This window comes from Paraburkholderia elongata, from assembly GCF_013177735.1.
Classification (GTDB): domain Bacteria; phylum Pseudomonadota; class Gammaproteobacteria; order Burkholderiales; family Burkholderiaceae; genus Paraburkholderia; species Paraburkholderia elongata.
On record NZ_WOEZ01000050.1, the window covers coordinates 1 to 56901 of the forward strand.

At 58.9% G+C, this 56901-nt stretch carries 53 protein-coding genes and 9 pseudogenes (1 of these 62 only partly in view); 30 read left to right on the forward strand and 32 right to left on the reverse strand.

Annotated features, from left to right (window positions below):
- Positions 1-806, forward strand: an 806-nt coding sequence (locus tag GNZ13_RS10685) for a hypothetical protein (RefSeq protein WP_236001936.1), incomplete at its 5' end; no start/stop codon positions are given.
- A gap of 186 nt (positions 807-992) precedes the next feature.
- Here GNZ13_RS10685 and GNZ13_RS10690 read toward each other — a convergent pair.
- The 3 genes and pseudogenes from GNZ13_RS10690 to GNZ13_RS52200 all read right to left on the reverse strand — a co-directional run bounded on the left by GNZ13_RS10690 (position 993) and on the right by GNZ13_RS52200 (position 2200).
- Positions 993-1659 (reverse strand): annotated as a pseudogene (locus GNZ13_RS10690) (glutathione S-transferase family protein).
- Between the two features lie 11 nt (positions 1660-1670).
- Positions 1671-1994: an isochorismatase family protein gene (locus tag GNZ13_RS10695; protein WP_328807212.1), complete on the reverse strand. Its 324-nt coding sequence runs from the start codon at positions 1992-1994 to the stop codon at positions 1671-1673.
- The gene (locus tag GNZ13_RS52200) at positions 1961-2200 is read right to left on the reverse strand and encodes a cysteine hydrolase family protein (protein ID WP_236001937.1); all 240 of its coding nucleotides are present in this window, start codon (positions 2198-2200) and stop codon (positions 1961-1963) included. The genes GNZ13_RS10695 and GNZ13_RS52200 overlap by 34 nt, the downstream gene beginning before the upstream one ends.
- 118 nt (positions 2201-2318) lie before the next feature.
- Here GNZ13_RS52200 and GNZ13_RS10700 point away from each other — a divergent pair, with 118 nt between their 5' ends.
- Positions 2319-3242 carry a LysR family transcriptional regulator gene (locus GNZ13_RS10700; protein WP_268959146.1) on the forward strand — a complete coding sequence of 308 codons (924 nt, stop codon included), beginning with the start codon at positions 2319-2321 and terminating at the stop codon, positions 3240-3242.
- Between the two features lie 468 nt (positions 3243-3710).
- A complete protein-coding gene (locus GNZ13_RS10705; RefSeq protein ID WP_172163339.1) occupies positions 3711-5153 on the forward strand; it encodes a DUF3300 domain-containing protein in 1443 nt (480 codons plus the stop codon).
- Between the two features lie 428 nt (positions 5154-5581).
- On the opposite strand, the gene GNZ13_RS10710 is transcribed toward GNZ13_RS10705, so the two are convergent.
- On the reverse strand, positions 5582-6481 hold the full coding sequence (locus GNZ13_RS10710) for a LysR substrate-binding domain-containing protein (RefSeq protein ID WP_172163342.1): 900 nt from the start codon (positions 6479-6481) through the stop codon (positions 5582-5584).
- Positions 6482-6665: 184 nt separating this feature from the next.
- On the opposite strand from GNZ13_RS10710, the gene GNZ13_RS10715 reads away from it, so the two are divergent.
- The 4 genes from GNZ13_RS10715 to GNZ13_RS10730 all read left to right on the forward strand — a co-directional run bounded on the left by GNZ13_RS10715 (position 6666) and on the right by GNZ13_RS10730 (position 9030).
- Positions 6666-6800, forward strand: a complete 135-nt coding sequence (locus GNZ13_RS10715; RefSeq protein WP_407945621.1) for an SDR family oxidoreductase — start codon at positions 6666-6668, stop codon at positions 6798-6800.
- Between the two features lie 31 nt (positions 6801-6831).
- Positions 6832-7578, forward strand: a complete 747-nt coding sequence (locus tag GNZ13_RS10720; RefSeq protein ID WP_172163345.1) for an SDR family NAD(P)-dependent oxidoreductase — start codon at positions 6832-6834, stop codon at positions 7576-7578.
- Between the two features lie 73 nt (positions 7579-7651).
- Positions 7652-8065, forward strand: a complete 414-nt coding sequence (locus GNZ13_RS10725) for a DUF427 domain-containing protein (RefSeq protein ID WP_172163348.1) — start codon at positions 7652-7654, stop codon at positions 8063-8065.
- Positions 8066-8289: 224 nt separating this feature from the next.
- A complete protein-coding gene (locus GNZ13_RS10730; RefSeq protein WP_172163351.1) occupies positions 8290-9030 on the forward strand; it encodes an SDR family NAD(P)-dependent oxidoreductase in 741 nt (246 codons plus the stop codon).
- 379 nt (positions 9031-9409) lie between these two features.
- Here GNZ13_RS10730 and GNZ13_RS10735 read toward each other — a convergent pair whose 3' ends face one another.
- The 11 genes and pseudogenes from GNZ13_RS10735 to GNZ13_RS10785 all read right to left on the reverse strand — a co-directional run bounded on the left by GNZ13_RS10735 (position 9410) and on the right by GNZ13_RS10785 (position 19936).
- On the reverse strand, positions 9410-11164 hold the full coding sequence (locus GNZ13_RS10735; RefSeq protein ID WP_172163354.1) for an FAD-dependent oxidoreductase: 1755 nt from the start codon (positions 11162-11164) through the stop codon (positions 9410-9412).
- Positions 11165-11260: 96 nt separating this feature from the next.
- Positions 11261-11719 (reverse strand): annotated as a pseudogene (locus GNZ13_RS10740) (AMP-binding enzyme); the annotation flags it as partial.
- 77 nt (positions 11720-11796) lie between these two features.
- Positions 11797-12585 (reverse strand): enoyl-CoA hydratase/isomerase family protein, encoded by a 789-nt coding sequence (locus GNZ13_RS10745; RefSeq protein ID WP_172163357.1) that lies wholly within the window; start codon positions 12583-12585, stop codon positions 11797-11799.
- 65 nt (positions 12586-12650) lie between these two features.
- A complete protein-coding gene (locus tag GNZ13_RS10750; protein WP_172163360.1) occupies positions 12651-14393 on the reverse strand; it encodes a CocE/NonD family hydrolase in 1743 nt (580 codons plus the stop codon).
- Positions 14394-14882: 489 nt separating this feature from the next.
- On the reverse strand, positions 14883-15620 hold the full coding sequence (locus tag GNZ13_RS10755) for an SDR family NAD(P)-dependent oxidoreductase (RefSeq protein WP_172163363.1): 738 nt from the start codon (positions 15618-15620) through the stop codon (positions 14883-14885).
- A 152-nt stretch (positions 15621-15772) separates the two neighbouring features.
- Positions 15773-16510: an SDR family NAD(P)-dependent oxidoreductase gene (locus tag GNZ13_RS10760; protein WP_172163366.1), complete on the reverse strand. Its 738-nt coding sequence runs from the start codon at positions 16508-16510 to the stop codon at positions 15773-15775.
- Positions 16511-16915: 405 nt separating this feature from the next.
- Positions 16916-17338, reverse strand: coding sequence for a DoxX family protein (locus tag GNZ13_RS10765; protein WP_172163369.1), 423 nt, complete (start codon positions 17336-17338; stop codon positions 16916-16918).
- Between the two features lie 48 nt (positions 17339-17386).
- Complete coding sequence (locus GNZ13_RS10770) at positions 17387-18451, reverse strand: porin (RefSeq protein ID WP_172163372.1); 1065 nt, start codon at positions 18449-18451, stop codon at positions 17387-17389.
- 164 nt (positions 18452-18615) lie between these two features.
- Positions 18616-18904, reverse strand: a pseudogene (locus GNZ13_RS10775) (glutathione S-transferase C-terminal domain-containing protein); the annotation flags it as partial.
- A gap of 32 nt (positions 18905-18936) precedes the next feature.
- Positions 18937-19020 (reverse strand): annotated as a pseudogene (locus tag GNZ13_RS10780) (2-oxo acid dehydrogenase subunit E2); the annotation flags it as partial.
- A gap of 64 nt (positions 19021-19084) precedes the next feature.
- Positions 19085-19936, reverse strand: coding sequence for a fumarylacetoacetate hydrolase family protein (locus GNZ13_RS10785; RefSeq protein WP_172163375.1), 852 nt, complete (start codon positions 19934-19936; stop codon positions 19085-19087).
- A gap of 158 nt (positions 19937-20094) precedes the next feature.
- On the opposite strand from GNZ13_RS10785, the gene GNZ13_RS10790 reads away from it, so the two are divergent.
- From GNZ13_RS10790 to GNZ13_RS10800, 3 genes are all read left to right on the forward strand, one after another.
- Positions 20095-20856 carry a GntR family transcriptional regulator gene (locus GNZ13_RS10790; protein WP_328807214.1) on the forward strand — a complete coding sequence of 254 codons (762 nt, stop codon included), beginning with the start codon at positions 20095-20097 and terminating at the stop codon, positions 20854-20856.
- Between the two features lie 11 nt (positions 20857-20867).
- Positions 20868-21311: a nuclear transport factor 2 family protein gene (locus GNZ13_RS10795; RefSeq protein WP_172163378.1), complete on the forward strand. Its 444-nt coding sequence runs from the start codon at positions 20868-20870 to the stop codon at positions 21309-21311.
- Between the two features lie 505 nt (positions 21312-21816).
- Positions 21817-22800 carry a VOC family protein gene (locus tag GNZ13_RS10800; RefSeq protein ID WP_172163381.1) on the forward strand — a complete coding sequence of 328 codons (984 nt, stop codon included), beginning with the start codon at positions 21817-21819 and terminating at the stop codon, positions 22798-22800.
- Between the two features lie 46 nt (positions 22801-22846).
- On the opposite strand, the pseudogene GNZ13_RS10805 reads toward GNZ13_RS10800, so the two are convergent.
- The 5 genes and pseudogenes from GNZ13_RS10805 to GNZ13_RS10825 all read right to left on the reverse strand — a co-directional run.
- Positions 22847-23176, reverse strand: a pseudogene (locus GNZ13_RS10805) (IS3 family transposase); the annotation flags it as partial.
- 165 nt (positions 23177-23341) lie between these two features.
- A complete protein-coding gene (locus GNZ13_RS10810) occupies positions 23342-23977 on the reverse strand; it encodes a malonic semialdehyde reductase (RefSeq protein WP_172163384.1) in 636 nt (211 codons plus the stop codon).
- 137 nt (positions 23978-24114) lie between these two features.
- On the reverse strand, positions 24115-25071 hold the full coding sequence (locus tag GNZ13_RS10815; RefSeq protein WP_172163387.1) for a nuclear transport factor 2 family protein: 957 nt from the start codon (positions 25069-25071) through the stop codon (positions 24115-24117).
- Between the two features lie 177 nt (positions 25072-25248).
- Entirely contained in the window at positions 25249-26577 is a 1329-nt protein-coding gene (locus GNZ13_RS10820; protein ID WP_172163390.1) for an MFS transporter, read from the reverse strand.
- Between the two features lie 189 nt (positions 26578-26766).
- Positions 26767-27769: pseudogene (locus GNZ13_RS10825) on the reverse strand (D-2-hydroxyacid dehydrogenase).
- A 167-nt stretch (positions 27770-27936) separates the two neighbouring features.
- Here GNZ13_RS10825 and GNZ13_RS10830 point away from each other — a divergent pair.
- From GNZ13_RS10830 to GNZ13_RS10860, 7 genes are all read left to right on the forward strand, one after another.
- The gene (locus tag GNZ13_RS10830; protein ID WP_172163393.1) at positions 27937-29352 is read left to right on the forward strand and encodes a 3-isopropylmalate dehydratase large subunit; all 1416 of its coding nucleotides are present in this window, start codon (positions 27937-27939) and stop codon (positions 29350-29352) included.
- A gap of 18 nt (positions 29353-29370) precedes the next feature.
- Positions 29371-30009 (forward strand): 3-isopropylmalate dehydratase small subunit, encoded by a 639-nt coding sequence (gene leuD, locus GNZ13_RS10835; RefSeq protein WP_172163396.1) that lies wholly within the window; start codon positions 29371-29373, stop codon positions 30007-30009.
- The gene (locus GNZ13_RS10840; protein ID WP_172163399.1) at positions 30002-30859 is read left to right on the forward strand and encodes an isocitrate lyase/PEP mutase family protein; all 858 of its coding nucleotides are present in this window, start codon (positions 30002-30004) and stop codon (positions 30857-30859) included. The genes leuD and GNZ13_RS10840 overlap by 8 nt, the downstream gene beginning before the upstream one ends.
- 67 nt (positions 30860-30926) lie before the next feature.
- The gene (locus GNZ13_RS10845; RefSeq protein WP_172163402.1) at positions 30927-31856 is read left to right on the forward strand and encodes a BKACE family enzyme; all 930 of its coding nucleotides are present in this window, start codon (positions 30927-30929) and stop codon (positions 31854-31856) included.
- A gap of 34 nt (positions 31857-31890) precedes the next feature.
- Positions 31891-32670: an enoyl-CoA hydratase/isomerase family protein gene (locus GNZ13_RS10850; protein WP_172163405.1), complete on the forward strand. Its 780-nt coding sequence runs from the start codon at positions 31891-31893 to the stop codon at positions 32668-32670.
- Positions 32671-32672: 2 nt separating this feature from the next.
- The gene (locus tag GNZ13_RS10855; protein WP_172163408.1) at positions 32673-33929 is read left to right on the forward strand and encodes a CaiB/BaiF CoA transferase family protein; all 1257 of its coding nucleotides are present in this window, start codon (positions 32673-32675) and stop codon (positions 33927-33929) included.
- Positions 33930-34180: 251 nt separating this feature from the next.
- A complete protein-coding gene (locus tag GNZ13_RS10860; RefSeq protein WP_172163411.1) occupies positions 34181-35248 on the forward strand; it encodes a porin in 1068 nt (355 codons plus the stop codon).
- A 332-nt stretch (positions 35249-35580) separates the two neighbouring features.
- Here GNZ13_RS10860 and GNZ13_RS10865 read toward each other — a convergent pair whose 3' ends face one another.
- The 6 genes and pseudogenes from GNZ13_RS10865 to GNZ13_RS10890 form a co-directional block, all read right to left on the reverse strand.
- Positions 35581-36357 carry a GntR family transcriptional regulator gene (locus GNZ13_RS10865; protein WP_172163414.1) on the reverse strand — a complete coding sequence of 259 codons (777 nt, stop codon included), beginning with the start codon at positions 36355-36357 and terminating at the stop codon, positions 35581-35583.
- Positions 36358-36480: 123 nt separating this feature from the next.
- Positions 36481-37412: pseudogene (locus GNZ13_RS10870) on the reverse strand (electron transfer flavoprotein-ubiquinone oxidoreductase); the annotation flags it as partial.
- A gap of 221 nt (positions 37413-37633) precedes the next feature.
- A complete protein-coding gene (locus GNZ13_RS54190) occupies positions 37634-37846 on the reverse strand; it encodes a hypothetical protein (RefSeq protein ID WP_172163417.1) in 213 nt (70 codons plus the stop codon).
- Between the two features lie 148 nt (positions 37847-37994).
- Complete coding sequence (locus GNZ13_RS54195; protein ID WP_172163420.1) at positions 37995-38204, reverse strand: porin; 210 nt, start codon at positions 38202-38204, stop codon at positions 37995-37997.
- 82 nt (positions 38205-38286) lie between these two features.
- Complete coding sequence (locus GNZ13_RS10885; RefSeq protein ID WP_172163424.1) at positions 38287-39246, reverse strand: glutathione S-transferase family protein; 960 nt, start codon at positions 39244-39246, stop codon at positions 38287-38289.
- A complete protein-coding gene (locus tag GNZ13_RS10890) occupies positions 39239-40291 on the reverse strand; it encodes an Atu2307/SP_0267 family LLM class monooxygenase (RefSeq protein WP_172163427.1) in 1053 nt (350 codons plus the stop codon). The genes GNZ13_RS10885 and GNZ13_RS10890 overlap by 8 nt, the downstream gene beginning before the upstream one ends.
- A 460-nt stretch (positions 40292-40751) precedes the next feature.
- Between GNZ13_RS10890 and GNZ13_RS10895 the strand changes: the two genes are divergently transcribed.
- Complete coding sequence (locus GNZ13_RS10895) at positions 40752-42527, forward strand: adenylate/guanylate cyclase domain-containing protein (protein ID WP_236001938.1); 1776 nt, start codon at positions 40752-40754, stop codon at positions 42525-42527.
- 295 nt (positions 42528-42822) lie between these two features.
- On the opposite strand, the gene GNZ13_RS10900 is transcribed toward GNZ13_RS10895, so the two are convergent.
- Positions 42823-43167 (reverse strand): cupredoxin domain-containing protein, encoded by a 345-nt coding sequence (locus GNZ13_RS10900; RefSeq protein WP_172163430.1) that lies wholly within the window; start codon positions 43165-43167, stop codon positions 42823-42825.
- 3 nt (positions 43168-43170) lie between these two features.
- Positions 43171-43644: pseudogene (locus tag GNZ13_RS10905) on the reverse strand (metallophosphoesterase family protein); the annotation flags it as partial.
- Positions 43645-43946: 302 nt separating this feature from the next.
- Here GNZ13_RS10905 and GNZ13_RS10910 point away from each other — a divergent pair.
- A complete protein-coding gene (locus tag GNZ13_RS10910) occupies positions 43947-44219 on the forward strand; it encodes a DUF4148 domain-containing protein (RefSeq protein WP_236001939.1) in 273 nt (90 codons plus the stop codon).
- Between the two features lie 430 nt (positions 44220-44649).
- On the opposite strand, the gene GNZ13_RS10915 is transcribed toward GNZ13_RS10910, so the two are convergent.
- A complete protein-coding gene (locus tag GNZ13_RS10915; RefSeq protein ID WP_172163433.1) occupies positions 44650-44967 on the reverse strand; it encodes a DUF4148 domain-containing protein in 318 nt (105 codons plus the stop codon).
- Positions 44968-45727: 760 nt separating this feature from the next.
- Here GNZ13_RS10915 and GNZ13_RS10920 point away from each other — a divergent pair.
- Entirely contained in the window at positions 45728-46030 is a 303-nt protein-coding gene (locus GNZ13_RS10920; protein ID WP_236001945.1) for a hypothetical protein, read from the forward strand.
- 206 nt (positions 46031-46236) lie between these two features.
- On the forward strand, positions 46237-46986 hold the full coding sequence (locus tag GNZ13_RS10925) for a YceI family protein (RefSeq protein WP_172163439.1): 750 nt from the start codon (positions 46237-46239) through the stop codon (positions 46984-46986).
- Here the strand turns inward: GNZ13_RS10925 and GNZ13_RS10930 are convergent.
- Positions 46902-47483: pseudogene (locus GNZ13_RS10930) on the reverse strand (porin); the annotation flags it as partial. The gene GNZ13_RS10925 and the pseudogene GNZ13_RS10930 sit on opposite strands and share 85 nt — an antisense overlap.
- A gap of 86 nt (positions 47484-47569) precedes the next feature.
- On the opposite strand from GNZ13_RS10930, the gene GNZ13_RS52210 reads away from it, so the two are divergent.
- From GNZ13_RS52210 to GNZ13_RS10960, 5 genes are all read left to right on the forward strand, one after another.
- Entirely contained in the window at positions 47570-48031 is a 462-nt protein-coding gene (locus GNZ13_RS52210; protein WP_236001940.1) for a DUF4148 domain-containing protein, read from the forward strand.
- A 101-nt stretch (positions 48032-48132) separates the two neighbouring features.
- Positions 48133-48348 carry a DUF4148 domain-containing protein gene (locus GNZ13_RS10940; RefSeq protein WP_407945622.1) on the forward strand — a complete coding sequence of 72 codons (216 nt, stop codon included), beginning with the start codon at positions 48133-48135 and terminating at the stop codon, positions 48346-48348.
- Between the two features lie 495 nt (positions 48349-48843).
- Positions 48844-49350, forward strand: a complete 507-nt coding sequence (locus GNZ13_RS10950) for a 2,4'-dihydroxyacetophenone dioxygenase family protein (protein ID WP_172163445.1) — start codon at positions 48844-48846, stop codon at positions 49348-49350.
- A gap of 50 nt (positions 49351-49400) precedes the next feature.
- Entirely contained in the window at positions 49401-50282 is an 882-nt protein-coding gene (locus tag GNZ13_RS10955; RefSeq protein ID WP_172163447.1) for an alpha/beta fold hydrolase, read from the forward strand.
- A 62-nt stretch (positions 50283-50344) separates the two neighbouring features.
- On the forward strand, positions 50345-51271 hold the full coding sequence (locus GNZ13_RS10960; protein ID WP_172163449.1) for a 3-hydroxyacyl-CoA dehydrogenase: 927 nt from the start codon (positions 50345-50347) through the stop codon (positions 51269-51271).
- Between the two features lie 19 nt (positions 51272-51290).
- On the opposite strand, the gene GNZ13_RS10965 is transcribed toward GNZ13_RS10960, so the two are convergent.
- Complete coding sequence (locus GNZ13_RS10965; protein ID WP_172163451.1) at positions 51291-52316, reverse strand: AraC family transcriptional regulator; 1026 nt, start codon at positions 52314-52316, stop codon at positions 51291-51293.
- Positions 52317-52366: 50 nt separating this feature from the next.
- On the opposite strand from GNZ13_RS10965, the gene GNZ13_RS10970 reads away from it, so the two are divergent.
- The 4 genes from GNZ13_RS10970 (at position 52367) to GNZ13_RS10985 (ending at position 55865) form a co-directional block, all read left to right on the forward strand.
- Positions 52367-52702: a hypothetical protein gene (locus GNZ13_RS10970; RefSeq protein WP_172163453.1), complete on the forward strand. Its 336-nt coding sequence runs from the start codon at positions 52367-52369 to the stop codon at positions 52700-52702.
- A 373-nt stretch (positions 52703-53075) separates the two neighbouring features.
- Entirely contained in the window at positions 53076-54182 is a 1107-nt protein-coding gene (locus tag GNZ13_RS10975) for a porin (protein WP_172163456.1), read from the forward strand.
- Positions 54183-54249: 67 nt separating this feature from the next.
- Positions 54250-54399 carry a hypothetical protein gene (locus GNZ13_RS10980; protein WP_172163458.1) on the forward strand — a complete coding sequence of 50 codons (150 nt, stop codon included), beginning with the start codon at positions 54250-54252 and terminating at the stop codon, positions 54397-54399.
- A 104-nt stretch (positions 54400-54503) separates the two neighbouring features.
- On the forward strand, positions 54504-55865 hold the full coding sequence (locus GNZ13_RS10985; RefSeq protein WP_172163460.1) for an MFS transporter: 1362 nt from the start codon (positions 54504-54506) through the stop codon (positions 55863-55865).
- A gap of 408 nt (positions 55866-56273) precedes the next feature.
- On the opposite strand, the gene GNZ13_RS10990 is transcribed toward GNZ13_RS10985, so the two are convergent.
- Positions 56274-56901: the 3' portion of an aldehyde dehydrogenase family protein gene (locus tag GNZ13_RS10990; protein WP_172163462.1), read on the reverse strand. It continues 1124 nt past the right edge of the window; 628 of the gene's 1752 nt are visible here — the last part of the coding sequence; its start codon lies off the right edge, out of view — the gene reads right to left on this strand; the stop codon is at positions 56274-56276.

The following is a 56901-nucleotide window of genomic DNA, read 5'->3' on the forward strand; positions in this document are numbered from 1 at the left end:
GCATATTTTGTCAAGATACTCACCGCCGTACTGAAGCGATTGTGGGGAAAACACACAACGCCAATTTTGCTCTGATTGCTGCGCAAACGATTGCTTATACTCTCTGCACCTCTTTCTCCGAGGCGCAACGTATGCGGCAGGAATGGCTTGAATATCTCCAGCGAATCGACTGGAACACTCCGGTGACTTTGGCGCTGACATCAGCGGCAGTCGGTTCTGTCATAACGCTCACCTGGATTTCAGCGAGGGATGCCAGGGAGCGCAAGCGTCAGCGACGCGACACTGGATTGGAGCTCGCGTTATCGCTGGAAAGCTACGCCCGAACCTGCCGGACAATGATGCATAAGGCCACCTGGGCAGCAGCGGAGCCAGTCGGCCATATGAACCGCGAAGCCAGCAAGGGCGTTTCCATTCCCGCCTTTGCCTACCCGGACAGGCTTCAGTGGCATGTCCTGAGCCGCAAAGTTATCTCCGAGCTCCGTGAGTATCCGGCGACAGTGCACGCCGCTCGGGAGTATGTGGAAGCGTTCCGCGAATTCGGCGAGCCAATCGACCTTTGTGGTCAGGTTGAATACGAATGTGCGAAGGCTGCGATGGCAGCGCTAGCACTTGCCCGGACCACGCGCCGGCGGCACGGAGCCGCGAGGTGGAAGCCGGGCACCAAAGACTCAGCTCTGGAGCGCGAACTGTCCGACTTCATCGCGAACGCTGAAGAAAAGCGCAAGGCGTCGCTCGAGTGTCGAATGGAGTCTACAGTCGGTCGACGAGTTGACGTGCAACAGTTCAAACAGGTGCTAAGCGCCTGAAACATCGCGATGTTCGGATCCCCCGCGCGGATAGTTCCGTAACCGGCCCACAACTGTCCTTCAGATTTTTCCAAAACGGTCGTTCGTTGCTATCTCCGTGCGGAGCGATGTCGACGTGCTGCTTGGCAACGCACGAACGGCAGGAACCGACCTTTGGGGTCTTCAAGCACTCCTGGTATCTGACGTTCAGCGTCGTTGCTCTCGCATCGCTTCCGCCACCCATTCTTTTACCGGTTTCAGGTCCGGGATTTTGTTCATATAGTCAGTCACACCGCGTGACGAAACCGACAATCCATAGGTAAGAAACCGCAGCGTCACCGGAGCGAAGTATGCATCTGCAATAGAAAATCCGCCGAAGAGAAAGGGGCCGCCATATTGCGCCAGGCACGTCTCCCAGATCTGTTCGACGCGTTGCACGTCCCACCTGACTTCGGCGATGCCGAGCGCGCTCTTGCCCGCGACAGGGTCGCGCATACAGATATCCAGATGCAATTCGCGCCGCATGTGGGTGAACCCGGCGTGCATTTCCAGGCAAATGCTTCGTGCATGCGCCCGTTTCTTCACATCCTGCGGCCACAGCAGGCGATCGGGGAAACGCTCCGCGAGGTACTCGCAGATCGCCATCGAATCCCAGATCACCTGATCGTCGAGAAGCAGGCTGGGTATCCGCCCCGAAGGCGAATAACGGGCAATGCGCTCGGCCGTATCGGGTCGATTCAATGCGCTTCAAGGTCAAGCCGGAAGCTGAACCGTTCACTCTCACTTCGTCGAAAGGAATGTCGAAATACCGCATGACGAGCCATGGACGCATGGTCCAGGAAGAGAAGTTCTTGCTGCCGGTGACTAGGCGCATGACCGCGTCTCCTACAGCTTGGCCAGGGCGCTCACGGTATCGATCACCGTGGCGAATTCCCGGTGCAGGCTCGCCAGCGCGGTCTCATGCATCTGCTCCGCGCTGAAGTATTTGCCGTCCGGTCCGCAACGCTCGAATGTCGCGGTGGCATCCGACACAATGTAAGTGGCGAATCCGAAATTGCCAGCCATGCGTGTCGTGGTTGACACGCAATGGTCAGTCGTAATGCCGGCGATGACCAGGGTCGTGGCACTCATTGCGCGCAAGCGCTGTTCAAGATCGGTGCCGATGAACGAACTGTTCACGTTCTTGTAGATAACGGGCTCCCCGGGCACGGACGATCCGGATGGAACAAGCTTTGCGGCCGCGGAGAACGATGCTGGACGTGGATCAGCCGCCGTTGCGCCTTTCTCCAGCCGGTAAGGAGTGCAGCGATGTTGGCCTCAGCGGCGAGATTGTTGCGTTGCCCCCAACTGGGATCGTCAAATGCCTGTTGCACATCGATGACGATCAGGACAGTGTCGAGTGGTAGCGAGTTCATTCTTCTCTCCTTTCAATGGAACACGATCGGTGAAATTGATTTTCCGGTCGCTCATTGTTCGCAACAACCGAAATCCCATATAGTTGCGGCGTATCCATGAAGGATTTCGATCGTCGGAATGAACAAACTGAAGCTCAATCAACTCGAAATGCTAATCGCCGTCGCCGATGCAGGCGGCTTTGGCAGTGCCGCGTTGGAGTTGGGGTGTACCCAGTCGCGCATCAGTCACGCGATCACGGAACTGGAGGGAATTCTGGCAACGCGGCTACTGTTGCGTTCCCGAACGGGCTGCGTACCGACCGATGCCGGCTACCGCGTGCTTTCGAAAGCCCGGCAGATACTCAATCTGACGGACAGTCTGATCGATGCTGCGAAAGACAATGAAGAGGTTGTGGGTCGAGTGCGCATCGCCTGCTTTCGGAGCGTCAGTACTCATTTGCTACCGCGCGCGCTTGAAGCGCTCGCCGCCGAGTATCCCGGGATCCGGGTCGACGTCGATGACAGCTGCGAGGAACGCGAGGAAGTTACCCGCGCGGTTGAAGAAGGGCGTGCCGATATTGGTATTGCACACTTGCCAGTCGGGCCGGGTTTGGTGAAGCGTCCTTATGTATCGGATTCGTACGTTCTTGTCGCTCCGTCCTCGCTGCCGTTGCGCGCGCCGGTGTCATGGGACCAATTCAATAACGTGCCATATATCCAGCTCAATTGCTCTGGAGCATTTGCCATACTGGAGCAATGTCGTGCGGCGGGGTTCGATGCGGAACCCTCGCGCACGTTGGCGACCGACACTAGTGTCGTGGCAATGGTCAGGCATGGCATCGGCTATTCAATCCTGCCACATCTCGCGGTCTTTCCTGCGCCGGATGGTGTCAGTATTTTTGATCTGCCGATTCCCGCACAGCGTCAGTTTGCGGTGGTCACGTTGCCCGACACCGCCCGCTTGAAGACAGTGCAGATCGTGAAACGCTTTATCCACAATAAACGAATCGTGATGAATAGCGATGCGTTTCGCGCAGACCTTGTTCGTTGGTCGCAGGAGTGAGCGTCGTCGAGTCAATGCAAGTCCATTCGCCGAGCCTGCTGCAGACATATGAAACCGTGCTGCGCCGAACCTGATCGAAATCCGCAACCAGTTGTAGCTAGACGCGCGCCTCTCGTTTCGGCACCCGGCGCGCAGGGCGCCGCAGGCCGGGCGTCACTCACGATTCGGTCCGACCTCGAGCGTTCGACGCTGCGCACCGCGCATCCCAACATCCCAATGTAATCGCCCTGACGACGGCGCAATCCCCGCGTTGGAACCCGATCGCGCGGGCGGCGCTGGAATTTGCCGCCCGTCCCGATCGTTCCTTCCGTGGAACTGTAACAGCGGTAACGATTTCGACCGGGCAGCAGCCCCGCGTTCGCGAATTCGCACGTTCGATCGGAGTCAAAAGTACAACAGACCAGGGATGTCTGGTTCGAGGGCGATCCGCAGCCGATCTGCGTGGATCGCGCCTTGCGAGGAGGAAAGATGAAGTCGACCATGTTCCGGATTTTCGCCGGGATGCTGGCAAGCCTGATCCTCGGAGCATCATCGGGAGTGTATGGTGAGAGCGAGGTCCAGCCGGCGCCGCAGGCCGCCGCGCCGTTGACGGCAGAGCAACTCGATCAAATGCTCGCGCCGATCGCGCTCTATCCTGATCCGCTGGTCGCCCAGATCCTGATGGCGGCGACCTATCCGCTGGAAGTCGTCGAAGCCGATCGCTGGGTTCAGCAGCCGGGCAACGCGGCGCTCCAGGGCGGGCAGTTGACTGGCGCGCTCGAGCAGCAGCCTTGGGATCCGAGTGTGAAGTCGCTCGTGCCGTTTCCGCAGGTGCTGAAGATGCTCGATGACAACCTCGAGTGGACCGAGCGCATTGGCGACGCCTTTCTGGCCAGCCAGCCGGCGGTCATGGATTCGATCCAGCGCCTTCGCCAGCGTGCGCAGGCGGCAGGCACGCTGCAGTCGATACCGGAGGAGGCGGTCAACCAGGTCGGGCAGGACATCACGATTCAGCCCGCCAGCGCGGACACCGTCTACGTTCCGGTCTACAACCCGACGGTTGCCTATGGCGCCTGGCCTTATCCCGCTTATCCGCCCTACTATTTCCCAAATGACTTCTACGACGCGGTGCCCGGTCCGTTCGGCTTCGGCTGGGTGAGCGTAGCCATAGTCGTGCCGCTGTGGGGTTGGGAGCATTGTGACTGGCATCGGCACCACATCGACCTCGACCGCGACCGCTTCGCCGACCTAAACCGCCACCATCGGCCGTCGGGAGTCGAGTGGACGCACGATCCGTGGCATCGGCACGGCGTTCCGTACCGCGACCCGGTCATGCAGAGCCGGTTTGCGTCGAACGCCGCGTCGCCGGATGCGCGCCCGGCCTCGCGCGGAAATCCGGCTGCGTTGGCCGTTCCTTCATCGCGCACCGTGCCGGCCGTCGCGGGGATGCCAGGGGGCGCGCATCCGCAGGCGGCTCCAGTGGCTCCGCCGCAGGGTCCTCATGCGCAGATGCCTCAGGTATTGACGACGCCCCGCGCACAGGTACCTCAGCCACCGCAGGCTCCTCACGCGCAGACGCCTCAGGTATGGACGGCGCCCCGCGCGCAGGTCCCACCGGCGCCGCAGGTTCCCCATGAGCAGATGCCTCAGGTATGGGCGCCCCGCGCACAGGAACCTCTGTCAATGCAGGTGCCCCACGTACAGACGCCGCAAGTACTGCGGGCGCCTCCAGCGCAGATACCGCACCCGATGCCGCGGCCAGCCGCCGTGGTGATGCCGCACGTCGCGCCAGGCTTCGTACCGTCCGGTCGCGGCCCTGGCATGCAGGCGCCAGCCATGCCCGGACGCGTCAGCGGCATGCCAGCGCCCGTATTCCGTCCTGCGGGCGGGGTGGCGCGGCCGGCGACGTCGGACGGCGCCAGGACACACTGAAGAGCGGCATATCGGCCGCCTGCGGACAACCACGAACAGCGCATCCGGCACAGGCGTCTGACGTATCGAACCTGCAACGATGGACGGCCAGCGGCAGCCCGGACCGGATCCGCGCGTTCACACGTCCTCCGGAATCGAGTTGATCGAGAGTCGTCGAGGAGAAAAAAAGCGCGTCGATGAACGGACGCGCAAATCGGAGACAAGAGAAGAAATCACTCAGAAAAAGAAAAACGAGTGAAGACAACGGCTGCCCATCGAGGCTGCCAATAACTATTGAAGCAGCTTACGGCCTGAACCGCGGTGAACTTTTGTCAAATGCGCGAGGCAATGACCGATTTGCTGTTGCCTTCTGGCGTATCGGCAGGACCGGCGCAATGCGCGCTGACTACGTATTCGCCAGGCACGAGGGCACTACGTCGGGCTTTTCCTCATGAGGATCGTGTAGTGAACGGTGCCGAGAGTTCTTCCGCTCTCGAAAGAAAGAGCTTCAGGACTGGAGAGGTGTTCGACCTGCTGTAGCCAATGACGAGATCAACCGTCGGTGCATCGCCTTCAAGGGGCCGGCTGACGACCGACCATGGCAGCAGATTGTTCGCGTACTCCGGCATCAACGCCAGCCCACGCGTGGACGCCACGAGCGACATCGCCATCGCGAGATTGTCGACGCCGTGGTCGGGCGTGATATCGACCCCGCTCTGTTGCAGATACCGCTCGATCACGTCGTGCAGCACCCTCGCCTTGTTCGACGCCATGATGAACGTCTCGCCCACGAGATCCTCCGGGCGGATCGCTGTTCGTGCGGTCAGCCGGTGGTCGCTCGGCATCAGCACAATGAGCTTCTCCCTGCCGACGACGCGATAGTCGAGATCGAATCCCGGTTCGGCCCGCAGAAAGGCGAGGTCGAGCCGGCCACGCGCTAGCGCATCGGCGAGGTCCGGCGAATAGCTGCTCGATACGGTGACGTCGATATTCGGCAATTCATCGCGCAGAACCTGCATGGCGCGCGGCAGCCAGGTTATTTCCTCGCCGGTCTGAAAGCCGAGCGCGAAGGCCTGTTTCGCCGGCTGCGCGGCGCGGCGCGCTGCCTCGATCGCGGCGTCGACCTGCGCGAGCGCCAGCCGCGCATGGTCGAGGAAAGCCTTGCCCGATGCAGTCAGTTCGACGCCGCGCGCACTGCGGCTGAACAGTTCCGCGCGGACCTCGTCTTCCAGATCGCGAATCTGTCGGCTAAGAGATGGCTGCGACGTGTGCAGACGCTGTTCGGCCGCAACCGTGAGGCTGCCCGTCTCCGCGACGGCAACGAAATACCGCAGATGTCGAAGTTCCATATGCTCCTCGCCCGCATCCTATGCCTCATAGGCATGCCCACCAGCCTACAAAGTCTTTTTGCTTTTCGCAATCGACCACTAGATTAGCGAACAAGGGGCGTCGCGGGGCCTACCAGCAAACCACAACGAACTGGCACCCGCCCTCGCCCCACTACCTCTCATCCATATCGCAGGAGAGCCTGAAATGGACAGCCCAGTCGTTGTAATTACCGGTGCGCTTACAGGCATCGCCCGCGCGATCCTGTTTCTCGCATCGGATGCCGCGTCGTTCGTGACTGGCCAGATCGTCTCCGTCGACGGCGGCAAAACGGCGGGCTGATGCCGAACCCACAGCGATCAGGAGAACTATCATGAGCCACCTCGCCGGAAAGACCGCGCTCGTCACGGGCGCCTCACGCGGCATCGGCCGCGCCAGTGCGCTCGCACTCGCGAAAGCAGGCGCACAGGTGCTCGTTCACTACAGCAGCGGGGAAAAGGCGGCGGATGCTGTCGTCGCCGAAATCCGCGCGGCCGGCGGCAACGCCCAGAAAATCGCCGCGGATCTGCGCGACGCAGACGGCCCGCATACGCTCGCAAAACGCGTACGCGCTGTCGTCGGCCATCGTCTGGACATTCTGGTGGCGAACGCCGGTATTTCAAAGGCCGCAAGCATCGAGGAAACGACCGTCGAAGATTTCGACGACCTGTTCGCCGTGAATGTGCGTGCGCCCTATTTCCTCGTGCAGCAGTTACTGCCGGTGATGTGCAAAGGCAGCAGCGTTGTCCTGCTCTCGTCGCTCGCGGCGCATGCCGCGGTCGGCAAGTTCCCCGCATACGCGGCTACCAAGGGGGCGGTCGAGACACTCGTCAAGCATTTCGCTTCGGCACTTGGTGAACGCGAGATTCGCGTGAATGCAGTTGCGCCCGGCGTCGTCGAAACCGACATGTCGAACTTCACCAAGACCGACGCGGGACGCGAGGTCGCGCTCGGCATGCAGGCGTTAAAGCGCGTCGCGCAACCTGATGACATCGGCGGAGCGGTTGCGTTTCTCGCCTCGGAAGCAGCGCGCTGGATTACCGGTGAAACGCTGCGTGTCGACGGCGGCTCGAAACTCTAGACCAACCCGATTCACGCCCGTTTCCAGTGTCTTCGAACGAACGCCCCTGAAGCGCCAACTCAAGGAGAAACCCATGGTCAGCAACACCACTTCCGCCGCCCGGCCAGTGAAGATTCCGGGCAAGGACCATCCGATCACCATCGAACGCAATCCGTCGCGGGTGGTGGTCACGGTGGCCGGAAAGGTCATCGTCGATACGCAGGATGCGTTGACGCTGCGCGAGGCCCATTACCCGGCAGTCGTCTACGTCCCGCGAAAGGATATCGACATGACGTTGCTCGAGCGCACCGACCACGCGACCTACTGCCCATATAAGGGCGATTGCGCGTACTTCTCGATTCCGGCTGGCGGCGAGCGCGCGGTCAACGCCGTTTGGACCTACGAGAACCCGTACGAGGCCGTCGCACGGATCCGCAATCACCTCGCGTTCTATCCGGACCGCGTGGATGCGATCGACGAGCGGCCGGCCGCTTCGACCGACAACTGAGCGCCCGCAGTCGCTCACCATCGCACGCACGACGCTCGACCTTTCACGGAGATTGACATGACTGTCACCTAGCCCGAACAGCACAAGGCCCTCAGCCAGAGGGCATGAACCGTTGCCCCTACGCGCCAATAGCTCTTTGGAAAATGGTCCGGACAGCGACAACAGTCAATCATTAACTGGATTAGTGACGCGGTGAACCGCTCACAAAAACCTTAGGAAATAACATGTCTAAGTTGGCTCAGAAAGTGGCACTCGTTACCGGCGGTTCACGCGGCATCGGTGCGGCAATCGCGAAGCGTCTCGCCGCGGATGGAGCGCGGGTGGCCTTTACATATGCGAAGGACGCCAGCGCGGCTTCGGCCGTAGTCAAAGAGATTGAACTCAATGGCGGAAAGGCTATCGCGATCCAGGCGGACGCTACTGACGTCAAAGCTGTCGAGGCTGCGGTCGAAAAAACTTTTGCGACCTTCGGCCGGCTGGATGTGCTGGTGAACAATGCCGGCACGGCCATTCCGAAACCGTTCGAAGACACGACACTGGAGGAGATGGATCGAGTGATCGACATCAACATCCGCGGCGTGTTCGCTACGACCAAAGCTGCGCTGAAGCACCTGCGTGATGGTGGCCGCATCATCATGATCGGTTCGGCGGTGGGCGAGCGTGCCATCGCGCCCGGGCTGGTGCCCTACGCGGCCACGAAGGCAGCCGTCAGGATGTTCACTCAGGCGCTGTCTCGAGAGTTGGGAGGTCGGGGCATCACGGTTAACAACGTCCAGCCGGGTCCGATCGATACAGACCTGAATCCCGCCTCAGGCGATTGGGCGGTGCCGCAGAAGGCGGCCACAGTACTCGGTCGCTATGGGCGCGTTGAGGAGATCGCCGCAATGGTAGCTTTCGTCGCCGGCCCGGAGGCCTCTTACATTACCGGCGCGAATCTTACGGTGGATGGTGGGATGAATGCCTGAGCCTGGGCACATATTCGGCCTACGGATTTGAACAAGGGCGACGTCCATGCGGACGCGACGGGGAGTCGATGAGTTAACGGAGTCGGCTCTCCATTGACGACCCCGCACAGTTACCAGGCCGCCCCCAAGCGGTTCGCAGGCGCGGCCAGTGTCTGGCTCGCTAATCGCGAGATATGATTGCTCACCGCGCAGGAATATCAATTTGGGGTAATCGTGCGAATCGTGCAAAATCTGGCGGTAGTAGCGTGAAGAACCGCTTGCAGCCAGGCTCGGCCGCTCTGCGACTTTCTCGCATTCTCTTCACTTTTCTCTCCCACTATTCCGCGTCTTACCCCTTGCACGCCGCGAACGGTCTGGGGCGAGACGCGGCCGACAGCGCCTATTTTGCGAGTGCGGTCTGCAGGACGCGGCGAAGTTCCGCAGCCGGATCAGCCGCCAGTTCGAAGCTGCGCCACGCCACATGGTGGTCCGGGCGGATCAGCAGACAGCCGGAGTCGCTGATCTCCTTTACGATCGCCCACTCGCCCGCATGGTCCGCATACGCCTGTCGCGGACCAATGACGCGCACATCGATTTCAACGTCAAGCTCCCCGGCGACGTGTGCAGCGGCCTCGACCCATGCCTCACCTCCGAGCCCGGTAAAGACCGTGAAACGTCCATGCCCGGCCAGGTCAAGCGTCGAGTGCTGTCGCCCCTGTTTGTCGAACACCCAGGCGTGTGGCAAGCGGGCGCCGGGCCACGTCGTCGCCTGGTAATAAAGCTCGGAATCGCGCTCGAAGGCCGGTTCTTCTTGACCGTCCGTCACGATCGCACTGGAGCGATAGCGCTGATTCATCTCGACACCGTGGGCGTCCAGTTCATACTTCTTGAACACCAACGCTTTGCGAATTTCCTCTCGCTGCTTTTCCGCGGCGGCAGTCGACTGACTGCGAGCATGCATGTTGGCCTGCATGACCTTCGCATCCGTCGTTTCCGCGATTCCAAGCGCTTGATAAAGCGGCGCAAATTCTGCAATCGACTGATTGGCACGGGTGACAATCTGCTTCGCGACTGGGGCGCGCTCCAGCGTATAGCTATCGAGGAGTGCATCGCCCGCTTTCCCCTTGATTACCGCCGCGAGCTTCCAGGCGAGATTGAACGCGTCCTGAATGGAGGTATTCGAACCCAGCCCGCCCGACGGCGGGTGCCGGTGTGCGGCGTCTCCCATGCAGAAAACCCGTCCGTCCTGCATGCGTGTGGCGTACATGTTGTTGACCGTCCACGTGTTCGCCCCCAGCAATTTGATCTCGAGATCCGGCTTGCCGACCAGTTGTCGCGCGATTTCGGTGGCCTTGGCTTCATCAATAACCGGAGCAGGATCATTGATGTCATAGCCCCAGACGATCAACCACTCATTCCACGGTCGCACCATCCGAATCACGCCCATTCCGATGCCGCCGACTTCCGAACCCGGTTGCATGATGGGGTAAAGCACTGCGGGGCGATGCGCGACAAGCTCGCTGAGATCGGCGCGGAACCAGATGTTCATCGAGCCGCGCACACCCATCTTCCCTTCGAAAGGCAGCCCTGCATTCTTTGCCACCCCGGAGTTCCCGCCGTCCGCGCCGACCAGATACTTTGATTTGACCGTGAACTCCTCGCCGCTCAACCGGTCACGGCATACCGTGATCACGCCGTCGACCGTCTGCGTGTGGCTCACGTATTCCGTGCTCATCCGTGCCTCGGTGCCCCGCGAGCAAGCCGTCTTGAACAGCAGCGGTTCCATGAACGTCTGCGGCAAATCGTTCATCCTGGTCGGGCTCGCCAGGCGGCGCTCCCCTCGCGACGTGGGATGCAAGCCCCAGCTCGGCGCCCGACCAATCTCCTCGCCCGTCAGACTTTCGCAGAAAACCGTTCCGCCCATGAGATCATCACTGGTCGCGTACAGGTAAGCCTCCTGCTCCACTTCCGTTCCGAGATCGCGCAGGACCTCCATCGTTCGCTGGTTCGTAATATGTGCTCGCGGCGTGTTGGCCAGCCAACGGTACATGTTGACGACCATGTTCTCGACACCGTAGGTCGAGAGCAGCGCCGCACAGGCGGAGCCTGCGGGCCCCGATCCCACGATGAGCACATCTGTAGTAATTTCTGCCATATCGATTTCTCCTGATATCAAATCCTGTCACTCATCGGCATTTCCACACTTGATATGGATGCCTAATTACATAGAGAGCCTGAATGACCTGTTCTATTAGCCAAACCAACTTTCATGCCGTCTTTTTTTTCTCAAATTCATCGACCGAATCATCTCCTCCCGCATCGCAAATTTCTGAACCTTCCCGGTGACGGTCAACGGCATTTCATCGACGAAACGAACATACCGGGGTATTTTTCAGTGTGCAATTTGTCCTCGGCAAAAGTCGCGGATGTCTTCCTCCGTGACGTACTCTCCTTGCCGAAGCACAATCCACGCGCACAGTTCCTCGCCGTTCTTCTCGTCCGGCACGCCGAACACCTGCACATTCTGAATCTTTGGATGCCTGAATAGGTATTCTTCGATCTCCCGAGGGTAGATGTTCTCGCCGCCACGAATCACCATGTCCTTGAGGCGGCCCACGATATTGCAATAACCCTCGGCGTCGATGGTCGCAAGGTCGCCCGTATGCATCCATTCATCGACGACGCTCTCGCGTGTCTTGTCGTCGTCCTCCCGGCGACACTTTTCAACAAGCCGGGGAAAGCCCGTCGATTTGTGGCGCCACGCTCATGGCCGGCGAAAGTTCCACGCTATTTGCCGTAAAACACCAGATCGCCCGGTTCCTCGTCGCGGTCGAACGCCTCGGCCGTGTTGACGAAGCCGCGCGTGGCATCTTCCGTTTTGTACAATTCCATGCCGATGTCGAGCATTGCGACGTCGGCACCTGCCACACCGCCGCTCGACCAGGTCTTGAGCAGGGTGCGCGTCGCCGCATACGACAGCGTCGGGCCGTTCGCAAGTCGCGTCACCAGTTCCTTCGCGACGCTTTCGAGCTCACCCGGTTCGGCCACATGTGTGGCAATCCCGAGCTCGCCAGCCACGCTTCCCGGGATCGGTTCGCCCAGCATGGCGAAGCGCGATGCGCGACCACGCCCCACACGCTCAGCAAGCCGTTGCACCGCGCCTGCGAGCGGCAACATCGCGGTCGTCACCTCGACGCAGCGGAATACGGCATCCGTCGCAGCCACAATGAAGTCGCAACTCAACACGAGCTCGAGGCCACCACCGAAGGCCAGCCCCTGCACCACCGCCACTGTCGGAACACGCAGCGCCTCGATCGCGCGGTACGACGTATTGATCTCCGCGATGAACGTGCGGGCCCAGTTCAGGTCCTTACCCGGCCAGTCGCGAATCTCGCCGCCGAGACTGAAATGCGGCCCCTCCGCGCGAACGACGAGCACCCGGATATCGCTTTCACCCGCCTCGTGAACTGCTTCGCGCAGGCATTGGGCAAAACGCTGATCAAGCCGGTTGTAGGGCGGATTCGCCAGTACGATATTCCCAACCTTCCCATCACGCTCAAAACGTACGCTTTTCATTTTCTACCCTCATGTTGTCGGTTAAATTCACCGGGCGCCAACGGCGCCCTTCCAGGTTCCGCAATTCAGGAGGACTCCCCATTCAGCGGAATGATCGGGAGCAGCAAATGTGACGGGCGGTCAGCGTCGCGGTAAATCTTGTGAGTCACCGTATTGCTGCTGCACACGTGATACGGAATGTATTCAACGTCGGTCATCGCGCCAATTCCGGTCGGCACGTCAAGACTGCAAATCTCGAGAGAGATGCGATGGCCAGCCTTGAACTGGTTGGCCGTCGCCAGCACCTGAATCTCGTACTTGACGATCTCGCCCGGAGTTACAGGCACGATTGAATCCTTCGTCAGCTTGTAGAACGGTTCCGCAGGCGTGGATCGGTCTGCATCCAATGCCCTGTACGACGCCTTCAACCAACCGCGAGTCAGTTCGCGTTCGGGCAAAGTATCGGGAACGTTCCGTTCGCCGACGCGCGCGGTTACGACTGACACGTCCGGGCCCACGTCCTTGAGCACGACGATCCAGTTCGTGTCCGCCTGGTCGATCTCGGCGTAGAGCGTGAGCGAGATCGGACCCGCCACCAGTACATCGTGGGGCAGCGGATCGGTCATGTAGCGCAGGCGCTCGACCTTGGTTGTCTTCTTGAGCGGCATTTGGGTGTAGACGTCCGGCTCGCGCAGTGCGTTGCCGACCTCCGCCGCCGGTCGAGGCTCTTCCGCGGAAAGTCGCTCCCAGCCGCCGAGGTAATACTTGCTCCATTGCGTTTCGGGCAGAGGCCAGTCGCTACCCGTGCGCCATTCGTTGGCGCCCATGACCCAGTAACGGACCGGGGGCTCGTCCATAATGCCGTTGTCGACACCCTTGAGCCAGTAGTCGTACCAGCGAACAATTTCGTCGTTGTACTGGTGGAACGGGCGGTCCAGGTGTGCCGGACCGGTAAAGAGCAGCTTGCGCGGTTGCTTGACGTTTGCGAAATAGTGCTGGGCACCCAGCCAATGCAGTTTGTAGGTATACGCATAGGCACCGGAGCCCGTGTAGAACGGCACCTTGATCTTCCCCTTGAAGATTTCTTCTGCCCGCTCAACGGTCCCGTCTGGCTCCCAAGGGTTCGTCAGGATGTGGTACATCGCCCCCGTACGCTGCCCCTTCTGCGTCAGAATGTTGTAGAGGTTGATGTACATCTTGTAGTCGGGATTGCGCATGGCCTCGCGCCAGAGCGCTTCCTGCTCTTCCGGCAGCGGCCCCGGCACACTGCGCGACTCATGCACCGTGCTGAAAATGTCGAGCAGGTATAGGAACGTATGAAGCACGCCGCCAGGATTGAAATCCCGAAACCCGAACATGCCACCGTATGCGCTGCATGCGTCGTAGGGGAAGATCGCCTTAAGCGCCGGATGCCCTTGGGCGGCCGCGCGCCATTGCTCACCTGCGAACCCCGAAATGCCGGCCATCCCCACCTTGCCATCCGACCACGGCTGTTGCGTGATCCACTCGATCATGTCGTAGTGGTCGGTGTCTTCTGCACCATAGTCGCCTTCGGACTTGGCCGAACCCCGCGCCTGCGCGATCACGTGCGCATAGCCGTTCGCCACAAAGCGCCGGGTGTCACCCGCTTCCACCGGCCCGAACCACAGCGGAGCATGCGCGGGTTGCGGAGGCACCACGTCAGCAATGTCTGGACCCTGAAGATCCTTGTTGTGCAACGAGCATGTATAGAGCACCGGATACTTTCCACTCCCCTCCGGTCGATAGACGTCGACGGCGAGACGAGTGCCATCCCGCATCGTTACGTAGACATCGCGTTCTTCAATCATGTCTGCTCCAGATTCATTGGTTCGTTCGCCTTCAAACGGCGGCCGCTGACGAATTCAAAGGCGGCCCTGACTTTCGAAAGTCGGACTTCGCGCTTGCCCTTCGGCGAGGTTCCACGACAGCACGACTTCTGCAAAACACTATACTTCACGACAGTAAAGTTATCAAGATAAGCAATGCAAAATAGCAAGAAATCGAGTGCGAAGTTGGCAATGCTCGCGCCGTTGATGACATGTACTCCTATCTATATTTACGCGGCAATTCCGCTGTGAAAAAAGTGTGCCAGACAACTGCACAACGGCGCTGCTGGACCTGGACATCATTTGTCAGCATGGGCCGGTATGAGCGCCTGCTTTTGGGGGGGCGGGATGGCCAATGTCCAGCCTGCTCATCAACTAAACGTCACCCGTGTGAATCGTCCTGTGGGATCCCGACGAACTTAGCTAAGCCCAGCACATTCTCCGTTCAGAGCAACAGATGACGAACAAACTTCAGGCCATGAGGCCGCCACAGACAGTAATTTCAGCGCCCATGACGAATGAAGACGCATCGGAGGCGAGATAAAGAGCAGCTTCGGCAACCTCTTCGGGCCTGCCCAGACGCTGGGCCGGTACCAATGCTTTCAGGCCATCGATATAATCTTTGCTGTTGTTTTCCCCTAAGAGTGGCGTATCAATCAGACCGGGTAGGATCGTGTTGACCCGGATTCCGCTGGTCGCAAGATCGAGCGAGGCATTCTTGCTAAGACCGCGCACCATCCATTTGGAGGATGAATAAGCAAACATTCCCGCGTAGCCACGCATGCCGGCACCAGATGAGATATTTACAATCGCCCCACCGCCCGCCTGAATCATGACCGGGTAAGCCGACTTCATGCCAAGAAACGTCCCGACAACATTCACTCGATAGTGCAGATCGAGGAGCGCTTGGTCAGTATCTTGGAATGGTTTCGGCTTATAAACCCCTGCGTTATTCACCAAGACATTAACGCGACCGAACTCCGCGGAGGTTTTCGCGACGACATCTCGCCACGAATCCTCGCTCATCACATCGTGATGAACGAAGAGGCTCGATGCACCCAAAGTCTTCACGAGATCCCGCCCGGCCCCGTCGTTCAGATCGGCTACCACGATTTTGGCACCCTCAGCGACAAAGAGCTTCGCCTGCGCCATACCGATGCCGCTCGCGCCCCCGGTTATGATCGCAACCTTGTCTTTAAGCCTTTTCATCGACTTCTCCTTACGTGTTGTGGGAATGACCCGGTTTCGTGGACACCTATTTTTTGGAACAGGAGGTGCCCATCATGGGAAAGCATCGCTCCGGTTTCACTGCCGAACCGACCGACGCATCGAGATTTCCGCGGATGAAGCGGCGTGGCCGGTCAGGAACCCTTGGCCAAATACCCGCCATCGACGACCAGCTCGGAGCCGGTCATGAAACCCGAATCGTCGCTTGCCAGGAACAGCATGGCACGCGCCAGTTCGACGGGCTGGGCCATGCGCCCGAGCGCGCTCGCGCCGAGAATCACGCTGGTGGCTTCGGGGCTTTGCGCAACGAGCACCGGCGGCGTCGCCACCACGCCCGGATGAACCGAATTGACACGGACATTGTCCGGACCGCAGACGACGGCAGCATGCTTGGTCAACTGGCGTACGGCGCCCTTGGTTGCGTGATAGGCCGCGCCAAAGGCGACGGCAGCATTGCCCCAGATCGACGAGACGTTGATGACCGAGCCGGTCTTGCGCTCGCGCATGTGCGGCAGGACGGCGCGCATGCCGAGGAACGGCCCGGTGAGGTTGACGGCGATGACTCGGTCCCACGATTCCAGATTCTCGTCCGTGACGGGGGCCATGCTGCCGCCGATCCCGGCATTGTTGACGAGAATGTCGATCCGGCCGCAACGGGCGATCGCCTCCACGACCAGCTGGTCCCATGCTTCGGCGCTCGCGACGTCATGCTTGAAGAAGCGGATGCGCGCGTCCGCGAATCCGGGGCTTGGTTCCGTGACATCGGTCGCATAAACGATGGCGCCCTCCTCGGCGAACGTCTCGGCGGTGGCGCGGCCGATACCCCCGCTCGCACCGGTAACGATAGCAATCTTGCCGTCAAGTCTCGACATTTGTCTCTCCGTTTGAATAGTGCGCCGCCCGTCTTCGGCGGCATGCCTGCTTGGAAAACCGGTGTCGCGCAGCCGTCGACATCGGGCGACTATTTCGCGCTGCCTTTTGCATCGCCCCCAAAACGGGGGTGTGGGATCGCTCGACTCGGCACCGTTTCGGTCTTCCGTGCAAACCAGGCCGCGGCTTTTGACAAGATCTCGCGCGCAAGCTTGAGCTGACGGTTCTCGCGGCGAGCCGCATGAGTTCCTCCCGCTCGCTCGTGGTCAAGCCGCCAAGCCGCTTGCCGACGTCGCGATCGGCCTGCGCCACCTAGTTGTAGATGTTTGCGCGGTCGGCTCGAACTCCCGAGCCAATTCCTCGGGTGATCGTCCCGCTTTGACCAGTTAGAAGATCTCGCCCGATCCTTAGTGCGCACTTAAAGGTGCTTCAGGTGACTTCGACCGCCCGACGCGAGCGTCCAGACTGAACATCCCAGCGCCAAAGTACGTGATTTGAAGAAGACCACCAGTGATCATCAGATTTTTCATGAAGTGAATCATCTGGTTCTGGTCGCCAAAATCGTGGTGGAAGTAGATTGCTGCGACCACCGCGAAGACCGCCAAAACGAACGCGACAAGGCGAGTCCGGTAGCCCAGTAACAGCGACAATCCACCGCCAACTTCGATAACCACTGCAACGATGAACGCAAGCGGCGGCACCGGCATTCCGACAGCTGTGATAAAGGCAACAGTAGCGGCGTAAGCTCCCAGCTTGCTCAGCCCACTCATAAGGAACGGCGCACCGATCAGAATACGACTCAGCAGCGGAAGAAACTTGTAGCGATCCATGAAAATCTCCCGAAATGAAATAACTTGGTGGATTTGAAATAAAGATAATTAGAATATGTGGCGTATCCCGGCATTTAACCCAACAGTCGTTCCCTGAACCCCCAAAAATGCGCCGGGGTAGGACACCGATAAACCGGTATTCGCTGCGCCATGATTGTTCACGACGCCGACCTGTGTGTAGAGCGTCGTCCTCTTCGTCAGGAAATACTCTGCGCCGATAGCCGTCAGCAGCGAATGATTTTCGGTATGATTGCGATCGCTCGACACCCAGACACCACCATTAAGTTCTAACTGCGGTAACACGAAATAGTCGATTCCGCCTCCATAGACATAGTTGTTGGTAGATCCCGCCACCTTGAAGTTGACGAAGACGGCATGGACGCTCAGCGAGTCGAATCGGTATGTCGCACCCAGCATACGACCTACGAATGCAACGGTGCTGGGAATCGGCGTGTTGACCGTACCGCCGCTGTTGCCATCGTAAATGGCCGAATTGACCATCAGCGTGCCGTCGTCATATTTCAGACTCGCTGAATATTGCCGGCCTGCCTGGAAATCGCCAGCTTTACCACCCAGCGCAAGCATGACGTTGCCTTCGAGATTCGCAATCTTCGGGGTGGTATAACTGATCGCATTCGAGTTATATACGCCCGTCGTCAAGACGCTGCCACCGTAGAAGCTTTGTACATCGCCGAAATTCGCAAAGCCCCGCGCGTCGTTCTCGTATAACGCGTAGACGAACGGCGAGAATTGCAAGCCTGCCTTGATCTGTCCGAAGTTTCCGCTCAACCCGACATATGCCTGGCGACCAAAGAAATTCCCGTTGGAAAGGTTGAGGCCACCGTTGGCAGGACTGAATCCATTTTCAATTTTGAACACTGCTTGTAGACCACCGCCCAAGTCCTCCTTCCCGGATATGCCGAATATCGAAGGCGCCACGCCGCTATCGGAAAAGGCGAACGTTTTACCGATATTCTGACCGGCTGCATTCGCCGTCTTGCTCGTATACAAAACGCCCGCATCCACTATGCCGTACAGCGTAACGCTGCTTTGAGCGTGACTGATAACAGGCAAAACCCCAAGCACAGCAACTGCCAAAATCGATCGCTTCATTTCCCGGCATCCCCACTTGTGTAATGCGACGTGTCCGCATCGTGTTGGCTATAGCAGCAAGAATAGTGACAAAACTTGGCGAGTGTACAGTTTTATGCGCCGGTATTTTCCATAAGTAGTACGAACTTATGATCCACTAACAAGCGATTGGGGCTAGTCACGCTCTAAAATGGCGCATCGAAGTCGACATCCGGTTCGACTGGCACGATCCCGTTGGGATTCAACCATGGATGGCTACCGTAGTAGTGCAAAATAAACGGCATCAAACCGAACGAGCGTGGTGAACAGGCGAATGTCCGCCTCCTTCAGCGCGTCGCCGACCAGATATTCCCGGTCTCGCAGCCGTGCCTCAAGCCAATCCAACGTATCGAAGACTTGCGTGACAGCCGTCTCGTAAGCGTCCCGCCGCGCCGCAAAGCCGGTGCGATACACACCGTTGTTAAGGCTTTCATAATCGGCCAGGGTATAAAGTTCGTGAAGCCTGGTAGCGTTGCTATCTCGACCTCAGGCGCATTGATGATTGGCGTAAAGTGAGTGCCACCGTTGCTGCCGAGCGATGAGACGGACATCGATACCGGGATGCGAATCTGCCTCATGTCTGCTCCTCTTTGCTCATGGGCTTGCAGCGCGCGCTTAACGCTGCGGCGCTTCGTCGCGAACGAGGTTGGCGAGCACGCCCAGCCCCTCGATTTCGACTTCGCAGAGATCGCCGTCGCGCATGATCAGCTTGGGGTCCCGCGCCCAGCCGATGCCGGCCGGGGTGCCGCTGACGATCACGTCGCCCGCTTCCAGCGTCATCGCTTCGCTGACGATCGAGATCAGCGCGGCCACGTCGAACAGCATGTCGCTCGTGTTCGCGGACTGGACGACCTTGCGGTTCAGCCGTGTCTCGAGCTTCAGGCCCGCTCCGCCTGGGGGCAGTTCGTCGGCGGTGACGAGCGCCGGGCCGAACGCGCCGGTGCCGTCGAAGTTTTTGCCGACCGTCCATTGCGGCGACATGAACTGGTATTCGCGCACCGAGCCATCGTTGAAGATCGAGTAGCCGGCCACGCAGTCGAGGGCGTGCTCCCGCGCGATGTGCCGGCCGCCGCGACCCAACACAACCGCCAGTTCCCCCTCGTAGTCCAGCGAATCGGACACGAGCGGGCGGATCAGCGTCGCACGATGTCCGATCAGGCTGGTCGTGAAGCGTGGAAACAGCGTGGGATACGACGGCTGTTCATACGGGCTTTCCTTCGTGTGGTCGGCATAGTTCAGACCGACGCAGATGATCTTGCCCGGCCGCGTCAACGGCGGCAGCCAGGTCACCTCGTCGGCGTCGAACTTCGCGCCGGTCGCGCGACCGGCGTTCGCGAACGCAACCAGATCGGTGCCGGCGGCCAGCAACTGCTCAAGGCTGGCATCGCCCAGCGACACGATCGTCGAACCCTCGAGCACGCCCAGCAGTCTCGTGTGCCCGTCGGGCGAAAAATGTACGTAGCGCATTGCATCTCCAATATCAGGGAAGGCACTGGGCGGCGAAGTGTCCGGTGCTGTTGGATGCAAATTTATAAAATATATATATTCCTGTATTTGCATGTTAACCCTGATTTGGCATGCAAAGCGCCTTGTGCCTATAATTACGCCAACTGCAGGAGAAAATCGTGGATATAACGTTCGACTCCCCGGGCTCGACGAGCGCCAGAACCATGGCGTCGATGCTCGCGGAAACCATTCTTCAGGACATCGTCACCGGCGCGCTGCCGCCCGGCTCGAAGCTCAAGATCCGGGAACTCGCCGAACGCTACCAAGCGGGGGTGATCCCGTTGCGGGAGGCGGTGTCGCGGTTGGCGATGAGCGGCTTCGTCGAAGCCGAGGACCAGCGCGGCTTTCGGGTCACGCCGATTTCCCGGGCTGATCTGGAAGACATCACCGCTGTGCGTCAACGCATCGAGTCCGATGCGCTGCGCGACGCGATCGAAAGCGGCAATCTCGAGTGGGAAGGCGCGGTGCTGGCGGCATTCCACCTCGTCAACAGCCTGCCGACCGTCATTGGCGACCCGCCGCGCATGAATCCCGAGTGGGAACGGGCCCACGACAACTTTCACGCCACCCTGCTGGCTGGTTGCCGGTCCAAATGGCTGAAGCACTTTGCCGCGACATTGCGTACCCAGTCGGCGCGCTATCGGCACCAGTCGCTGCGCAGCCAGGATGCTGCTACGCGTGACATCCGCAAGGAGCACGAAGACATCGTGAAGGCCGTTCTTGCACGCGACGCCCACCTCGCCTGCGAACTGTTGCGTCGGCACTTCGCGACGACCACGCAGCTGGTCCTCGAAGACGAGGCGCAGTCGGCCAGTTCGCGAAAGGCTGCCCGGACCAGCGGCCGCTCCGACAGTCAGAATATAGGTAACGTTGTACCTTGAAGAGGCTCGATATGTCAGAGTTAGACGGATACTCAAAGAATGTCACTAGGGTAAAGGAATACTTCGTCCGTTTGGACGCGGGTCGACCAGATCTTCTTGATTTGTTTGCCGACGATTTCCAGTTCTATTTCCCAAAGTTCGGCACAGGTAAAGGCAAAGCCGAGCTCTACGAACTCGCTAAGGGGTTGAGTAGTACCCAAAAGTGGGCATCGCACAACCCCGAGTCGATGAAGTTCTTTGAGGGGCGCGACTTTGTCGTAGTCGAGGGCACCACCAAGGGCGTTTACCAGGATGGCACGATGTGGTCGGGTGGTGAGACGCCCGGTGGTCGCTATTGCAATGTGTTTGAGTTTCGAGATGATGGACTGATCGAGCGCGTGCACATCTACCTTGATCCCGACTATGCGGGGCACGACAGTGCTCGCTTCCTCTGGGGCACAAACCGATCTTGGTAACTTGCCGCCACGGACGAACGAGGATGCGCATGTACTGAGAAGTCGTGCCGGGAATTCAGACAGCGGCATCAGTGGAGCGACTCGTCCCCGGGCCTGGCCGCATGCGCATTGCCTGCAAAAACCATTGGGCAAACCCGCAATTCACCAGAAAATCGCACGCGGAAACCTCGTGAACACTGCTTCGGTCATTATGACGGGGCGCTTTTCAACAGCCTGCTCTAGTGTCCCGAGTTAGAAGTTCGCAGTTAAACATTGCGATTGACGGAGGGAATTCGGCCAGCGTGGGACAAGCTGTATCACACGTGCGTAAGCAGGACCGTGGCATCGAATGAGCTGAAGGAGAAGTCGTGAGTAGTGCGAAAAACACGTTGCGCGAGATGGTCGAGCACTGGCTCGCCCAAGACGGCGAGTGGCGCATATTACCACCGAGTCGGGAACGGCCGGCAATGCGCCACCTAAAATTCAACGAACTTTTAACTCATCACACTACAATGGAAGAGTAATTATGTCTGTGCTCGGAATATTGTCCTACACGCTCGAAGTCCCGGATATCGAAGAAGGAGTCCGATTCTATGAGAATGCGGGCCTCATATCGGACGTTGAAGGCGACGTCGCGCGGCTGCGCTGCCGAGGACAGGACAGGGATGTCATCGTCCTCCTTGGGAACCGCCCGGCGAAAAGGCTCCATCATGTCAGTCTACGCGCCGACGGGCTCAGCATGATCGAGCGTGTCGTACCGGAGCACGGAGGTGCCCTTGTCGCGACCCCGGAGGGGGCGAGCGATAGCGGGCTGTGGGTCACGGATCCCCACGGGATGCTCCTGCATCTCAGCGACGCTCCTGCCGACCCGGAGCCCGCCGCAGCGCCGCCATTCGAGATCAACGCGCCCGGACGCCTGGTGAGGAAGGGAAGGTCGGCAATGCTTGCGTCCGAGTTCTACAGTGCCGTTGTGCCGCTGCGGCTGGGTCACGTCCTGGTATTCTCTCCCGACGTACCTGCCAGCGTCCGGTTCGCGACCGAGGCACTCGGCATGGGTCTCGCCGATCACGCCAAGGACGTTCTTGCGTTTTGCTGCGCGCGACGCAACAGCGACCATCACGTGCTGGCTTTCGCCAAATCTCCGGCGGTCGGCTTCCATCACGCTAGCTTCCAAGTCAATGATCCCGACGATGTGGGGCGCGGCGGCAGGGCCCTGGTGGAAAAGACCGGCAGGGGCGACTGGGGTTTCGGCCGCCACACGATCGGTTCCAATTTCTTCCACTATATCCAGGATCCTTGGGGATCGTGGTTCGAGTACTACTCGGACATCGACCACATCGAGGATTACGCGATGTGGAAACCCACCAATTATGAGCTGAAGGACAGTCTCGCGAACTGGGGTCCGAGCGTCCCCGACGACTTTGTCCACAATTATGAAGCTATACCAACCTTCGATCGGTTGCCGCGTCAGATGAACGACCAGACGAATGCCCGAACGCCAAAAGACTAGCCCGCACGCGAACTGAGGTTGGTTGGAGCCCGTGGACGCCAACGGGTTAAGCAGCGACGTGATTTAAATGGTAACGCTGCGTGGATGCCACGGGTGACAGGTAGTCGAGACGAGCCTGGGTGCGTTGGCGGTTGTCCCCCAAGGGGACTTCCTTCGGGGCGTAGAACAGTTCGATGTATTCGCTGATTTCCCGCTTTGCCTGCTCACGCGTGGCAAAGCGGTGATGACAGACGAGTTCACTTTTCAGTGTGCCCCAAAACGATTCGATCGGCGCGTTATCAAAGCAGTTTCCTCGCCGACTCATTGACGCCTGCGTGCGGAACTGGCCGACGAGGTGCTGATATGCGTGAGCGCAGTACTGACTGCCGCGGTCGGTAAGAGGTGACATCGGGAGTTCGGACAGGTCGGTAAGTGGAAAAGCTGGGAGTTGAGTCGGCCATACTGGTCGGCAAAGAGGAACCCAAAAATGACGAAACGGAATCGACTGGGCGATCGCGGTTTCAACCACCCATGAACCATTTCCACTACAGGTGGGCTTCGGTCACAAAAGCGTGCATGCCTGATCGAAATTGAGGCGCGGCGCGCGGGGGTGTAGTCCGGACGCGTCACCGTACCCCAGGTTGCACAGGAAATTCGATTTGAGATGGCCCTCCGGAAAAAACTCTTCGTCAGTATTTTGGTCGCTTTTTCCTGCTCCAAAAAACTCTTCATCGACCTTGGCATTGTCGAATCCGGACATCGGCCCACAATCAAGTCCCAATGCGCGAGCGGCGAGAATCAGATAGGCACCTTGCAAAGACGAGTTGCGCCTCGCGGTTATATCGACCAGTTCGGGGGCGCTGGCGAAGTGGTCGCGCATGCCGGGGTTGTGGGGAAAAAGTGTGGGCAGCTTTTCGTAGAAGTTCAGGTCGTAGGCGATGATGGCCGTTACGGGAGCGTTCCTAACCTTGTCCACATTCCCTGGGGCGAGTGCTGGTATCAGCCGTTCTTTGGTTTCCTTGGTGCGAAGGAAGACGATTCTTGCCGGGTTCCCGTTGGCACTGGTGGGTGCCCACTTCATGAGCTCGTATAGTTGCCGCAGCGTTTCATCAGCAACGGGTTGGTGCAGCCACGTACTATGCGTGCGTGCTTCACGGAACAGAAGATTGAGACCGTCGTCATTCAGGACTTTGTTCATGAAACCTCCTTGATTGTGAGGGCTGACGTAACCGCTTGTGGTGCGCTTCGGCTAGTTCAACTGAAGTCGCTTGGGACTGAACGAGACAGCGCATTACCTCGTCGAAAAAAAGTGTACTTCTTCACCTCGGACGGACCTTACGGTTCAATGGCCAACGCCGCCATTGCTTGCAGACTTGCCTCGGAAAATCTGCCGCCGTCATACATCGTAGTAGCACGAGTGATCGCACCGAACGAATCAAGTGTCAGGACGGTAATGCCCCCGGGGATTCCTGAGTTGATCGCGCCGATCCATTCGAAGCCCCCGCCGGCATTGGAGCCTAACGTGTGACGCAGACCGCTGCCGAAGCCATTCGGCAGCCGTGTCAGCGCTCTTCCGAAATAGCTCTCGATTATCGTGCGACTGATAATTTGCACGCGGCTAGGCACGTCTTCATACACTGCGTCGTATGAAAAGAGGCTGGCGGCAGTCTTTGCGTCCCCGGCGCTGAGTGCCGCCGTCAAGCGAGCTGTGACCTCACGAATCTGCGGCGAAGCGCGCTCCCGCAGAGCATTTTGATGCCAGTCTTGCAGCGTTTGCTTTTGCAGGTTGAAGGTATTGGGCCAGCCACGCGAATCCCAATAATCGACCCATCGCACCACCTTGCCATCTTCGAAGTCGAGCGCGCCCACCCCATGGATTTCGCCCCCGAACAGCTCTTTGGTATCAGTGAACACAACCACCGCGCTCCTCATATCGCCGAGAATGCGCGTTGGATAAGATTTCGCGGTCGACGGCCAATTAGCCATGTATTGCGTGAAGAAGGCCTTAAGAATGGCCCACCCTGGGGCGTCCCAGCCGAGTGTCGCATCAGTATATGTCACCAGGCGTGGTGAAAAGAAGGACATCGTTTGGTCGACATTGGCTTGAGTCTTAGCGGCGAAATAGGCGTAAAGGAAATTCATCAGATCCGGAGACGCTGCGGAAGTATCTGCGATCCGCGGATAAGGGAGCGGCGTATCGGCGTTCGCTGTCGTGGCGCCGAATTGATTAATGAGTGCAGCGCCAGCGCCTACGCCAGCGGAAATGAGAAGGTTTCGACGAGTGTTGTCCATATTGCCTCCATTTAAATTACCGGTCGTGCATTGCAGGTATTGACTGATCGCACAACTGATAACCCCCAAACTCATCAGACACTTGCCATCGAGCCTCCTAAGAGAAAATTAGTAAACGCTGAAGCAAATAGGAAGATGCGAACGCGTTTCAGAAAATGCAAACAGCTCGTTGGATAATCAGCCAATTTGCCGCGCCACATGCGGCGGGTTAAGCACCGTCCAGGCGCGAAAGAACAGCAGCGCCCCAAGACACGCCGCTACAGAACCGACTGTGCAGAGCGCCTTCGCCAGAGAATCCGCCCCGACGAAAACACGGTCGTTAAAAAAGCCGACCAGAAACGGCCCAAGTCCCGTACCGAGAAGATTGATCCCGCAGAACACGATTGCCATGGCCTTTCCTCGCATCCGGTTAGGGACGCTCAATTGAATCGGCGTGTATGCAGTCGAGACGACGACACCCGTCAACAAAGTCGATATGGCATATAGCACCATCCCGACATAGATGTTCCGGACAAACGCAACGGACAGCATGTTGGCAAACTGGATCGCGCAAGAGAACAAAATAATTGCCATGATCCGTGCCACGATCTTTTCTGGCGCCACACGCCGCAAGCTCACCTGCGAAACCATGCCGCCGAACAGCCCGACGATAATGAAGATCGGCCCAAGAGATTTGCCGACCTCGGCGGGCGCAATCTGAAATTGCCGCGACAACAAAATAGGAAACCATGCGATGACGGAATAGAAGACAAGGAAGATCGTGCATACACCGGTGATATACGGCGCATAGAACTTCGATTCAAAAAAAAGGTACTTCAGGGTGTGGCTCAGACCGATCATCTTGGCCTGCTCCACTTTTTCCGCGAGGTCCAGTTCCTTACGCTGCGGCTCCTTTACCAAAAGCAGAAGCAAGATCGGAATTATGCCGAGAAGCCCGATGAGCACGTAGACCTTTTGCCATGCCTGATGACCCGGTAAAAACCAGCTCGCATTGCCACCCAAACCAAAGTACGAGAGCGCAACGCCACCTAGCAGAAGAGCTATCCCACCTCCGATAAACGGACTTGTCGCCAAGATCGAACTCGCAAGCGGAATTCTTCGTGTGGAAAGCAGGTCGGCAAACAAGGACAGACCCGCCGGAACGATAACGGCCTCCGCCGCCGCCGTGCACGCACGCGCGGCAAACAATTCGCCGAAATTACTGGCGAATCCGCAGAGCATCGTCGCTGTACTCCATATCAGCACGCAGCACGCAACAAGCCTTATCCGGTTAGTTCGATCAACCATCCAACCGAGTGGAATACCGCCGATAAAAAAGAAGATTGAAAAGGCGAACCCTTGCAGCACGCCCAACTGGGTGTCCGACAAAGCAAGCGTGCTCTTTAAGGGTTGGGCCACGATCGTCAGCACACTGCGATCCAGATACGACACCATGTAGCACAGGGACATTAACGCAACCAGGTATGCCGCTTTGCTTCCCTTAACATCCAGATAACGCCTCGTCATTACGCCTTCTCCTTGTTGCGCCCCGCCTCTTGCAGACGGAACACGTTCTTTATATGTCAGTTTGGCCAGCACCGTCTCCGAGCAGATCGTCAAACATGATTGTAGGACAATGTAGATGCGAGATATGGTTCGCGATAGTAGGGATTTCACCGAGCGGGACGGGTATGAACGGTTCCCGTCGTTCGCACATCACGTTATATTTCGACCTGCTGGATGCCTGGTGGCAAGGTGACGAGGTACCCCATGATAGTAAGCGTCAATATTGTCCGCGAGTTGATCCGCCAGTTGCTGCATGGCTTCATCGCTCGCCCATGCAATGTGCGGAGTCAAGATGAAGTTCGGGTGACTCAGCAGTCGTATGAACGGGTGATCGGAACGGATAGATTCATCGCATACCACGTCGAATCCTGCTCCGGCGATCTTGCCATCCTCGAAGGCCTTGCAGAATGCGGCTTCGTCGACCACCCCGCCTCTTGCGGTATTGATCAGCAACGGGCGTCGCTGCATCAGATCGAACTCACGAAGCGACAGCATGTTTCGCGTGTCCGGCGTGAGAGGACAATGCAGCGTAATGATGTCGCTGATCCGAAGTACCTCGTCAAGCGACAATCGACCGCACTTTGGCGCCTCCACGCCTTTGCGGCCGGCGACCACGACACGCATGCCCAACGCCTCCGCGACCCGGCCCACTTCACGGCCCACCGTGCCATCGCCGATGATTCCGATGGTCGATCCGGCCAGGTCACGTATCGAATGATCGAAAAACACAGAACTGACCTGACTCTGCCCAGCGCCCGGATTGCACGGACTCGCGATGGGCGAACAAATTGCGGCGCAATGCGAAGATCAGCGCGAAAGTGTGTTCCGAAACAGTCACACGCGCGTAGTCGCGAATGTTCCAAACCGGGATTCCCTTCTCCTCGCACGCCGCGAGATCGACCACATCCGTGCCAGTCGCCGCAACCGCAATGAACTTCAGCCTGTGTGCCCCACGGATCGCCTCGGCGCTAAGGGGCGCTTTGTTCGTGATGACGATATCGGCATCGACAATACGCGTGGCCACCTTTTCTGCGCTGCTGGAAGGATATTCAAGCCATTCGTGTATGAAAGACGGGCGCCTGAGTCGGGTTTGCGCAGCGATGGTGTTTCGGTCCAAAAAGACGATTCGCGCGTAGCCTCCAGTTCTCCAGATATCGTTGTTGTCTGCCTTGCCAGGCCATCGCGAACTATCGCCGCGTTGCCGCACAGCAAAGCGACGTCACGGGTTCAGTCCTTGCCTGACCAGGGATACCACTAATCCGATTTGGTCAAATGCCGTACAATATTGTACTACAATCGTGCCATACAAACGGAGGAACCATGAGCAACAACCCTCTCACATCGGCCGAGAAAATCTGGCGCCAGCATGTCATTGCCGCGCTCGGCGACGGGATTGACCTGATACATATCGACCGCCACTTCCTTCATGAACTGTCGGGAGCTATTTCGTTTCAGGGACTGGCATCAACCGGAAGACGTGTATTCGATCCGGCAGCAACATTTGCGACAGTCGACCACGTCATCGACACCTACCCGGGACGTTCGCTCAGTTCGTCGGCGCCCGGAGGCGAAGCGTTCCTCCGTGACCAGGTAAAAGGAGTTCGCGAACATGGCATCACGTTTTTCGCTCCCGAAGACACGCGCCAGGGTATCACTCACGTCGTGGCGATGGAGCAGGCCATTGCGCTGCCGGGCATGACCTTCGTATGCGGCGACAGCCACACCACGACAGTCGGAGCGCTCGGCGCACTGGCGTGGGGCGTCGGATCGACGGATGGCGAGCAGGTCCTGGTCACGCAGACGCTAATGGCGTCTCTCCCTTCATCGATGAGAGTTCGCTTCGAAGGACAACTGCCGGATGGAACCAGCGCGAAGGACGCTGTGCTGAAGCTGATCGCCACCATCGGCGCCGACGGTGCGGCGAATGTCGGTGTGGAATACGCGGGGACAATGGTGCGCTCCCTGTCGATTGAAGCGCGTGCCACGCTTTGCAACATGGCAGTTGAAATGTCAGCCCGATTCGCATTCGTACCGACCGACGATGTGACGCTGTCGTACTTGCATAACCGGCCGTATGCGCCTTCCGGCGCGAACTGGGACCTCGCTGTCGCCCACTGGAAATCGCTGTCGAGCGACGAAGACGCGTCGTTCCAGCGTGATGTGACGATCGACTGCGCCGGCCTCGAACCGTTCGTCACGTGGGGAACGACTCCGGATCAGGCGGTCCCCGTGAGCGGTGCGGTCCCCACTGGACCGTCGGTAGCTGGCCTCGCCGCGCAGGATGCCTATGCGCAAGCAATCAAATATATGAACCTGGAACCCGGGCGTCCACTGGCTGGTCTGCCCGTCGACGGCGCATTCATCGGGTCATGCACGAACAGCCGGCTCGAAGACCTGGAGGAAGCAGCCAGGATTCTGCGCGGCCGGCATGTCGCTCCCGGCGTTCGCGCGATCTGCACGCCCGGGTCCACTGAGGTAAAACGCGCGGCCGAGCGGCACGGAATCGATGTCGTATTCAAGGCCGCAGGCTTCGAATGGCGTGAGGCGGGATGTTCGCTCTGCGTGAGTGCCGGCGGCGAAAGCTTCGGGCGTAGATCTCGTGTCATCAGCAGTACGAACCATAATAGCGAACATCGCCAGGGCCAGGACGTTCGCTCGCACCTCGCGAGTCCGGCAACCGTGGCCGCGTCCGCCGTCGCAGGCGTCATTTCCGATCCACGCCCTTTCCTTCGCTAATCAAACCGGAACATCGAAATGCAACCCTTTGAAGCAATGCGAGCGCGCGCAGCCCTTCTGCTCATGGACGACGTTGGGGCTGACAACATCATCTCCGTAAGCGGTCTGATGAAAACCAGCAAGACTGGTTTCGCGGACGCCATGTTCGCGTCGTGGAGGTACCTGCCGGACGGCACGGAGAATCCTGAATTTTCGCTGAATCATGCGCGCTACAAGAACGCACAAATTCTGATTGCCGGGCGCAACTTCGGCTACGGAAGTTCACGCGAAGCGGCTGTCTGGGCGTTGCGGGATTACGGGTTCCGCTGCCTGATCGCTCGAAGCTTCGGGCCTATCTTTTACGGCAATTGCATCAAGAACGGCCTGCTTCCCATCGCACTCGACGACCAATCGCATGCAGCACTCGTCGACCAATTAAATCGGAGCGAGAACGTCCTGAACGTTTCTTTGGAAAATTTTGAAATTTCGACCGACTCCGGTGCCACATTCAGCTTCCGGTTGCCAAAAGTTCATCAACGCCTGCTGCTCGAAGGAATGGAGGCAATCGACTACGTCAACACGTTTCTCGATCAGATTCACGCATATCGCGCCGTGGACCGGATCAGACGTCCCTGGGTCTACCTGAACACTAACAAAAGAGAGGTCGCCGGTGAGTAACACTCATTTCCGCGCATTGCTGGAAGAAAAACATGCGTTGATCATTCCGACTGCACATGATGCCCTTAGCGCAAAACTCATCGAACGCACAGGCTTCGATTGTTGCGCCGTGGGCGGATTTGCACTCGTCGCCGCCCGGCTCGGATTGCCGGACATCGGCGTAGCGACCTTCAGCGAACTCTATGCGGGCGTGCAGGACATTCTGCCAAACCTTTCCGTTCCGTTGCTCGTCGATGCCGATGACGGCTATGGCGATATCAAGAACGCGGTCCGTACCGTGCAGATGTATGAGCGGCTCGGTGTGGGCGGCGTTCTGCTCGAGGACCAGACCAGCCCGAAACGTTGCGGGCATGCGGCGGGCAAGTCTGTCGTGTCAAGGCAGGCCGCACGGCAGAAACTTGAAGCAGCGCTGGATGCACGACGCAATCCGGATTTCTTCATCGTCGCTCGTACCGACGCGCGTGGCACGCATGGCCTCGATGAAGCACTTGAACGCGCACGCATCTTCGAGGAAGCAGGCGCGGACGCGATATTCATCGAAGCTCCGCAAAACATTGGCGAACTCGAACTGATCGGACGCAGCTTCCGTACACCGCTGCTCGCGACGGTCGCGGAAGGCGGCAAGTCACCCGCACTCGATGCCGAGCGGCTGATAGCGCTCGGGTTCAGGATGATCTGGTATCCGGGCGTCGTTCTCGCGCGGATGATCGTCTCGATACAGGACTCGCTTGCGCTAATACACCAGGGCTCGCTCGATACTCCCCCAAACCTTCCGTCGGTTCCCCAGATGTCAGCTCTGCTCGGCATGCAGCAATGGATCGACTTGCAGCAGAAGTACGACCCCGATTAACGTCGACCGGTGTGCGATCCACAGGTAATCGAGTGGACGCCAACCAGCAAATGAAGGAGACCGCTGTATGAACAATCGGAAGGTTATTATCACGTGCGCGATCACGGGTTCTATCCATACGCCCAGCATGTCGCCGTACCTTCCCGTAACGGCTGGCGACATCGCGCTTTCAGCAATCGAAGCGGCGGCCGCGGGCGCGGCGATCGTGCATCTGCATGCGCGCGGCAACGAGGGACGTCCAGACCAGTCGGCGGAAGCGTTTGCGCCGTTCCTCAAAGAAATCAGGTCGCGTTCTGACGTCGTGATCAATGTGACGACGGGCGGCTCGCCAACGATGTCGATCGAAGAGCGCGTTCGCCCGGCGGCACTTTTTAAGCCCGAGGTCGCGTCGCTCAACATGGGGTCGATGAATCTGGGGATGTATCCGATGCTCGACCGCGTCAAGACGTTTTCATACGGTTGGGAACGGCCGTATATCGAAGGATCACGCGATCGCATATTCAGGAACACGTTTAGCGATATCGAGTACGTTCTCAAATGCTGCGCGGAAAACGGAACCCGCTTCGAAATCGAGTGCTACGACATAGGGCACCTTTACACCCTTGCCCATTTCGCGGACCGCGGCCTGATACAGGCACCCTTCTACATCCAGTCGGTCTTCGGGCTTCTGGGCGGAATCGGTGCGCACCCGGAAGACGTTCTTCAGATGCGCCGCACTGCAGACCGTCTGTTTGGCGCAGACCGTTATGTGTGGTCTGTCCTTGGTGCGGGCCGCCATCAGCTACCTGTTGCAGCCATGGCCGCCGCGATGGGCGGAAACGTGCGCGTGGGGCTTGAAGATTCGCTATGGATTTCCAGAGGCGAACTGGCGATCTCCAATGCCCAGCAGGTGCGGGCGGCACGAACCATCATCGAAGGCCTTGGCCTGCAGATTGCCACGCCCGACGACGCACGCGAGATTCTCCATCTGAAGGGCAACGACAACACCGGGATCTAAGCCGGAATTCGACATCACAGCGGAGCAATACTCAATGGATTCGCTCATAGAAAGCACCCGAGACGCGGACGTCTCGATCCTTACCCTGCGCCATGCGCCATATAACCTGATCGGCCCCGAGCTCATCGAAGCTCTTTCCAGGTCTCTGGATCAAGCTTATGACGAAGGCGCTCGCGCAGTGGTCTTGCGCAGCGGCCTGAGACATTTCTCGGCCGGCGCCGAAATGAAGATGCTTGAACAGATGATCGCCACCGAAGGCCACTCCGGACTTGGTTTCGACCCCGTCGGGTTTCTCGGCAAGCTCGAGCGTTTTCCACTCCCTGTAATTGCCAGCATCCATGGAGTCTGCGTCGGGGGAGGACTGGAACTGGCACTTGCCTGCGACTATATCGTCGCCGCCGAATCCGCGCGGCTTGGCGCGGTAGAAGTCACGCTGGGCCTGCATCCGTTAATGGGTGGCATACAACGCTTCGTGCAGAGAGCCGGTACGCTCCGCGCCAAGGAACTGGCGATGCTTGGTCGGCGGTACGATGCCGCCACATTCGAACGCTGGGGGTTGATCAATCTGGTGGTTCCTGCCGACCAGTTGGAGTCCGCCACGCTCGCAATCGCCTACGAACTGGCGAACGGTCCGACGATCGCGCATGCTGCCACCAAACGCCTTGTGCAGTTCGCCGTTAGTGAAGGCACCGAGGCCGCAGACGAGGCGATGGCGGAGATCCAGAAGCCGTTGTGGACATCCACCGATGTGAGCACGGGTCTCGAGTCCTATCGAACCAGCGGTGCCGGTTCGGCCAGATTCGTGGGGCGATGATCATGGCGGGTCCACTAGATGGTATTCGGGTCGTCGATTTTTCGCGAGTGCTTGCCGGACCGCTCTGCGCCAAAACACTGCTCGATCTCGGCGCGGACGTGGTCAAGATCGAACCCCCTCGGCCCGATATTTCGCGGCTCGCGTTTCCGGGTCATGCAGGCATATCCGGCTACTACGCTCAGCAGAACGCGGGCAAACGCAACGTCAGCATCGATCTGAATGTGCCCGGCGCGCGCGAGCTTGTATTGCGTCTGTGCGATGAAGCGGACGTAGTCGTGGAGAACTTCCGGGCAGGTACGCTGAACTTCTTTGGCCTCGACTACGAAACATTGTCTGCCCGCAATCCGCGGCTGATCTATCTATCCATTACCGGATACGGGCAAGGAGGGCCGTGGATGCACCGCATGGCGTACGCGCCGACAGTACAGGCTGAAGCGGGTTTGACGCGACACAGCCTCGACCACTACGGCGATGCGTTAGCACAGCCACGCACGGACAGTCTGTCGCATGCCGACGTGTATGCGGGTTTACAGGCGTCTATCGCGATACTGGCAGCGCTCGTCCGACGCGCACAAACGGGAATCGGACAGTACATCGACGTATCGATGGCCGCTGCGCTGACTTCCGCCAACGAAAAGGCCCATGTCTACCTGAGCGGAGCCGACCTTGCCGCTGAACCGGCGATTCTCGGCGCAACCGACTGTCCATTCTTCGAGGGCCCATCGGGCGAGCAGATCGTTCTTTCGATGAGCCTCGTCGGTTCGGTAACGTTCCCGTTTTATCTACGGGCAATGCGACGGCCCGAACTCGCCGCCGACCCTCGCTTTTCGAGCGCGGCGGCACGCCGTAAGCACCGCAGCGAGTTGCATGCGTTGGTGCAGAACTGGATGTACACGTTTCGCACGCTGGAGGCGCTAGATGCGCAACTGGACGAAGCAAAGATTGCAATGGGCAGACTTCGCACGATGCAAGATATCGCGGAATCAGACTGGGCAAACTATTGGGGCGCGGTACAGACGGTTTCGGACCGGCACGGGGGATCGTTCAGGCTGCCAGGCAGGCCGTGGCGTTTTTCGCGCGACGCCTTGCCCGCAGCCGGACTTCCCGCGTTTCAGGGTGAACACAATCGGACTGTATTCGAGGCATACGGATTGACGGCCGCAGAACTGGACGCCTACGAGCATTCCGGTGCGTTCGTGCAGATACACCGTGAAAATTCGAACCCGGGCGATGAAGTGGAAACACCGCAGGTCGCGTAGCTCCACATAGGGCAACAGTAGGCGGCGACATATGGGGGCGGAGCAAGCTGCGCGCTAATTTCTATCATAGGTCTCGCAGTCATAAAGCCCATCGTTTTTATAAATGAATTGCGCAGTTCCCGGGCGGCATTCAGTCGCATCAAGTTGTAAATGACGGTGTCGGATAACGATTTTGGGGGCCGTCGTCGCAACGTCAGGACTGTAGGCGGGGCGTTTAAAAATCCAGTCAACAAGAGAGCCGATGGAGACATATGAAAATCAATCGCTTAGTTATACTATTTTCTTCGTGCATCGTTGCAGTGCCAGTTTGGGCGCAAAATTCGGTCACGCTGTACGGCATCGTCGATGTGGGGGTACAGGCTGTCAATCACGTGCCAACGGTCAATGGACAAGGCGGCACCGCATTTTCACTCACCTCGGGCGGGGCACAAACGTCGCGATGGGGATTACGCGTTAAAGAGGATCTCGGCGGCGGTTATGGTGTCATCGCCGTGCTTGAGGATGGCTTCGATGCGACCAAAGGAACCTTGAACAACGGCGGTCGGCTGTGGGGCCGATCTTCCTACGTTGGATTCACTTCACAGTACGGCATATTTACATTGGGACGGCAGGTTACGGCTATTTACGATTTCGACCTGGCTTATGACCCTGTTGGGCCTGCCCTTTACTCAAGCCCTGCGTATGATGCGGCGTTCGTCTCACGGGCGGACAATTCCGTGAAATACGTTGACGACGTGAGCCTGGCAGGCGGCAAGCTTTCGCTAGATGCGCTGTACAGCTTCGGATACGACAGCGTCACGGGTGTCGGACCGGTCGCGGGGGACTATCGGGTTGGCAAGGAGGAAAGCCTCTTCATCAATTACCAACGCAGTGTCGTCAGCGTAGGCCTGCTTTTTGACCAGCAAAACGGCAACACCATTGCGGCGCAGGATAACAAGGTCCAACGCTTCGGCGCGGCAGCCCAAGTCGACCTAAGTCCCGTGCAGCTTTACGCGGCATATCGGTTTCTTGCGCAGAAGCACGCTGCCCAGAATCGATACTCTTCGTTATATTGGCTCGGTGCGAAATACCTCGTGACGCCGGCATTCAATGTTTCCTCGGACTTACTCTACCAGCAGGACCGAAACACTGGCCAAGGGAACCCGGTGATGCTTTCCGCGATCGGAAGCTACCTGCTGTCCAAGAGTACGGACGTGTATCTTGAGGCCGCCACCGTTCTCAACAAGAAGCATACAAATCTCGGCGTGAACGGCTTTGGAACGTCGACCACAGGCGAAGTCCAAACCGGCGTACTGGTTGGTCTGCGAACGAGGTTCTGAAAAACACGAAAGGGAAGCGCGCAGGTCATCACTCGATGACCTGACACTTGCCGACGTCCCGTTCTGGCGGAACGTCGGCCGCGCCACACGCGGCAGTCGCGACGGCCATATCACGGATTGCCCGTCTTACACCAATGCCCTCAGGCAGGGCTTATCCTTGCCCGGTTCATGGGGCTGCGCCTTGATTTCCATTCGTCTCAGGGCGATCGAAACGCGGCGGATTCCATCACGCAAGTTAGCGACAATCTTACCGTTCGCGTAATGCTCCTGCCTTTCTTAGCTAAAGCATGTACCTCGAATCGGACCGACGTCCACTGCTACGCGTCACCGATTCACGGAGTCTTGAAAAAAGAATCGGGAACAAGATTCGTCGCGTTCGCGATCGCGTGCACGTGCGCGGTCATCGCAAACTCGGCTGCGTCCGCATCACCCCGGACTATCGCGGCGATTGCGGCATCCAGACCGACATGCATGTTGGGGATATCCGCTGCAAGCGCGCGACGAAACGGCAACCGGAAAAAGTGAATGTTGAATTGCTCGATCAGCTGGATCAGTTGCGGATTATCGGACATTTCCACGATCACCGCGTGGCATCGATCGTTCAGGTCGAAATAGCGGTGCCAGTCCGACGCCTTCGAAGCCTTCATGGCTTCAGCCCGCATCTCGCGCAATACGGCCTTGCGGCCTTCCTTACCGATGTTCTCCGCAGCAAGTCGCGCAGCGAGGGCTTGTAACCGTTCCCTGATTTTATACAAGTCTGAAATTTCTTTGCGCGTCAGCTGACGAACGCTGATTCCCTTATTGCGCTCGTGAGTTAGCAGGCCTTCCGCGACCAATCGGCGTAGCGCCTCTCGCACCGGCCCGCGACTGACACCGAAGCGTCGAGTCAAATCCGCCTCTACAAGACGTTGTCCGGGCACAAGCAAGCCCTCGGTGACGCCCAGACGAATCGCGGAAATGATCCTGTCGACGGCAGACTGTTCTTCCGCTCCGCTCCGCGCGTGGTCCAACTTTTCTTTAGTCATTTTCGCCAGATAGGGGAAACTTGAACTGTAATGCCGGTCGCACGAACTATTGTAATTCGGGAGGAAGATCTTAGCACGCCGCAAGCATGCCAATTCGAATCAAGCGGGGGCACCACCGGCACCGAACATCACCATTCTTCCTGCATAAACCGCTTGCTCCGATACTGGACCGTTTTGCGGTTCACTACCAGTCATTAAAAAAATCGCCTACATATTCGGATAGTTTGGTCCACCCCTCCCTCTGGCGCGACCCAAACAATGTTTTGCGTCGGGTCCTTGATATCGCACGTTTTGCAATGCACGCAGTTCTGCGCATTGATGACAAGCCCCCCGCTGCCGTCACTTTTGATGGCGAACTCGTAGACTCCAGCGGGACAAAAGCGCGCCTCGGCGCCGGCATACTTCGCGAGGTTCACGTTCAAAGGCACGGCCGGATCCTTCAGCGTCAGGTGCGCCGGCTGGTTCTCCTCGTGGTTGGTGTTCGACAGAAAGACCGACGACAGACGGTCGAAGGTGAGCTTTCCATCGGGCTTCGGGTAGACAATCGGCTTGCATCCGGTGGCGGGCTTAAGGGTCTCGTTGTCCGAATGCCGATGGTGTAATGTCCACGGCACCCGTCCACCCAATAGTTTCTGCTCTATTCCGACCATGACCGTTCCTGCAAGTATGCCCTTGCTCATCCATAGCTTGAAGTTGCGGGCGCGATGCAGTTCCTCTTTCAACCACGATTTCTCGAAAGCCTTCGGGTACTCCGTCAACGCGTCGCGCTGACGCCCGGACTGCAGCGCATTGAACGCAGCTTCGGCCGCCATCATGCCGCTTGAAATCGCCGCATGACTTCCCTTGATTCTCGACGCATTGAGGAACCCGGCTTCGCACCCAATCAGCGCTCCGCCAGGAAAAACGAGCTTCGGCAGTGACATGAGTCCACCGGCGGCGATGGCCCGAGCGCCATACGACACACGCTTGCCACCCTCGAGGAATTTGCGGATTTCGGGGTGCGTCTTGTAGCGCCGAAACTCCTCGAACGGCGACAGAAATGGATTCGTGTAGCCGAGACCCACCACGAAGCCCACGACCGCCTGATCATTGTCGAAGTGGTAGAGGAAGGAGCCGCCATACGTGTCGTTGTCGAGTGGCTAACCCTTCGTGTAGTCATAGGCGGCACCGACGAGGAAAGATGGCGTTATCTGATACTTGAAGTTCGGCTCGACGTTGTGAGACTTCGCGTCGCCACCGCGGCCCGTCGGGGGCAAGCCTGCTTCTGCGCCGATGTCCTTGAACTGGGTGTTGCTGTAGGTTGCGCCAAGAGTGGCGCACCGAACATGTAAGCCCCGCCCGCGCTGAAAATCTGCTGCGTTTACGCCGACGCGTACCCGGAGTACACGCGGCTCGACGTCATGTTCGAAGGTATCGTGCTCGACGTCGCGTTATTGCCGAAGTACGAATAGCTGGGGTCTTTGGCGTTGACGTATGCGATGCAGAGCGCCAACGGTCCGTTCGTGTAACCCGCCCCCAGCGACCAGATCCGGTTGCGCGCAAAGTTGCCGGCCACGCCGCCCAGGCAGTACATGCCGCCAAACGAAAAGCCACTACAAGTCAGGCTTCTGAACTTGACCGTTTGTTCACGCGGTTCGTATTGTTCATGTTGTCGAGATCTCCTGGGTGAGCGCCGAAATACGGCGACCACTGCTCAGCGACTTTGAAGATGCCGGTGAAATCTAGTACTGGCGACCCAGCGTAACGGTTCCCAGCGTGGCCAACGACAAACCGACATAGGCTTGCCGCCCGAATTCGTCGCTGCCCTGCCCCAGCTTTCGGTTCGCGACGTTGAAGCCGTTCTCGAGAACGAGCAATGTCTTGAGTCCGTCGCCCACGTCTTCCGTGCCACGCAGCGCCCAACGACCGCCTTGGATGTTCCCGCTCCTCATCTGATACCCAAACACTCTCGATACGCAGAGGGCTTGTCGGATTGATTCGGTTGCCTAAAGATTTCGCACGGTAGCGATGGTTTTAAAGTGCTGCGTCGAAGTCGATATCCGGTCCGACGGGCACAATTCCGTTGGGGTTTAGCCACGGATGGCTACCGTAGTAACGACACTTGATATGTTCAAAGTTGATTGTCGGTCGAATCCGCGGGTGCTGCGCCAGACGACGCGTGTGAGCCCACAAGCGGGGATAGTCCTTGAGCGCCTGGCGATTGCATTTGAAGTGACCATAGTAAACAGGATCGAAGCGAACAAGTGTCGTAAACACGCGAATGTCCGCCTCTGTCAACACGCCACCAACCAGATATTTCCGGTCCTGCAATCGCTGCTCGAGCCATTCCAGCGTATCGAAGACTTCAGTGACAGCCGCTTCGTAAACATCCTGTCGCGCAGCAAATCCCGCGCGATACACGCCATTGTTGAGGCTTTCGTACACGCGCGCGTTCACTGCATCGATCTCACCGCGCAAGGCTACCGGATAGTAGTCACCCGGCAAGGCCCCGAGAGCCTCAAACGCACTGTTAAACATGCGCGTGATCTCGGACGATTCGTTCGACACGATTGTCCGCTCGACCTTGTCCCAAATGACCGGCACAGACACTCGCGTCGTGCAGTCTGGGTCAGCGAGAGTATAAATTTCGTGAAGCCTGGTGGCATGGTTGACGATGTCGGGGACCACGCCGGGCCCGGGAGCGAAAGTCCGGCCCTCATCCCCCATGAGCCAGTGAACCACCGACAGGCCGATCACATTTTCCAGACCTTTGAGGCTTCGCATGATCAGGGTGCGGTGGGCCCACGGGCAGGCGAGCGACACGTAGAGTTGGTATCGATTCGCCTCCGCCTTAAAGCTTCGTTCCGTGCCGGATGGCGCGCCGTCCACCGTGATCCAGTCTCTGAAAACGGACGGCGGTCGCTGAAGGCTCCCGTCGGAAATGACGGTCTCCAGGCCAGTCGTGCGCCACTGGCCGCCAATTAGCTCACCCATGTTTGATTCCCAGGTTCGCACTTTGACGAATGATTGGCGCGACCTCAGTTCCGAGAAGCTCGATCGATCGACGCATGCTGTCGGTTTCGAGCGACGCGGAACTCATCTGAAACGTGATACGAGAAATCCCGCCCAGTGCCTCGCTGGCGCGCAGAACCTTGGCGGCCACAGTTTCGGGATCGCCGATCAGGAACGAGCCCCTCGGGCCGCACATTGCTTCGAATTGAGCCCGCGTCGCAGGGGACCAACCGCGCTCGCGCCCAATTTCGGTAAACATATACGACCATCCAGGAAAGAACGCGTCCTTGGCCGCATCCGTCGTTTCGCCCACGAAGCCGATGGCGTGCACGCCGACCTTCAGATCCGCCAGGGAATGCCCGGCCTGAACGCCAGCCTGGCGATAAAGGTCCACGAGTGGCCGAAAGCGATCGAAGTCGCCACCAATAACGGCGACCATGAGCGGGAGTCCGAGCATGCCGGCACGCACGAATGATTGCGGTGTGCCTCCGACACCAAGCCAGATCGGCAAACGAGGCTGGTGTGAACGGGGAAATACGCCGATTCCATCGAGCGCCGCGCGGAACCGCCCAGACCATTCCACTTGTGTGGATTCGCGCAACTTCAGAAGCAGTTCGAGCTTTTCCCCGAACAACGCGTCATAGTCCGCAAGTTTGAAACCGAAGAGTGGGTATGCTTCAACGAACGATCCTCTACCAACGGTGAGCTCCGCACGCCCCTTGGAGATCAAATCGATCGTTGCGAATTCCTGGAAGACCCGGACGGGATCGTTCGCGCTCAACACCGTCACTGCGCTCGTGAGACGGATATTCCGTGTTCTCGCCGCCACGGCAGCGAGAATCACGGAAGGGGCGGCGTCCAGGAACTCTTTACGGTGATGCTCTCCGATACCAAAGATATCGAGTCCCACACGGTCCGCCGTTTCCACTTCCTCGATGAGCGCTTCCATCCGCTCGACCCGAGACGGCTGGCGTGCGCCAGCAGCCGCAGGGAAAATTGCGGCGAAACTGTCTATTCCTATTTCCATAACTGTCTAATCCAGGAGCCAACGTGGAGCCAACGAAAATCAATGCTTCATATCTGGAGTGCAATGCTGCACGGTTGCACTGCATCTGAATAGCCGATATTCATCGATGGTATGCATCGTTATTGCAGATAGATTTTCGGCCGTCGATGGGCGCTTCTGCGGTAAACGCCAGCCGCCGGGGCGCAGTCACGTTGGAGCACCGCGGACCAGCGCGATCCTCGGCGGAAATCCTGAACCGTATAAACTAGATGTTGTTCAACTCATCGCTGATGCGTGAGTCGCGTGCGTTCAGCTTAGTCAGTCGCTTGATCGACAATAGTAATATTCCTGAAGGCACGCTTCGAAAGATCCAGCTCCACAGTGATGTGTCAAGGCACGTCGTCGCCCGGCTTGGCGTCGCAAGCAAGCCAGGTCCTAGCTGGCGTTTCTCAGAAAGCTCCACGACCTTGGCGACAAGGCGATGCAACCACATCGAACCGAACCCCGCCGGTCGATCTCCCAACGAAATGTCTTTGATCGAGAGGGTGGAGAGCAGATCATGTCGCGCTTTCCCAGTTTTCAAAGATGGCGGCCGGCGGGGGTGCGGTCGGTTCGGCTGACCACCGGACTGGTGCTGTTTACCTATGTAGGGACACACCTCCTGAATCATTCGCTGGGGAATATCTCGCTCGCGTGGCTGGAGCGTGGTCTGCTTGTACAGAAGTTTATCTGGCAGGGATGGCTTGGAACAGGCGTGCTGTACAGCGCGCTCGTGACGCATTTCTTCCTGGGTCTGTGGGCTCTGTATGAGCGGCGCTCGGTGCATTGGAATCGGGGTGAGGCGACGCAGCTCGTCCTCGGTCTGTGCATTCCGCCGCTGCTAGCAAACCATCTCGCCAATACGCGGGTCGCATTTGCCGCGTTCGGCCTGAACAAAGGTTACGCGCAGCTGTTGTACTCGTTCTGGATCGCTTCGCCGTTCTTCGGCCGGGCACAGCTGATGCTGTTGGTGGTCGCCTGGTCGCATGGGTGTTGTGGCGTCTGGTTCTGGTTGCGCTTGAAGCCATGGTTTGGGGCGTGGCGGAGCGTGTTGCTGAGCGTCGCCGTGCTGCTCCCGGTGCTCGCTCTGCTAGGCTTCCTGCAAGGAGGACGGGAAGTGATCGCGCTTGCGCAGGATCCCGTCTGGCGCGCCACGGCGACCCGGCCGACGGTCGTCGGGACTCAATTGCAAAATCTCTGGCTCGCCGATCTGCGCAACGACTTTTTGCTCTTCGATGGTGGTGCGCTGCTGTTGGTACTTGGAGCGCGGCTGCTGCGCACGGTCCGCGAGCGCCGGCACGGACGGCTCTGCATCTCATATCCAGACGGGCGCAAGGTATTCGCGCCGCTCGGATTTTCGGTGCTGGAAGCTAGCCGGATGGCCGGAGTTCCCCATGCCAGCACGTGCGGTGGCCGTGCCCGATGCACATTGTGCAGGGTACGCGTGCTCAGCGATGTGCCGCTGCCCACGCCAGCCGAGGCGGAGCGGCGTGTCCTGGAGCGACTGGGAGCTGACTCGCAGACAGTGCGTCTTGCGTGCCAGTTGCGACCGATCCATGATCTCTCCGTGTGGCCACTGGTGCCGCCGGCCGCATCCATGGCCTTCCTGCAACCGCGTCAGCGGGACGTCATGCCGCAAGAGCGATTCGCGGCGTTCATGTTCGTGGACATGCGGGGTTCCACACAGCTTGCGGCGGCACAACTACCGTTCGACAGCATATTCGTAGTCAGTCGCTTCCTGAGCGCTGTCTGTGCCGCGGTGGTCCAGGCGGGTGGTATGCCAAACCAGTTCATGGGCGACGCAGTGCTCGCGATTTTTGGCCTACGCAGCGAGCCAGCCATTGCTTGTCGCCAGGCGCTCTGCGCGGTGCCGTTGGTGGCAGCCAACATTGATCAACTCAACGCTGCGCTCGAGCAGCAGCTGCAAACGCCCATCCGGTTTGGCATTGGATTGCATTGCGGCCGGGCTGTAATGGGTGAGATTGGCTTTCGCGAGCATGTGACATTCACGGCAATTGGTGACCCACTGAACGTGGCCTCAAGACTTGAAGAACTGACAAAAGAAATCGCTTGCGACGCTATCGTGTCCGAACAGGTATTCCAGCATGCCGGCGTTTCGGCGGCAGACCTGCCGCAGCTTGATGCACACCTGAAAGGCCGCCATGACCCGGTTCCTGTCCGTGTGCTGTCCAAGGCATCCCAGATGCCTCAGACCTGACAGCACTTCGCGATATTGCGCGACACTCAGCGCCTGCCGGGTTAAGGAGAGTAGTCGTGGATTCGTTGAGTGCTATAGGAGGCCGGGAACATTGCGACGCGCACGATTGTCGACAGGCGGCCGGCGGCCGGCGGCGGCCGATGATCAGCCAAAGTCTATCCGCCGTCCTTCGCACCCAAGGGAATGGGGCGAGTGCCGCCAGGGTTCCATAGTCAATTTCGTGAACACCGCGCCCTCGCGCCTTCTTCCGGACGGTTACTCAAGCTCTGGCGGCATGCGCTCCGGGAGAGCGCACCTACTTGACGGTAATCGTCTCCTTCATATATGGGTGAATGGCGCAGAATACCTTGTAGACACCCGGCTTATCGAACTTGAACTGAAAAGTGTCGTTCTGATCGAGCGCGCCGGAACGGAACAGGCCGGCATCGTTGACAACCGTATGCGGTTCGCCATCGAGATTTTTCCACGTCACGGTCGAGCCAGCTTTGATCGTAAGCGACATCGGCGAGAACATAAAATTCTTTATGACGACGACATTAGACTCCTGCGCTTGCGCAGCGGAGAAATCAGCCGATGCAGCCATGAAAATCGCGACTCCGACGGAGACGACAATGGCGCGGCGAAAGGTGGTGGTTGGCATAATCTAGGTCCTGGCTGGTGAGCACTGTCTGACAAATCGGACGAGCGTCGTATCGTCGAGCGTCGCCTTGAGCGGGTGCCGCATGATCTTGATAGTGGTCACGCCAAGCATCCTTGGAAGCTGATCGGTCGCCACTGTCAGCGGCATGGGGCCGGGCCCATTGCCTGCCGTCGGTTGCGGATACGCGGTCGAGCGCGCGGTATGGAAGGTGATATTGCCTTCCACCTTCGACACGATCTGATGGATATGTCCGTTCAGCACGGTGACCGAACCAAAGCGCTTCAAATAGCTCATCGCCTGGCCGGCATCGCCGGTGCCCCATCCCCACGGCTCGTAGATCGTCCACATCGGCATGTGGGCAAAGACGACGATCGGCGTGCTGGACGAGCGGCCCTTCAGGTCGTTTTCCAGCCAGGCGAGTTGGTCGTCGCCCAAGCCTCCCAATCCATTCGGCTTGAAATGCATTAGATGGAAGATCTGACGACATAGTGCCCTCACGATTAGGTTCAGGCGGTAGACCGCCGGATTATCCGACGGGCCTCCCGACTGGATTCAATGCATAGACTGCCGGGTCATCCGTTTTATTCCCGCCCGCCGCCCATTTCGAATGTGGTCGTGGGGTCAGCACAAACGGTTCGCGCCCTGGTTGGCGGCAGTGGCCGCGCACCAGGATTGCATTGGCACGCGCGTCACGGCGACGTTATCAGAATCGCTGGCAAATACCGACCCGCCACCTGATGCTGCCGAGCCGACGGTGAACTGACTTTGTGGTCGGCCAAATGTGTTTTATTGAAGGCGCGGGAATATCCGGCGACGAACCCGCGTCTACATTGCATATCGCACATCAAGCTCAGGAGTCTGCAGAGACGAAGTTTGCCGCGGTCACAATTTCTCTGGCCATTCACGCGTCAGCGGGCGCAGTTGCTCAAGGCAAGACGCGCGCCGAAGTCGATCAGGAACTGGTCGAAGCGCAGCAATACGGCCTGGACTCGTCACCGAAACCTCGTAGCCGGACGTCGCCCGGATGTTCACGGCCCAGGTTACCCGCATGAAGCAACTGCATGTCGCCGCAACAAGATGCAGCCAGCAAGGGCGGGAGTGGCGGTACCTCGGGCAATAAAGCTAACTAAATGCGTGTGTCGATTAGACATGCTCATGTCCATGCGATGCCGCGCCTGCAAATACAAGGACCAGCAGGCCCCCGGCGCGTGCGCACGCGTGCCGAGCAAGCCTGTCCTCAACGAGCCGCGCAGTCCCTCGTCGGCCAGAGCCGGGATTCACGAATGGGCCAATGTCAGCCACGCTTTAGTGAACGCCGGCTTACGAATCGGCAACCGGACCGAAACCCACCACCGGCCAGCCCGCGAACGGGAGGGGCCGATGAAGGGCTTCCGATCGCCCATCCTCACACACATGCATTCCTCTCGAGCTTCGGCATGAACCGAGAAACCGTGTGCGACCTGTACGCGCAATCCGTCGCATTCATGGCGCGGGCTTCGTCTGCGCTATCTGGCTCCCTCCCGTCAGCGCATTCTTTTCCGCTTGATGTTTGGCCGCCAGTCTTTGTTCCGCCGCCTGAATGTCACCTGGGTAGTAGAGATCATTGGGAACAGGGCGATATCCGACCGCCTCCAACTCCTTGAGTTCATTCCGCACTTCTGCACGGGTGATCCGATGCGTGCCGGGCTCCACCGACGTTTGCGCGTACACACAGGCTGACGTTGCCATCAGCACCGCACTCACGATGAGCGAACCACGCGCGGATTGGCCAACAAGCCGATTAACCAAATTCGATTTCATGTTGCTACTCCTTGGATTTCGAGCGCGTGATATCCACAGTCCACTTGACTCCAGCGCACGGCGCTCTGCACGGGTAAACCACTGAACCGAGATCCTTATTCCCTAATCTCTTTCGCAGGACAAATAGAAGTCCTTGACATCGGCGATAAGAGGACACAGTGGCACGCCCAACCGTGCAGTTGTCCAACGATCGTCCCCTACCACCGCCATGCCCTAGGTCGATCGGAACAAGAACGTCGCGCGTAGGTGTTTCCGCCAAGCAAATTTCCTTTTTTCACAGGTTGCGGGAATATTCGGCGACGAAACAGAGTCTACTCATTGCATATCGAAAAATGGTCTGAAGTCTGTAATGGAGGAACTTGCAGTGGTCGTCGTTTCGCTGGCCGTTCTCGAGTCGTCAGGTGCCTTTGCGCAAGTCAAGACCCGTGCGGAGGTCTATTGATGAACTGATCGAGGCATAGCCGAACGGCCCGAACAACGTCACCGAAACCTCGTACCCAGACGTCAACCCGATTTTCACGAAGCAGGTTGCACGCATGAAACAGGCGCATCATCGCAACCGCTCAGGGATACCGGATGTTGCGCGCATGATGAAGCAGGCAGCGAACCGACGCTGGGAGTGAGGAAGCCGGATCGGCCGCCATGTTGTATCGAGCGTCTTTATGAAGAGCAAGGTCGATAGCAGGTCTCGCGCCTTCGACACCTTAAGGAGTGTGATATGAAAAACGTTTTCGAGAGAGTGAGCGTGTCGCGAGCACCGATGGCATTGAGAGGAATCCTGCTGGCGGTAGCGTGTATCGCCGCGGGCAGCGTCGCGGCGCAAGGTCTCAGCCCATATGACGATATCAACGCGCCTGAGAACAGCACCCGGTTGATGCCGCAGGCTGCACGCGGGAGCGAGTACCCCACCCATGGTGATCGGCAGGCGGGAGAGTTGAATCTGAATCCGACGGATCCGCGGGCACAACTCGCCAATGGGTTGCCGAACAATGCGCAGTCTGGTGGATACGGATCGCCACTAGCCGGTGTGAGGACCTCTGTCGTGCCGCCGTCGAAAAATTGAGGGTCAAGACGAGCCGGGTTGGTGCAGGATGTACTGCAGATAGCTAGCTGCATTGAATCGGGAGTCTGATTGTCATCGAATCCAGGCATGTCACGTGGCTGATTCGATTGCGCGCTGGCGGGCCATCAACGGCACCCTAACTGGATCCAGTGTTGGTCGCATCGCCTGCGCTCCTGTTACGCTGGTCAAGCACTGGGATGAAAGCGATGAAGAAGCATTCCGTTCATGCGATTGTCACGCGTGCGTTGTGGATTTTGGTGCTCGCGGTGGTCGCTGCATGCACCCCGCTCCAGGTGCTCACGCATACCGTCAGCCAGTCAGAAACGCGCGTGCCGCCAGGTCAGTACGAACTTGATCCGCACCACTGGAGCATTACATTCGACGTCGATCACTTCAAGTATTCGCGCTTCACGATGCGCCTCGATCGCGCGACCGCAAAGCTCGACTGGGACGAAGGCGGGCTCGGCAGGAGTTCAGTCGCGGCGACCATCGATGCCGCCAGCGTGGATACCAACGTGCCGCTCCTCGACAAGCTCGTCAAAGGCGCTGATATGTTCGACGTGGCGCGCTACCCGCAGATCCGGTTCGTCAGCACGCGTTTCGAACGTACAGGAGACGCCCGCGGCACATTGACCGGCGATCTGACAATCCGCGGCACCACTCAACCGGTCACGCTTGACGTGACGTTCAACGGCTTCGCACCCGATCCACTGACGAAAAAGGACACGCTCGGCTTCTCGGGGGAAGGCCATTTCAGCCGCGCGAGGTTTGGACTATCGACGTGGTTCCCGGCCGTAGGCGACGACGTAAACGTGCGGATTCAGGCGGAATTCATCCGTCAACCCGCGGCGTCCGAGCACGCTGCGGACGTACCCAACGTGTCGTTCAAGTCAGTCGTGAACGATCCCGCCACGCCTCCTAGGCTGTATACGCCGCCGAACGTCAACCCTGCGTAGTCGATGCTCCTGAACTTGATCGCGTTGTTGGTTTGACGGCTGTTATTGAAGTTATCCAGATCGCCTGATTGAGCCGAGTGCGCTGTACCGACATTCGAATCGCCGAATTCGAAGTTGCCCAGATAGTCCACCACGCTGTCGTACTGGCGGCCGAGCGTGAGCGTACCGAACCGACTGCTGCTCACCTGGCGTCCGAACTCGGCACCACCCTGCCCGAGTTTGCCGGTATTGAGGTCGAAACCATTCTCGAGCGTGAATACCGCAGCAAGTCCACCGCCCAGATCCTCCGTGCCTCGCAGACCCCAGCGTGTGCCGTTCAGTCCGTTGATGCCATCGAGCGCGTATTTGGTATCGCCGCCGGTCTTGCCAGCCACCGGCACATTGCTGACGGCCTCGAATCCTTCATCGATCAGGCCGTACAACGTCACTCTGCTTTGCGCATGGACGACACCTGCCAGTAGGCTCAAAGTTGCTAATGCCAGAAGTTGCTTCTTCACTGAGTGATCCCCAGATTACCTCCAATTAACCCGCAAGACATTGGCGCATCTGAGCCACGGTTGTGCGTGTCCCATCCACGCGCGACATGCTCGACGTCAAGTGGCGCCCGGGTCGTTCGCGCGTGGCTCCGTCCGACCTGACGACGTGGCCGGATGACGGCGTTTACCAGGGCCGTCGCACGTTTATTCCGATCTTGTTCGAAACTATTTTGGGCGTTGCAAAGAGTGTCCGCGTTCTTTTTCGCAAGCCCGGGAATATCCGTCGACCAAACGCCGTCTACTCAATGCACATCGCACAATACTCACGAAACACTAAGGAGTCTGAAATTGATAAATCCAATGTGATCGTCATCTCTCTGGCCGCTCTCGCATCATCGAGCGCATTTTCTCAAAGCAAGACCCGCGCCGAGGTCTACCACGAGCTGATCGAAGCACAGCAAAGCGGGTTGAACTACGCCACAGAAACGTCTTACCCCGAGGTCAACCCAATTTACGCAGCACAGGTCACGCGCAACAAGCACCTTGAAACACTAGGAGTATCGCCATGAAATCAGTCTCACAAATTCGGTTATTCGACCGGTCATCGCGCAACCTGGTGGTCGCAGGCGCGATTCTGATGTCGACTTCAGCTGGCGTGTTTGCGCAAACCATGTCTGAGCCGGCGACGCATCAAGTCACGCGCGCAGAGGTCAGACATGAACTCGAAGAACTGGAAGCGGCGGGTTATAACCCGTTCCAGGGCGACGACGTTTCGTATCCCGCCGATCTTCAGGCTGCGGAAGAAAAGGTTGCCGCCAAACATCAAGCGGAACGAGACGCGGTGATGAGCGCAGGCCAGAATGGGCAGGCGAAGCCAGCGCCTTGAGGTGCAGACGGATTCGCGCACGATGCGCAAATAGGTGTCCTGAGTCTTCGGCGAAAGCTGGCGCATGCGAATGTTGTCGATCATGCGCTGGCGCCAGCGGAGCGGTGTCGCTCAAAGAATTTTAGCGAAGCGGACGCGGATTGCGTGCCGTGCCTGCGATCATCCCGGTCCCCGCTTCTGCTTCGCTAAAAATCCTCTGCATAGTCACCTCAGCGTTTGGAGCTACATTGAAGAGGATGGCAATCGAGCGAGGCGCTCACACAGGTCGCCAGCGTCATATTGACAGATAGCGCCACTTCCCTGGGCCGCTTACCGATTGCCTTTTACAGGACTGCACTTTCCTCATCCACGGGAGGAACACTTGGCGCGTAAAGTACAAATTTGGGCAGCACAGGTCAAGCTCCCACTGGCGACTTTCGATTGAATAGGGGCTGGAGATTGCGCACGGTTCGCGCTGCGCACGTCCAGCCCTCAACACAATCGGAGACGTATTCCATGAACGCAGAAGCTACGCAAGCCCTCAACGATGTTTCCGCAATCGACACGGTCCATATCGGTGGAAACTCCACGCCGTGGGTTCCCTTCGCGCCGATCAACGACAAGATTCTTCTCAAATACTTCAAGATCAACCCCGTAACGGGCGAAGTGGTATTGCTCATGAAGGCGGCCAAAGGCGAAGGCGCGCATATTCATCGCCATACCGGCACGGTGATGGTCTACACGCTGAGCGGTCGCTGGAAATACGACCAGCACGACTGGATCGCGCAAGCCGGCGATTTCGTTTTTGAGCCGTCGGAGTCGTCACACTCGTTCACGAATCTCTCCGAAGACGACAATGGTATGGCGCTTGTGGTGTCGACCGGTGAGCTCCACTTCCTCGACGAAAACGGCAATGTCACGTTCGTCGAGACGTGGCGGACGGCTTTGAACCGCTATCAGGAGTACTGCAAAGCCCATCAGTTGCCCGAGATCGACCTGATCGGCTGTCAGGGCGGCCGCTAAGCGATATCGACGGACATGACCCACGCATCTGCCTCACGGAAATCACGTCGATGACCCACCTTGCACCCTCCGCACCGCTTCCGTCCCTGGAAGAGCTGACACTGGCCTGCGGGCCATATACCCACACAGCTCTGGCCGCGGGGCCGCGGAGCGGGGAGTGCGTCCTCCTGCTGCATGGGTGGCCGGAATTCGCCGACTGCTGGCGCGAGATTCTGGCCGCGCTCGGCGCAGCAGGCTACCGGGCAGTCGCTGTGGATCAGCGCGGCTATGCTGAGAACGCCCGGCCGAGGGACATTGCGTCCTACGCAGCCGGGCATCTCCAGTCGGACGTCCTGGCATTCGCCAATCAACTGGGCGCAGGATGCTTCCACTTGATTGCCCACGACTGGGGCGGCCTGGTTGCGTGGGGGCTCGCCTCGACGCATGCACACCGCGTGAGTTCGCTGTCCGTGCTGGCAACGCCACATCCGTTAGCGCTGCAAGCGGCGCTCCATCATGAAGACCAATACCAGCGCCTGGATTATGTTCGTGCCTTTCGTCAACCAGGGGGTGTCGCAGAGCAAAGCCTGCTGGCGGACGGAGCAGCGGCGCTGCGGGCCGCATACGCGGGACGCGTTCCAGCGTCGCTCGTGGACGAGAACGTGCGGCGTCTCAGCGAACCGGGCGCGCTTTCCGCGACGTTGAACTGGTATCGCGCGCTCCCCGACGACCTGTCTTATCCCGCAGGCCGCGTTGCCGTCCCGACACTCTATGTTTGGGGATCCGAAGACCGCGCCCTGGGCCGTGAAGCCGCACTGCTCACGGGCGGCTTTGTCGACGGGTCCTACCGCTTCGAAATACTCGAGGGGGCAAGTCACTGGCTCCCGGAAGAAGCGTCGGACCGGATCATCCCATTGCTGCTCGACCATCTCGCCGCCTCGCCGTTGGCGTGAATCCTCGTACCGGTAAAAGATCCGCCCCATCCGATATACGATACGCACCGTACCCGTCACTCATGCCTATTCACTCCCTAAACGACAATCAGCCGATCGCACGCGTCATGGTGGCCGGCACCGGCGTGCTGGGCGCGCAGATCGCCTTTCAGTGCGCGTTTTCCGGTATCGACGTCGTAGCCTACGACGTCGATACCGCCTGCCTGGATCGCGCGAACGCCCGTTTTGATGCGCTAGGGCGCGTCTACGCTGCGGACCTCGGCGCTTCTCGCGAGCAGATCGAAGCCACGCTGGCACGCATCGAGGGCAATGCCGATCTCGGTTCGGCCGTTGCCGGCACGGACCTCGTCATCGAAGCCATCCCCGAGGATCTGGAAATCAAGCAGTCTTTCTACCGTTCACTGTCGGCTGTAGCGCCGGCCGGCACCATCTTTGCGAGCAACTCGTCGACGCTGGTGCCGAGCCAGTTCGCCATGTTCACCGATCGGCCCGAGCGCGTGCTGAGCCTGCATTTCGCGCATGAAGTGTGGAAGAACAACATCGCCGAAATCATGGGACATCCGGGCACCGACCCCGCCGTATTCGCGCAGCTGGTGCAGTTCGCACACCGTATTGGCATGGTGCCTTTACCGCTGCGCAAGGAGCAGCCCAGCTACCTGCTGAATTCCATGCTCGTCCCGATGCTGATCGCCGCGCTGGGTCTGCTGGTCAACGAGGTCGCCGACGTACAGACGATCGACAAGGCGTGGATGATTGCGAAGGCGGATCGAATTGGCCCATTCGGCATTCTCGACGGCATCGGTATGACGACCGTCTATAACGTCACGCGCGCTCTCGCGGAACGTACGGGCGATTCGACGCATCGGCGCATTGCGGAATACGTGAAAACGCATTTCATCGATACCGGGTATATCGGCGAGGCAGTGGGACGCGGCTTCTATCGATATCCTGATCCGGAATTCCTGGATCCAGCGTTCGTCACCGCGTGAAACCCAGGGCGGGCTATTGCTACTCAGCAGAACGTCCGGGGTCAGCCGCGTGACGCGTTTCTCGAAGCTGTCGGGGTGTGATGCCCCTCAGTCGCTTGAACGCGCGGCTGAATGCGCTTTGCTGCGAATAACCGAGCAGTTCAGAGATCTCGGCAAAGCGCAGGTTTGACTGCTGCACATACTTCAGGGCGAGATCTTCACGAACTTGCTCCCGCAGTTCATCGAACGTCGTGCGGGCCTCTGAGAGGCGACGTTGCAAGGACCGCGGGGATGTTGCGAGCGCTCGTGCTATCGCATTCAACGAACTGTCCGTGAAGGGCAAAAGTGCGCGAATCATTGTTTGTGTGCGTACGACCCAAAGTGCCTCCACCTGGGCCCTTTCGCGCTGCAAATGTGCCTTGAGCACACGATGCGCGTTACGGCGAAGTTGCGTCACCGGACGCGTCACCGTACCGCGATCGATGACAATCGCATTTCTGTCCTGATCGAACTTCAGCGACGGTCCGAACGTACGCCAGTGCATTGTGCAGTCCGCAGGTGCCGAATGACGGAATTGCACAACCGCCGGTTGCCAGGCTGTACCACAGACGGTGCGCAAATACTGCATACCATTGGCGAGACCCAATTCAACTGCCTGAACTTCTCCAGGACCGGACGCCTTTTCAAGGTCGTAAGTCAAAACCATCCCCTGCTCGTCCCGCACAGCCCGTATAGAAGACATCGATGTATGTAGCACGTAGAACTCTGCGAGCGTATCCATTGCCTCTCCGATAGTATGCGCACCATGCATCATGACGAGAATCGGCCCCAGGATCGCCAGGCCCTGATATTCGGAGAGCCTCAGTCCAAAGTTCCGGCATCGCGTAACTTCAGCAGCTAGCGAAAGAAATCGAAGCACTTGCGCACCCCGGATCGGCACGTCGGCGGAACGGAGTGCAAGCTCCGGCAGATCGGCTCCAGTCGCAACCAACTCGGGTTGAACGCCGAGTACCTCGAGCAGGTCAGCAGCTCCGGTCAACACAACACTGGGTAGGAAGCCTTGCATTCTATATACGGATCGTCACTTGAGATGGTTCGCTGCGGGCGGGAGAGCACATGTGGGCCACGAAGCGCGTCGCAGACAGCGAGCACAAACTTCGTTATCGCGAAGATCTGGCTATTCTGCCCAAAAACGCCGCGCGAGGGAAATTACCCGATGGTATCGCGTTGGCGAGTGAAAGAGTACGTGCGCTCGGCGCGGTGTCTCATTCGGCTACCAATCGACGAATGTCCGCCGGCTTCAGGATGGGCTTGTGGCACGCCGCGACGCACAGCGTTGAGCGGGCCGTCGCCGATGATCCGGCTGGTGAGCACGCTGTCCGTCGAGATGTGGCGCGCAAAGTACAAATTCCGGCGGCACGGATCAAATTCCCACAGGTGAATTGTGCGTAAATAAGGACCGGAGATTGTGCAACAGCGACACTGTCGAATCGGCAACGATCTACGCAAAGTGATCGCCGCGTAGAGTGGTCGGGACGGGTTCGCGGCACAAGCAGAAGCGCGGAATTTGCTGTTGGGCGCGGGACTATTTGTCACGTGGCGAGTGCCCAGTTCCGAGTTGATCTGCCAAACCAGGGTGAAAGGATCGGTGAGTACTTTCAGCATGATTAGGCCTCCAAAATGTACGACGGCATGTACAACCGCGCCGGTCTGGCCGAGTCTACGCGCAACGTTCCACTCAACGCGACGACGCCAAACCACACCACCGTTCACCCCGGTATCACACCATTCATTCACATACTATGAACTAAGGGAGACACCCGTCATGAAGAAAACGATTCCCACCATTCGAGCCATTCGAAACGCTGCCGTCGGCGGCGCCTGTACACTCGCCGTCACATTCGCCGGCACACCCGCCGCCCACGCGCAAAGTAGTGTCACCCTCTACGGCATCATCGACGCCTCGATCCTTTATACCAGCAAGACGTTCAACCTCACCACCGGCGCCATCCAAGGACACCAGTTTTCCGTCGAATCTGCCGGCGAAAACGCGTCCCGTTTCGGCCTGCGCGGAACCGAGGATCTCGGCAGTGGACTCGCCACTATCTTCGACATCGAAAGCGGTTTCGACATCTCCAATGGGGGATTCGCGAACTCCAACGGCGAGTTCTTTGGCCGCCAGGCGTGGGTCGGCGTCACCGGAGGCTTCGGTACCCTCACTGCTGGTCTTCAGTATTCGCCTTTCCTGTTGTCCGTCGACGCGAACGACCCCCGTGACTTCAAACAATTTGGTAGCGGGCTCGTCAGCTACGTCGACAACGTCATCGTCACCGGCCTTTTCAACTCCAACTCCGTCATGTATACGTCGCCCGAGATCGCTGGTATCCAGGGCCGTGCGATGTACGCATTCGGTGGATCTCCGGGAAACTTCAAAGCCGGACAACAGTATTCAGCCGGGCTCGTATTTCACACCAGCGGCTTGCTTCTCACCGCCGCGATGTATAACGGCAATTCCGGCGGCTCCGCGGCCGCCATCCCGAACCCCAGCACCATCGCCTTCTCGGGGCGGAACATCGGCGCCACCTACTACTTCGACCGCCTAACGGTCAAAGCCGCCTACACCCTCTACAAGGTCGCTGGCTCCTTCGACAACCGCGTGATCTCCGGCGGCCTCGCCTACAAGCTCACACCCTTCCTCTCCCTCGACGGAGGCGCCTGGTACACCCGCGACGGCAACGACTCGAATAACCATTCGATCCTCGGCTCGCTCGGCGTTGAATACTTGCTGTCCAAACGCACCACGCTCTATAGCCAGGTCGCCTACGTCAACAATCATGGGGGCATGAACACCGGCCTCGCGATCAACGGCGCGCTCTTCGGCGTACCTGGCTCCCAGTTCGCCGCCGACCTCGGCATTCGCCACTCGTTCTGAACGTTCCCAGACGACTGCGGCCGGGGCATGCCGGCCGCAACGCGACCAGGGCGACTATTACGAAGCTGTGAAGGCGTTGTTCGCCAAGCGACTACGTCCGGCCAGTGTGTTTAAGCGCAAGCTTGCGCAGATGCCATTCAAGCTGGCCGACCTGGTGTGGATCGTCGTCAAGCAAGCGGGCGTGACGGCCGCCCCGCCGGCCAAGCGCCCGCACTGAAACAGCGGCACCGCGCACGCTTTCCAATTGTAGCGACAGCACCGCTGCGGTAGCGTCCCAGCGGCCGCGACGACACCAGGCTTAAGCCCGGAAGGAGACAAATCATGAAATCTAGCGCGATTACTAGCGTTCCGCCATCGCAATCCTCGCTGGCCAAGGCGACCGATGCAGTGTTTCTAAAGATCAGTTGGCGGATCCTGCCGATACTGGTGGTCTCGTACATGATTGCTTACCTGGATCGCGTCAACATCGGCTACGCGCAGCTACAGATGAAACAGACGCTGCCGTGGAACAACGCGGTCTACGGCCTCGGGGCCGGCATCTTCTTTCTCGGCTACTTTCTTTTCGAAGTTCCAAGCAACCTGCTACTAGCGAGAATCGGTGCGCGCAAGACGTTGCTGCGAATCATGGTGTGCTGGGGCATCGTCGCTTCGGCGACAATGTTCGTCGCAACGCCGACAGAGTTCTATGTCGCCCGCTTCCTGCTTGGCGTCTTCGAGGCAGGCTTCTTCCCCGGCATCATTCTGTACTTCACATGGTGGTATCCGTCGGTGCGTCGCGGCCAGGCAATCGCAATCTTCATGTCGGCGACAACCATTGTCAGCGTCATCGCGGGGCCGCTGAACGGCGCGATCCTGAAGTACCTGCATGGTGTCAACGGTGCGTTCGGCTGGCAGTGGCTGTTTCTGCTGCAGGGACTTCCCGCAGTAGTACTCGGTATCCTTATCTTCCTGTTTCTGGAGGACAAGCCGGCGGACGCGAAATGGCTTTTGCCTGCGGAGAAGGATCTCGTGTATTACAGTCTCGAACACGACAAGAATGATGCTCAGAGCGAGATCCACGTGAAGTTGGGAGAGATCCTGCGCAACCCCAAGGTCTGGCTGCTGTCACTGGTGTATTTTCTGCTGCTCGGGGCGACTTATACAATAGTGTTCTGGGCTCCGACCTTGATCCAGAGTTGGGGGGTCAAGGACGTGCTGGTGGTCGGTACCCTGGCGGCGTTCCCGAACGGATGCGGCGTGATTGGCATGATCCTGATCGGGCGCAGTTCTGACCGGCTGCATGAGCGCCGCTGGCATTTCGCGGCCTGTGTTGCCGTCGCGGCACTCGGCCTGTGGAGCACCACGCTGCTTCAGGACAACCTGGTGGGCGTGCTGATGGCGCTGTCATTCGCCGTGATCGGCATCGCTGCTGCGACGCCAGTTTTCTTCACGCTGGTTAGCGAGTGTCTGCCGGCAGGTGCTGCCGCCGTAGGCATCGCACTGATTAGCAGCCTCGGCAACCTTGGCCCAGCGGTGAGTCCGACGATCAACGGGCTGATCACACAGCACACCGGCAGCATGGTCTACAGCATGTATGTGGTGGTCGGACAGTACCTGCTGGCCGGGATCATCCTGCTAGTCTCGGTGCGTTCAGCAAAGGGCGTGCGGCATGAAAGCTTTGCTCGATCGGACCATCCGCGTTGACAGCGTGCGAACAGCTTGGCAGCGCCGCGATGCCCGGCCTCGGGCGGCGTCTTCAACGCGCGACGTCGCTTCGGCTGCATCGCGCCATTGGCCATCGATGAACAGTTCCGTATTCGGGTAAATCATGGGGTATCTCGTCCTCGAACTTTCAGGGTGAAGTGCTGGCAACCGAATTGAACGATTCCGAAGTGGTCGGCGTCACACGACGCCATCAGCCCTCAACTGCAATCGCCGTTCACCGGGTAGCCCGAGAAGCGCTTGAAAAACGTCCTTCGTGCCCTTCCCCCGCTGCGGCGGTACGCGGAGCACTGCGGAACACATACCATCGATGCGGTACCGCGGCGCGATAGATGCGTGCGTCGGTTGCCGACACGCATCTCTGTACGGGCATCAGGATGTTCTTTTGAGTCAGCCGCGCACCGCGCTGACAAAAACGCCAAGAAGCTTGAACAGAGACGGACGCGCTTGAAACTCCAATAATTTGCGAACTGTCGTGGCAGAGGTTCGGTTACTAATGAACCACGGCGGTCTGGGCAGCATGGCGAAACTTCCGTGTAGCAATGCTCTCGGGAACGGTCGAAACGGCGCGCGAACCACGGACCGCTGTGGGCGGTCGAAGAGAAAGCAGTTGTGTACGACCCCGCGCCCACTTTGAATGTCGTTCACGGGGTGACCAGGAAATGCGCCCCAAGGCGTCTGAGCCAACAGGAATCCGAGGCCAGTCCAAGCATTTACCGCAATGGTGCCGTAACGGAGATCAGTGAGTAGGGCTTCGAAGCGCGAGCTCAGTGATTTTTCAGTCGCCGGATCGATGATGACGTTTGCGCCAAGCGTGCCGTGAAGCTTCGTGTTGGCAAAGTCAATTGCCGATTCGAGGAACGCTTCAGGTTCGGCGCCCGGCAAGGACACGACAGCGAGTGCTGGACCGAAAACTTCGGTTCGGAACGCATAGTCATCGTGTTCGCTGGTGCCATCCAGGATTGCAACCAGACGCGGCGCATCAGAGTCGCGGGCAAGCGACAACGCCGCAGGATAA

Excerpts from the sequence above, each read along its gene's own strand:
- GNZ13_RS10820 (WP_172163390.1), bottom strand. The coding sequence starts at position 26,577 with ATGACGAGGCGTTATCTGGATGTTAAGGGAAGCAAAGCGGCATACCTG.
- GNZ13_RS10900 (WP_172163430.1), bottom strand. The coding sequence starts at position 43,167 with ATGCCAACCACCACCTTTCGCCGCGCCATTGTCGTCTCCGTCGGAGTC.
- GNZ13_RS10895 (WP_236001938.1), top strand. The coding sequence starts at position 40,752 with ATGCAACCACATCGAACCGAACCCCGCCGGTCGATCTCCCAACGAAAT.
- GNZ13_RS10970 (WP_172163453.1), top strand. The coding sequence starts at position 52,367 with ATGTGGGCCACGAAGCGCGTCGCAGACAGCGAGCACAAACTTCGTTAT.
- GNZ13_RS10965 (WP_172163451.1), bottom strand. The coding sequence starts at position 52,316 with ATGCAAGGCTTCCTACCCAGTGTTGTGTTGACCGGAGCTGCTGACCTG.
- GNZ13_RS10745 (WP_172163357.1), bottom strand. The coding sequence starts at position 12,585 with ATGAAAAGCGTACGTTTTGAGCGTGATGGGAAGGTTGGGAATATCGTA.
- GNZ13_RS52200 (WP_236001937.1), bottom strand. The coding sequence starts at position 2,200 with ATGAACTCGCTACCACTCGACACTGTCCTGATCGTCATCGATGTGCAA.
- GNZ13_RS10845 (WP_172163402.1), top strand. The coding sequence starts at position 30,927 with ATGAACAATCGGAAGGTTATTATCACGTGCGCGATCACGGGTTCTATC.
- GNZ13_RS10885 (WP_172163424.1), bottom strand. The coding sequence starts at position 39,246 with ATGGGTGAGCTAATTGGCGGCCAGTGGCGCACGACTGGCCTGGAGACC.
- GNZ13_RS10765 (WP_172163369.1), bottom strand. The coding sequence starts at position 17,338 with ATGGATCGCTACAAGTTTCTTCCGCTGCTGAGTCGTATTCTGATCGGT.
- GNZ13_RS54195 (WP_172163420.1), bottom strand. The coding sequence starts at position 38,204 with ATGAGGAGCGGGAACATCCAAGGCGGTCGTTGGGCGCTGCGTGGCACG.
- GNZ13_RS10785 (WP_172163375.1), bottom strand. The coding sequence starts at position 19,936 with ATGCGCTACGTACATTTTTCGCCCGACGGGCACACGAGACTGCTGGGC.
- GNZ13_RS10960 (WP_172163449.1), top strand. The coding sequence starts at position 50,345 with ATGCCTATTCACTCCCTAAACGACAATCAGCCGATCGCACGCGTCATG.
- GNZ13_RS10860 (WP_172163411.1), top strand. The coding sequence starts at position 34,181 with ATGAAAATCAATCGCTTAGTTATACTATTTTCTTCGTGCATCGTTGCA.
- GNZ13_RS54190 (WP_172163417.1), bottom strand. The coding sequence starts at position 37,846 with ATGTACTGCCTGGGCGGCGTGGCCGGCAACTTTGCGCGCAACCGGATC.
- GNZ13_RS10710 (WP_172163342.1), bottom strand. The coding sequence starts at position 6,481 with ATGGAACTTCGACATCTGCGGTATTTCGTTGCCGTCGCGGAGACGGGC.
- GNZ13_RS10725 (WP_172163348.1), top strand. The coding sequence starts at position 7,652 with ATGGTCAGCAACACCACTTCCGCCGCCCGGCCAGTGAAGATTCCGGGC.
- GNZ13_RS10800 (WP_172163381.1), top strand. The coding sequence starts at position 21,817 with ATGTCTGTGCTCGGAATATTGTCCTACACGCTCGAAGTCCCGGATATC.
- GNZ13_RS10755 (WP_172163363.1), bottom strand. The coding sequence starts at position 15,620 with ATGAAAAGGCTTAAAGACAAGGTTGCGATCATAACCGGGGGCGCGAGC.
- GNZ13_RS10735 (WP_172163354.1), bottom strand. The coding sequence starts at position 11,164 with ATGGCAGAAATTACTACAGATGTGCTCATCGTGGGATCGGGGCCCGCA.
- GNZ13_RS10830 (WP_172163393.1), top strand. The coding sequence starts at position 27,937 with ATGAGCAACAACCCTCTCACATCGGCCGAGAAAATCTGGCGCCAGCAT.
- GNZ13_RS10770 (WP_172163372.1), bottom strand. The coding sequence starts at position 18,451 with ATGAAGCGATCGATTTTGGCAGTTGCTGTGCTTGGGGTTTTGCCTGTT.
- GNZ13_RS10910 (WP_236001939.1), top strand. The coding sequence starts at position 43,947 with ATGTGTTTTATTGAAGGCGCGGGAATATCCGGCGACGAACCCGCGTCT.
- GNZ13_RS10760 (WP_172163366.1), bottom strand. The coding sequence starts at position 16,510 with ATGTCGAGACTTGACGGCAAGATTGCTATCGTTACCGGTGCGAGCGGG.
- GNZ13_RS10975 (WP_172163456.1), top strand. The coding sequence starts at position 53,076 with ATGAAGAAAACGATTCCCACCATTCGAGCCATTCGAAACGCTGCCGTC.
- GNZ13_RS10850 (WP_172163405.1), top strand. The coding sequence starts at position 31,891 with ATGGATTCGCTCATAGAAAGCACCCGAGACGCGGACGTCTCGATCCTT.
- GNZ13_RS10985 (WP_172163460.1), top strand. The coding sequence starts at position 54,504 with ATGAAATCTAGCGCGATTACTAGCGTTCCGCCATCGCAATCCTCGCTG.
- GNZ13_RS10915 (WP_172163433.1), bottom strand. The coding sequence starts at position 44,967 with ATGAAATCGAATTTGGTTAATCGGCTTGTTGGCCAATCCGCGCGTGGT.
- GNZ13_RS10955 (WP_172163447.1), top strand. The coding sequence starts at position 49,401 with ATGACCCACCTTGCACCCTCCGCACCGCTTCCGTCCCTGGAAGAGCTG.
- GNZ13_RS10715 (WP_407945621.1), top strand. The coding sequence starts at position 6,666 with ATGGACAGCCCAGTCGTTGTAATTACCGGTGCGCTTACAGGCATCGCC.
- GNZ13_RS10815 (WP_172163387.1), bottom strand. The coding sequence starts at position 25,071 with ATGGACAACACTCGTCGAAACCTTCTCATTTCCGCTGGCGTAGGCGCT.
- GNZ13_RS10810 (WP_172163384.1), bottom strand. The coding sequence starts at position 23,977 with ATGAACAAAGTCCTGAATGACGACGGTCTCAATCTTCTGTTCCGTGAA.
- GNZ13_RS10940 (WP_407945622.1), top strand. The coding sequence starts at position 48,133 with ATGTCTGAGCCGGCGACGCATCAAGTCACGCGCGCAGAGGTCAGACAT.
- GNZ13_RS10950 (WP_172163445.1), top strand. The coding sequence starts at position 48,844 with ATGAACGCAGAAGCTACGCAAGCCCTCAACGATGTTTCCGCAATCGAC.
- GNZ13_RS10705 (WP_172163339.1), top strand. The coding sequence starts at position 3,711 with ATGAAGTCGACCATGTTCCGGATTTTCGCCGGGATGCTGGCAAGCCTG.
- GNZ13_RS10795 (WP_172163378.1), top strand. The coding sequence starts at position 20,868 with ATGTCAGAGTTAGACGGATACTCAAAGAATGTCACTAGGGTAAAGGAA.
- GNZ13_RS10730 (WP_172163351.1), top strand. The coding sequence starts at position 8,290 with ATGTCTAAGTTGGCTCAGAAAGTGGCACTCGTTACCGGCGGTTCACGC.
- GNZ13_RS52210 (WP_236001940.1), top strand. The coding sequence starts at position 47,570 with ATGCTCGACGTCAAGTGGCGCCCGGGTCGTTCGCGCGTGGCTCCGTCC.
- GNZ13_RS10700 (WP_268959146.1), top strand. The coding sequence starts at position 2,319 with ATGAACAAACTGAAGCTCAATCAACTCGAAATGCTAATCGCCGTCGCC.
- GNZ13_RS10925 (WP_172163439.1), top strand. The coding sequence starts at position 46,237 with ATGAAGAAGCATTCCGTTCATGCGATTGTCACGCGTGCGTTGTGGATT.
- leuD (WP_172163396.1), top strand. The coding sequence starts at position 29,371 with ATGCAACCCTTTGAAGCAATGCGAGCGCGCGCAGCCCTTCTGCTCATG.
- GNZ13_RS10920 (WP_236001945.1), top strand. The coding sequence starts at position 45,728 with ATGGCATTGAGAGGAATCCTGCTGGCGGTAGCGTGTATCGCCGCGGGC.
- GNZ13_RS10750 (WP_172163360.1), bottom strand. The coding sequence starts at position 14,393 with ATGATTGAAGAACGCGATGTCTACGTAACGATGCGGGATGGCACTCGT.
- GNZ13_RS10890 (WP_172163427.1), bottom strand. The coding sequence starts at position 40,291 with ATGGAAATAGGAATAGACAGTTTCGCCGCAATTTTCCCTGCGGCTGCT.
- GNZ13_RS10855 (WP_172163408.1), top strand. The coding sequence starts at position 32,673 with ATGGCGGGTCCACTAGATGGTATTCGGGTCGTCGATTTTTCGCGAGTG.
- GNZ13_RS10720 (WP_172163345.1), top strand. The coding sequence starts at position 6,832 with ATGAGCCACCTCGCCGGAAAGACCGCGCTCGTCACGGGCGCCTCACGC.